Below are 55,004 nucleotides of genomic sequence, written 5' to 3' on the forward strand. Positions count from 1 at the left end.
CCTCGGCGACCTCCTCCGGATCGATCAGCCGCTTGACGGCGCTGTCCCGCAGCAGCACCTCGGACAGCACGCGCTCCTCGGGGATCCCGTGTGTGCGTGCCTGGTCGGCGAGTTGCTTCTCGACGAGAGGGGTGCGCACGTACGCCGGGTTCACACAGTTCGAGGTGACGCCGTGCGGGGCGCCTTCCAGGGCGGCGGTCTTCGAGAGTCCTTCCAGTCCGTGCTTGGCGGCGACGTACGCCGCCTTGTACGGGGATGCGCGCAGCCCGTGGACCGAGGAGATGTTGACGATGCGGCCCCAGCCCTGCCCGTACATGTGGGGCAGCGCTCCGCGGATGAGCCGGAAGGGGGCTTCCAGCATCACCGTCAGGACCGTGTGGAAGACGTCGGGTGGGAACTCCTCGAGCGGCCGCACCAGTTGGATCCCGGCGTTGTTGACCAGGATGTCGGTGCCGGCGGCGGCGTGTTCGGCGGCGTCCAGGTCGGTGAGGTCGAGGACGTGTGGTGCGACGGTGCCCGGCAGGTCGCGGGCGGAACCGGCGAGGGCGTCGAGGCCGGTGGCGTCCCGGTCGACCGCTCTTACCTTGGCCCCGGCGGCGGCCAGCCGCAGCGCGCAGGCGCGGCCGATGCCGCTGGCGGCACCGGTGACGAGGGCGGTGCGTCCGCCGAGATCGACTGAGGTGGTGTGGGGGTGGGGCACGGTCATGTGGTGACCCTAAGCAACGCCGGAGCCCCACCCCATATGGTCACCACCCATACTTCACAGTGGATTCGTGGGGTCGAACCATGTGGGTGCGTCCGCCAGGGCTTGCTTGATCCGCAGCAGGCCGAATTCGTTCAGATCCGGCAGGGAGTCCACCGGGAACCAGCCGACCTCCAGCGACTCGTCGTCGTTCACGCGCGCTTCGCCGCCGACGGCCCGGCAGCGGAACGTGATGTCCATGTACTGGCACGTGTCGCCGTTGGCGTACGTCACCGGCGCCAAGGCCTGGACGAGGACCACACGTTCGGCGACGCACCGCACGGCCGTCTCCTCGTAGACCTCGCGCACGGCGCAGGCCGCGGGCTGCTCCCCGGGATCCGGGATGCCACCGATCGCCGACCACCGCCCGGTGTCGGACCGGCGCCCCAGCAGCACCCTTCCGTCGTCGTCCAGGACGATGGCGGTGACGCCGGGGAGCCAGAGCAACTGATGACCGGCGGAGGCCCGGATGGTCCGGATGAAGTCAGGAGTAGCCATGGGCCGACCCTAGCGGGTCGGTTCGGCGACTCCCGCTTCTTCGTGGCGAACGGCCTGGGTGCGGCGGTCGCGGCGGCCGCGTGTCCCGGACACCACCGCCCATCCGAGGCCGGCCGCCGCGACGAGCACGAGAAGCATCTCGGGGAGGGTGCCGAGCCGGGTGGCGGGGGTCGTGAAGGAGCGCAGCGGCACCTTCTGCACGAGCGAGTCGGCGACGAACATGCCCGTGCGCTGGGTGATCCTCCCGTCGGGCATGATGACGGCGCTGACGCCGCTGGTCACCGGAACGGTGACGGTACGGCTGTGCTCCACCGCCCGCACCCGTGACATGGCGAGCTGCTGGTACGTCATCTCGCTGCGGTCGAAGGTGGCGTTGTTGCTGGGCACCGATATCAGCTGGGCGCCGTCGGTGACGGTGGAGCGCACCGTCCAGTCGAAGGCGGCCTCGTAGCAGGTGACGAGGCCGACCTTGGCACCCGCCATGGTGAACACGCCCGGCTTGTGTCCCCGGCTGAAGTCCTGGCGGACCATCGCCGTCCAGTCCGGGTTGATGGCGTTCAGCAGCGAGCGCAGCGGAAGGTACTCGCCGAACGGCTGCACCTGCCGCTTGTCGTACGTGTCGACCGGGCCCTTGGCGGGGTCCCACAGGATCTGCTCGTTGTAGAGCCTGCCGCCCCGCTCGACCACACCGCCGACCGAGATGGGCGCGCCGATGGCCTTGGCGGCGCGGTCGATCACGGCGGCGGCGTCGGGGTTGGCGAAGGGGTCGACGTCGGAGGAGTTCTCGGGCCACAGCACGAAGTCGGGCCGCGCGACCTTGCCCGCCTTGACCTCGGCGGCCAGACGCTCCGTCTCCCGCGCGTGGTAGTCGAGGACGGCGCGCCGCTGGGCGTTGAACTCCAGCCCGGAGCGCGGCACGTTGCCCTGGATGACGGCCACGGTCGCAGTCCCGTCCTCCGCCTTGTCGCTGACCAGGGAGCGCGCGGCGACGGCGCCCGCCACGGGAGCGGCGACGCTGATCAGGGCCGCTACGGCCGCTCCGCGCCGCAGCGCGCTTCCGGTGCGCCGCCACTCCACGACGAGCCGCACGGTCTCGTAGAGCCCGAAGCCGCACAGGACGACCGCGAAGCCGAGCACCGGGGTGCCGCCGACCGCGGCCAGCGGGAGGAAGACGCCATCCGCCTGACCGAAGGCGATCTTCCCCCAGGGGAACCCGCCGAACGGTACGCGCGCGCGTGCCGCCTCTCCGGCGATCCACAGGGTGGCCGCCCACACCGGCCAGGCGGGCAGCCGGGAGACCAGCGCCATGCCCGCGCCCACCAGCGCGATGAAGATCGCCTCGACCGCGACGAGCGCGACCCAGGGTCCGGGGCCGACCTCGACGCCGGTCCACACGAGCAGCGGCAGCAGAAAGCCGAGGCCGAACAGATAGCCGAGGCCGAGACCCGCCTTCCAGGTACGGCCGCGCAGGGACCAGCCGAAGACGGCGAACGCCGGAAGGGCGAGCCACCACAGCGTCCGGGGCGGAAAGCTGACGTAGAGCAGCACTCCGGACAGCGACGCGGCGACGGCCGGAACGAGGCGCCGCACCCGGCGGACGGCACGGGGCGCGGGCGCGGCCTGTGGCTCGAGCTGTTCCGGCTCGCCCACGGATGTTGCGGTGACGGTCACCCGGGGAGTCTACGGCGCGTGACCACGGCGCGGACAGCGCGGCCCGTGCCCGCGGCACTGCGGGTCCGCCCCTTCCTGCGGCGCGGGGACCACCGTCCGCCGCATCGTTTCTGCACAACCCGTCCACAAACCGGCGCATCGCCCGATACGGTGTGCCCGAACCCTGGAGACCACGGCCGGATGGGGCGGCCGGGACGATCGGGGTCCGTCACAGGGGGGCGGCGGTGGGATCCACGGAGGCGGAGTCCGAGGCCGGTGCCGGTACCGGTGCCGGGGACACGGAAGACGAGAGACGCGACGCCGGGGACACGGCGGGTGTCCTGGTGCTCGCCGCGTGCGCGGTCTGGTCGCTGATCACGGCCGCCACGGACGGCGGAAGGCCCGAGGGCGTCCTGCTCGCGGTGCTCGCGGTCGCCGCGGGCTACGCGTCGGGACGCATCGTCGGGGCGCTGGTGCCGGTGGCGGCACCCGCAGCGGGCGCCCTGGCCGGCGTCGGGCTCGCCGTGGCCGCCCCGCATATCGCGGTGGGCCCGCAGTTCGTCACCCCGCTCGGGCACACCGGCGGGACCGCAGCGCTGCTGACGCTCTCCTCGGGGGCGGCGTGCTGTGCCGCCTGGGCCGCCCGGTCCCCCGCGGCCCGGCTGGCGCTGCGCCTGGCGGCCGCCGGGATCGCGGTGGTCGCGGCGGCGATCGGTTCCACGTCCGGGCTCGTGGCCTGCACCGGCGTACTGCTGTGCTCGCTCGCCGCCGACCGGATCCGGCACCGCGCCCCCGCGCTCGCCGCCCTGGGGCTCGTGGCGGCCCTGGTGACCGGCCTGACCTGGGCGGTCACCGACGACGTACTCCCGGAGGGACTCAGGTCCTTTCTGACGGACCAGCTCAGCCGGCACCGGGTCCTGCTCTGGCACGACGCGCTCGCACTGGCGCACCGGAACCCCGCCCTGGGCGTGGGCCCCGGACGCTTCGGCGATCTGAGCGCCACGGCCGCGCAGTCGCTCCTGCCCGACGGCAAACCGCACTCCGCGCCCCTGCAGCAGGCAGCCGAAGAGGGGCTGCTCGGCGTGGCGCTGCTCGCGACGGTGTTCTGCTGGGTTCTGTACGCGCTGTGGCGCACCCGGCGCCCCACTCCGCTCGCGCTCACGGCGGGCGCCGCGCTCACCTCCCTGGCGGTGATCGCGGCGCTCGGCGACGCGCTGAGCTTCACCACGGTGACGGCGGGAGCGGGACTGCTGGCCGGGATCGCGACCGCGCGCCCGCTGGTGAACGACCGGGCGCCGGGCCGATGAACAGGAAGCCGGGCACACAGGACCCGGCCGGACCGGGGAAGGGGACGCGGACAGGAGTCAGTGCGTGGCGCCGGGCAGCGTCGGATGCAGCCGGGCGCGGATGACCCGCACCGCCGTCTCGGCGTTGTCCACGGTGATCGTGAACGTGTGACCGTCCCACAGGCGCAGGACGACACCCTCTCCACGCCGTACGACCACGGCGGTGCCCTTCTCGGGCCGCCAGCGGTATCCCCAGCCGCCCCACTGGCGCGGTGTGACGCGCGGCACGAATTCGGCACCGGCGACGTGCGCGAGGGGGATGCGGCGGCGCGGCACACCGATGTGGCCGCAGCGCACCTCCAGGCATTCCTTGTCGACCTTCACGGCGACGTGCACGAACGCGAGCGTGCCGAAGAGGACCAGCAGCCCGGCCGCGATGCAGCCCACGACCGACATGACGAGCGGGGCGACGCCGGACGTCCAGGCGGAGTCGACGGCGAGTTCGATACCGAGCGCCATGCAGGCGGCGCCGACGAGCGCCGCCAGCCACTGCGCCCGATTGGTGGCCCGCCCTGTCCAGATGTCCGGGTGCGGGGTTTCGTCGCGGTGGAGGTGGTCCCTCATGCCACGAGAGTACCCATGTTCCGTAGCGCGGGCACCGTATTGCGGAGCGTCACCGGTTCGGGCCGGCGACCGCGGCGCTCACCGCGCCGTGCTGACCGCCTGCAGGAACCTGCCTTCGGGATACGACAGCGCCTCGGCCGGCAGCACGCCGTCCCGGCCGCTCAGCAGCACCGTCAGACCGCCCTCGGCGGGAGCCTCCGGAGCCGGGTCCGCGCCGATGCGGCGCAGCGCCTGCGCGGCCACCGCCCCGGCGCTTCCGTGCATGATGAGCGGCGCCGCGCCGGGCTTCTGGACGGCTTCGCGGATGCGGTCGGCGACCAGTTCGTAGTTGGTGCAGCCGAGCACGACGGTGGTGACGTCGTCGGGGGTGAGCGCCGCCGCGGCGGCGATCGCGGCATCGGTCGCGGGGTCGTCCGCATGGTGCACGGCGTCCGCCAGTCCGGGGCACGGCACCTCGGTGACCTTCACGCCGTCCGCGAACTCCTGGATCAGTCCGCGCTGGTAGGGGCTTCCCGTGGTCGCGGGCGTGGCCCAGATCGCGACGGGCCCGCCCCCCGCCGCGGCCGGCTTGATCGCCGGAACCGTGCCGATGATCGGCAGGTCGGGTTCGAAACGGGCACGCATCACCGGGAGCGAGTGCACGGAAGCGGTGTTGCAGGCGACGATCAGGACGTCGGGACCGTGCGCGGCGGCGGCCTCGGCGACGGCCAGGGCCCGCTCCGTGATGTCCTCGGGTGTGCGCGGTCCCCACGGCATCCCGTCGGGGTCCCAGGAGAGGACGAGGTCCGCGTCGGGCCGCAGCCGGCGTACCGCGGCGGCGGCCGGCAGCAGTCCGATGCCGGAGTCCATGAGCGCGATCTTCACCCGGCAACCATAGACGATATGTCCAACGGACCCCGGGGTGGGGCAGACTGCCACGGGTGAGTTCCGTTGCGTGGATCGCCGTCGCGTCGCTGGCGGCCTGGGTGTGGCTGCTGCTGGGCCAGGGCTTCTTCTGGCGTACGGATGTGCGGCTGCCGCCGCGCCGGGACCCCGGGGACTGGCCGTCCGTCTGTGTGGTCGTACCGGCGCGGGACGAGGCCGCCGTACTCCCGCACAGTCTTCCCTCGTTGCTCGCGCAGGACTATCCGGGGCGCGCCGAGGTCTTCCTGATCGACGACGGCAGTTCCGACGGCACCGGGGAGTTGGCCCGCGAGCTGGCGGAGCGGCACGGCGGGCTGCCGCTCACCGTCGGTTCCCCCGGCGAGCCTCCCCCGGGCTGGACGGGCAAACTGTGGGCCGTGCGGCACGGAATCGGACTGGCACGCGCGCGTGCGCCCGAGTACCTGCTCCTGACGGACGCCGACATCGCTCACGCGCCCGGCAGCCTGCGAGAGTTGGTGGCCGCCGCACGCACCGGCGGTTTCGACCTCGTCTCCCAGATGGCGCGGCTGCGGGTGGAGAGCGTGTGGGAGAGGCTCGTCGTACCCGCCTTCGTGTACTTCTTCGCGCAGTTGTATCCGTTCCGCCGGATAGCGGTGACGGGATCACGGACGGCGGCCGCGGCGGGCGGCTGCGTGCTGCTGCGCTCCGACGCCGCGGAGCGGGCGCGGATCCCGGACGCCATCCGGCAGGCCGTCATCGACGACGTGGCGCTCGCGCGCGCTGTCAAGAGGAGCGGCGGCCGCATCTGGCTGGGGCTCGCCGACCGGGTCGACAGCGTGCGCCCGTACCCGCGGCTGCACGATCTGTGGCGGATGGTCTCACGCAGCGCCTACGCCCAGCTCAGGCACAATCCGCTGCTGCTCGTCGGTACGGTGCTCGGACTCGCCCTCGTCTACCTGGTGCCGGCCGTCGCGTTCGTCGCCGGGATCGTCACCGGCGATGGGGCGGCCGTGCTGGTGGGCGGGCTCGCGCAGGCGGTGATGGCGCTGACGTACGTGCCCATGCTGCGCTACTACCGTCAGCCGCTGTGGCTCGCTCCCCTGTTGCCCGTCACCGCGTTCCTGTACCTGCTCATGACGGTCGATTCGGCGGTGCAGCACTACCGGGGGCGCGGCGCGGCCTGGAAGGGCCGCACCTACGCGCGCCCGGAGGCGGTGCTCGAGGAGCGGTGAGCGGGCCGGACCGATCGCGCCCGGTCCGGTCATTTCCTGCCCGGCGTCCAGTTCATGCCCCACCCATAGGCCCGGTCGACGGTGCGCTGCGGGCTGACGCCGCGCTCCGGGACGAGGTAGCGGGCCTCGCGCTGGACGACCAGGTCGCCGCCGGTGTTCGTGATCAGGGCGAGCGCGCACACGGTGGAGGGCACCGTGCACTCGTCCAGGGAGAACTCGACGGGGGCGCCGTGCTGCGGCTGGAGGGTGACCGTGGCGTGCAGATCGGCGAAGGAACGTGCGCCTTCGTAGATGGTCACGAAGACGAGGATGCGCCGGAAGCGGTCCCGGTGGTCGAGGTTGACGGTCAGGTTCTCGCCGCTCTCCACGGCGCCGGTGCGGTCGTCGCCGTCGAGGTGGATGTACGGCGGCCGGTGCAGCGAGCCGAAGGCGTTGCCCAGCGCCTGGACCACGCCCTTGCTGCCGTCGGACAGCTCGTACAGGGCGCACAGGTCCAGGTCGAGGTCCGCGTACCGGGTCGCCGCCCGCCCGTTCTTGCCGCTCCATCCCGAGGACTGCCCGCTCACCTGCCAGTTGAGGTTGACGCGCATCGCCCCGGAGGTGCCGCCCTGTTTGGCCAGCGAGACGGTGGGGGCCTGCTTGGTGAGCGTGACCTTGGTCAGGCGTACCGGGGCGGAGGGCGCCGTCGGCGGGGCGGAAGGCGGGGGCGGCGGTGCGCCGTGCGGGGCGGGCGCGGGGGGAGCCGTCACCGACGGCCGTTGCGCGGCGGGCGGTGGTGTCGCGGGGACGGCCGGCCGGTCGACGCGGGGCGCGGGCGGGGGCGCGGACGCGGCCTGCTGCGGCTCGTCCACCGTGATCCCGTAGTCCGTGGCCAGGCCCTCGAGGCCGCTGCTGTAGCCCTGTCCGACGGCACGGAACTTCCAGGCGCCCTGGCGGCGGTAGAACTCCCCCAGCACGAACGCCGTCTCGACGGTGGCGGTGGGGTCGAAGCGCGCGACCTCCGTGCCCTGCCGGGCGTCGAGCACGCGGATGTACAGGCCGTGCACCTGGCCGAACGTGCCGCCGTCGGCCGAGGCGGCGAGCACCACCGTGTCGATCGCGGGCTCCACGCGCGCGAGGTCGACGAGGAGCGTGTCCGTCACCTGGCCGCCCAGATCCCGCTTGCCCTCGTGCCGCACCGCACCGGAGGGATGCGCGGGCTGGTTGTAGAAGACGAAGTCCGCGTCGGTGCGGACCCTGCCGGAGCTCAGCAGCAGCGCCGAGGCGTCCGCGTCGGGCACGCCCGGTCCTGAGCGCCGGCCCAGTTCGACGCGCAGCGCCGTGGCCTGCACCTGAAGGTTGGACCCCTTGGCCATCGACATGTCCGCCCCCATCCATCTGTCGCCCCGCCGGGACCGCGAGCCGGGGCGGCTTCTCGCATCCGTGGGGCCAACCTATTCCCCCGGGGCCCGTGCTCCCACGACCCGCGCCGTGAGTGCGCTGCTCAACCGCCGGTAACCCACCCCGAACTCGGCCTTTACACGATCCAAACCCGGTTTGCCGCCCTTTTTTGCCGACTTCGCTCGCATTGGGGATCCCGCGTCACCCCAGGCGCGCAAAACAACCCTCTTATCGGTCTCCCCAACCAGCACATCGTGGGCTTAACTTATGTCCCATGACCTCCCCCCGCTCCACCTATGGCGGCGGCTACTACTCCGCGTCGCCCTTCCCGGACACTCCGATCTACGACAAGCTCGTCGCCGAGCGGGGCACCCCGCAGATCGCCCCGATCCGGGTCCCCTCCGCGTACGAGACGCCGGGCAGCAGTCTGCCCGCACTGCCGTCGGCGCTGCCCGCGCTGCCGTCCGGTCCCTCCCAGCAGGCCCCGGCGTACGGCTACCCCCAGACACCGCAGCCCGCACCGCTGCAGCAGGCCCCGGCGGCGTACATCCCGCAGCAGGCGGGACCGCGCGGCTACCCGGGCCCGCAGCAGATGCAGCAGCCGCGCCCCATGGCCTCGGGCTACGAGGCGATGCGCCCCGCGCCCCAGCGCCCTGCCCCGGCGCCCTACCAGGACCCGTACAACAACGGGCAGCAGTACCGCGGCTACTGATCCGCGACCGGGTGAGGCCGTCGAAGCCGAGTGGCACGATGGCCTCATGCCGAATCCAGCGCTGCACTCGATTCACGTCCACCCGGTCAAGGCACTGCGGGGCCAAGCACGCCCCGAGGCCGTGGTGGAGCCATGGGGGCTGGCCGGGGACCGGCGCTGGGCGCTGATCGACGACACGGGCAGGGTCGTCACCCAACGCGAGCGCGCGATCCTGGCTTTGGCGAGCGCCGAAGCGCTGCCCGGCGGAGGTGTCCGGATATCCGCGGAAGGTCGTGCGCCGCTCTCCGTCGCCGTGCCCGATCCGGTCGGCACGACGACCGCGAAGTGGCCGAGAGAGAAGATCGAGACGGTTCCGGCCGGCGCCGAGGCCGACGCGTGGTTCAGCGCCTACCTCGGCCAGCAGGTGAAGCTCGTCCACCTCGACGATCCGGCAACGCGCCGCCCGATCGACGACCCGCCGTACGGGCGCCCGGGCGAGACGGTGAGCCTGGCGGACGCCTACCCGCTGCTGCTCGCCACGGTCGCCTCCCTGGATGCCCTCAATTCCCTGATCGCGCAGGGTGATCACCCCGATGAGGGCCCGCTGCCCATGAACCGGTTCCGGCCGAATCTCGTCGTGGCCGGCACCGAACCCTGGGCCGAGGACGACTGGCGGCGGATCTCCATCGGGGAGGTCACGTTCCGGGTCGCCAAGGGGTGCGGACGCTGTGTCGTGACCACCACGGACCAGTTCACCGCCGAACGCGGCAAGGAGCCGCTGCGCACGCTCGCCCGCCATCGCCGCTTCGGCAGCCAACTGGTCTTCGGGCAGAACCTGGTACCGGAGACGACCGGCGTGGTCCGCGTCGGCGACCCCGTCACCATCCTCGAGTAGCGCGACCGACGGTTCCCTTCCGTCGTTCCGCCCCGCCGGACCCTGCAGTTGTCCCGCCGGGCCCGGCGTTCGCGTCCTGCCGGGCCCGGCCGTTCGTCCTGCCGCACGCGCCGTGGCACGGAACAGGATCCTCCGAATCCGGGCCGGGAAAGGCCGCGATGCGACGCACGGGCGGGAACCCGGGCGACGGCCGCGGTCGTTGAGCCGCGTGAGAAGTCCATGAGAGGCGTACGGCGCGGGCGAAGGGTGATTTCGCTCTCTCTTCCCCGGCGTCGGAGGTGGACGGCCGGGTGCGGGGGTTATCACGGACGCGGAAGGGGGTGCGGGACGTGCGAGCAATCAACGGCCTGTGGCAGTGGCGGCACAATCCGCTGCGCCGGACGACCGATCTGGTCGAGGCATGGGTGGCGCTGGTCGCCCTGCTGCTGATCCTCGTCGCCGCGCCGGTCGCCGGGTCGCTGATCGGCTCGGTCGCGCAGGACGCCCTCCAGCGCTCGGTACGGACCCAGCAGCACAGCCGTCACCAGGTCCCGGCCACCGTCGTCAAACAGCTCGGCCGCGTAACGATGGACACCGATCCGGACTCCTCGACCCGGGACGCCGACAGCCGCGTTCTCGCCGACTGGACCGCCCCGGACGGCACCGCACAGCACGGCACGGTGATGGCCACCCTGTCCTCCCCGCATCCGGGCGACCGCTTCCCGCTGTGGACCGACGACCACGGCCGGATCACCGCCCGCCCGCTGGACAGCGCCACCGCCACGACACACGCCGTGCTGGCCGGTTTCGGCGCCGCCGCGGTGACGGTGGGACTCATCGAGGGCTGCCGCAGGCTGATCCTGTGGCGCCTGGTGCTTCGCCGCTACGCCCGCTGGGACAAGGCGTGGGACAAGGCGGGCCCGGACTGGGGCCGGACCGGAACGGGCAGTTGACGGCGTCCGGCCTCCGGTCGGCCGGTCACGTCCCCGCACGCTACGGTGGACCCGCCGGGCCGTCCGGCAACTTCGCGAGAACCCGCGTGAGCAACGAGGTGGGGGCACAGCAGCGCCATGGCACAGGGCACGGTCCAGGTGACGCACACCGGCACATCGCGGTGGCGGCGCCGCACGGGTGAGTACGCGTCGCTCGCCGCCGCCCTGGAGGCCGCGGGCGACGGCGACGTCCTCACCGTCGCGCCGGGTACCTACCGGGAGAACCTCGTCGTGCAGCGGGCGGTGACGCTGCGTGGGCCGGAGGGCTCCCCCGGTTCGGTGCGCATCGCTCCGGTGGACGGCGTGCCCCTGACCGTGCGGGCTTCCGCGGTGGTCCAGGACCTGCACGTCGAGGGGCAGGACGCGGCGGCGCCCGCGCTCCTCGTCGAGGAGGGCACCCCCGAACTGGTCGACGTGCGGATCATGACGCGGTCCGCGGCCGGCATCGAGGTCCGCGGCAGCGCGCGCCCCACGGTGCGGCGCTGCACGGTCGACAACCCGGCCGGCATCGGCATCGCCGTCGTGGACGGCGGCGGCGGGGTGTTCGAGGAGTGCGAGGTGGTGGCGGCCGCCCAGTCGGGCGTCGCGGTGCGCGGCGGTGCGCACCCGCGCCTCGAGCGCTGCCGGGTCCACCACACCTCGGGCGCGGGCCTCTCGGCGACCGGCGACAACTCCTCGCTGGAGGCGGTCGGTTGCGAGGTCTACGAGGTGAGGGGCTCCGGTGTGCAGATCACCGGGCGGGCCACGGCGCATCTGACGGACTGCGATGTGCACCGCACCACCGCCGACGGCGTCACGATGGACACGGACGCGGTGCTCACCCTGGCCGACTGCCGCATCCACGACATCCCGGAGAACGCGGTCGACCTCAGGTCCCGTTCGGTGCTCACGCTGACACGCACGACGGTCCGGCAGTTCGGCCGCAACGGCCTGTCGGTGTGGGACCCGGGCACCCGTGTGGACGCCAACCAGTGCGAGATCTTCGACAGCACCGGCGACTACCCGGCCGTGTGGGTCAGCGACGGCGCGACCGCGGTGCTCGACTCCTGCCGGGTGCACGACGTGCCCGACGCCCTGTTCGTCCTCGACCGGGGTTCGCGCGTGGACGTCGTGGACAGCGACCTCACGCAGGTGCGCAACACGGCGGTGTCGGTGAGCGACGGCGCCACCGCGCAACTGGACGACTGCCGGATCCGGGAGGCCGCGACGGGTGCCTGGTTCCGGGACCACGGCAGCGGCGGCACGCTGTCGGGCTGCACCATCGACGACACCCAGACGGGCGTGATCGTCACCAAGGGCGCCGACCCGACCATCGAACGCTGCACGGTGACCTCGCCGGCGGAGGCGGGCTTCTACGTCTCGGCGGAGGGCCGGGGCAGCTTCCTGAACTGCCGGGTGACGGGCAGCGGCGGCTACGGCTTCCACGTCATCGACGGCTGCCGGGCCACGCTCCGGAAGTGCCGTACGGAGCGGTGTGCGCGCGGGGGCTACGAGTTCGCGGACGGCGGCCCGGGCGCGCCCGGCGGGGGCGGTGCGGTCGTCGAGGACTGCACCAGCGACGAGAGCGCCGGGCTACGGCCCGTGGTGGCCCAGGAGACGGCCGTGCAGGCGACGAGTCCGTCGCCGGGACTGCTGGGCATTCCGAGCCAGCGCACCACCGAGCAGGAGCCACTTGTCACCGCGGTCCCCGAGCCGCAGAAGTCCGCGCGCAGCTCGCAGGCCGTGCTCGGTGAACTCGACGCCCTGGTGGGCCTGGAGAGCGTCAAGCGGGAGGTGCGGGCCCTCACCGACATGATCGAGGTGGGGCGCCGCCGGCAGCAGGCGGGCCTGAAGGCGGCCTCCGTGCGGCGGCATCTGGTGTTCACGGGCTCCCCCGGCACCGGCAAGACGACGGTCGCCCGGCTCTACGGCGAGATCCTGGCCTCGCTCGGCGTCCTGGAGAAGGGCCACCTCGTGGAGGTCTCCCGGGTCGATCTGGTCGGCGAGCACATCGGCTCCACCGCCATCCGCACCCAGGAGGCCTTCGACCGGGCGCGCGGCGGAGTGCTGTTCATCGACGAGGCGTACGCGCTGTCGCCCGAGGACTCGGGGCGGGACTTCGGGCGTGAGGCGATCGACACGCTGGTGAAGCTGATGGAGGATCACCGGGACGCGGTGGTGGTGATCGTCGCGGGCTACACGGCGGAGATGGAGCGCTTCCTGTCCGTCAACCCGGGTGTCGCCTCCCGCTTCTCACGGACGATCACCTTCGGCGACTACGGCCCGGAGGAGCTGCTGCGGATCGTGGAGCAGCAGGCCGAGGAGCACGAGTACCGGCTGGGGCCGGGTACCGCCGAGGCACTGCTGAAGTACTTCACGGCGATCCCGAAGGGGCCGGCGTTCGGCAACGGCCGCACCGCGCGCCAGACCTTCGAGGCGATGGTGGAGCGGCACGCGGGCCGGGTCGCCCAGCTCGCGGACGCCAGCACCGACGAGCTGTCCCTGCTCTATCCCGAGGACCTGCCGGAGCTGTCCTGAGCGTTGTCTCCGGGCTCCGCGCCCGGCGCTGCGGGGGCGTGCGCGGGCCGTGGGGCCGGCAGCCCGGGTCCGAGGCGAGCCAGCAGCCGCTCCCGTTCCTCGGCGAACGCGGGGTCCGCCTGGTAGTCGCCGTGCCCGAGGATCGGCGCGGGCAGCGGGTGGTGGGGGGTCCGGCCGTAGGCGAGCGGGTCCTTCAGCGGTGGGTGGTCCACCTGCGGGCCGCAGTCGCCGGGCAGGCGGATCGGGCCGCCGATCGGGTCGGTCAGGCGGTACAGATTGCGCCAGCGGTCCACCTCGCGGTGCAGCGAGCTGAGCGCGGCCGGGCCGAAGTACGCGGGGAACCAGCGCCCGTACAGCCGCTCCAGGGGTGAGCCGTACGTCAGGAGGGCCACCCGTCTGCGGACGGAGGGCCCCACCTGCCAGGCCGCGGCAGCCGCCAGAACGCTGCCCTGGGAGTGCCCGGACAGGACCAGCCGTCCTCCGGTGGAGGCCGTCCAGGTGGCCATGCGCCAGGTCAGGTCGGGTACGGCGCGCTCGGCGTAGCAGGGCGGGGCGAAGGGGTGGGCGGCGCGCGGCCAGAACGTGCCGACGTCCCACAGGACGCCGATGGTGCGGCGCGCGGAGGCGTCCTTGTAGGCGCGGCGTCCCCAGGTGACGAAGAGCAGGAAGCCGATGCCGATCAGCCAGGAGCCGAGGGCCTGCGAGGTCTCGGCGGCGCCCCGGACCAGCGGTGCGGTGCCACGTGCGGCCGCGTCCGGCGTGTCGTGGGTGGCGAAGGACCCCGCCAGGGCGACGGCGCCCAGGAGCAGGGTCATGGCGGAGGTGACGGCGACGACGAGCGGCGCCCGGTCGGTGAGGGTGGCCATCGCGCGCGTGCGGGCGATGCGCGATGTCCGGGCCGGGTCCTCGGGCTCCCCCGGGTGGTCGAGATCGACGGCGACCGTCTCGGCGCGGCACAGCGCCCGGGTGCGCCGGGCCAGCACGCCGGCCACGGCCGCCAGGGCGAGGAGCAGGAGCGGGCTCGTGGACGCCTGCCAGGTCAGCAGGGCGGGCGGGCCGGCCAGGGTGTGTCCGGTGCCGTCCAGCCAGTCGGCGACCCACTGGGCCACACCGCCGGACATCACGCCGCCGAGCGCGCAGGCCAGCAGCGCGACGGCGGGTCCGGCCAGTCCGCGCATCGCGGTGCGGGTGCCCGGGTGGGTGCGGTACAGGATGTGGGCGACGGCACCGAGCGCGATCACGAGGAGGCCCTGCGTCAGGGTCAGCGCGCCGAACGCGGCGTCCTGGGGCAGCCGGCCCGACGAGCGCCAGCCGGGGCGGGACCAGGCGGTGTACACCATGGTCAGGGCGAGCAGGGCGAGGGCGCCCGCGGGCAGCGATCGCACCACGGCGCGGTCGGGATTCTCGTCGAGCCGGTTCTCCGAGCGTCCCCGGCGGCACACCACCCACACCACGACCGCCGCGCTCGCGAGCAGCAGGATGTGCAGCAGCCAGCCGAGTACTTCGAGCTGGACCGAGCCGTGGCGGCGGTCGTAGCGGGCGGCGCTGCTGCCGAGCGCCGCGGTGACCGTCAGGAGGCCCGCGGCGGTGTGCGCGGCACGCAGCCGGGCCACCAGCCGGCGCCCGTACCAGAACCCGGGGCGGCCGAGCGGGACGCGGCGGGACTCCTCGTCGGGCTCGGGATCGCGGGAGATCGGCTGCTGGGACTCGTAGGCGCTCCAGGTGCGGTGCGAGAGGTACCACAGCAGGCCGGTGAGCGCCGTGGGCACCAGCGCCGCCAGAACCAGGCGTCTCCCGGGCCGGCTCCACCAGCCGGAGCCGGGGACGGCGGGCGAGAGGAAGCCGAGCCAGGGATGGCGCCCGGCGCAGGCGCGTGTGCCCGCGCACTGCCAGGCCACCAGGTCCAGGGCGACCTCGCAGGCGGCGGCGACCAGCAGCACGGTCAGGGTGAGGCCGACGAGCCGGACGATCACTCCGTACAGGCGGACGGTCCGCCGCCGGCCGACGGCCGTGGGACGCATCCAGTGGGCCAGGTTCGCGACCATGAACGGCAGCAGCACCAGCCACAGCGCACGGGCGGCGTTCCCGGAGGTGAGATTGCACCAGACGTACGCCTCGGGCACCGGCTGCCCGCGGTGGCCGTCGGGCCGCCGTTCCGCGTCGGCGTCGTCGGCGCGCCGGTAGACGGCGGCCGTCTCGTCGCCGGTGATCCTCACCGTGCGCGCGGCGCCGAGCATCTCCCCGGGCGTGGTGCCGCCGACTCCGTGGACCAGGAGTTCCAGGGACGGCCCGGCCGACGCGGGGCGCTCGGCGAAGTCGCCGCACTCCCCCTGCTTTTCCCGTGCACGCTCCACTGTTCCGCTCTTCCCCCGTGCTGCGTACGGTGTGTCCCGGGCAGCGGGAGGATCTCCGCTGCGCCGGTGGCGTACACCTGTCGGCACGGAATGTCCCCGATATGTGTGACAGGGGCGGAGGCGGCGGGTGGATCCCAGGTGACGGGGGGTGGCGCCACCTGTGGCAAGCCGTGCGAGGATGGGGCGTCCGCGGTGCCGGTGACGTGAGAATGACCTCGTCGGAGCCGGTACGAGCGATATGTGGGATGTGATGGGATGAAAGGGGACGGAGCGGACGTGAGCGAGAATCAGAACCTCCTCGCGGAGCAGCGCCGTGCCCTGATCCTGGAAGAGGTGCGACGGCGCGGCGGCGTCCGCGTGAACGAGCTGACGCGCAAGCTCGGCGTCTCCGACATGACGGTCCGCCGCGACCTCGACGCGCTCGCCCGCCAGGGCGTTCTGGAAAAGGTGCACGGCGGCGCGGTGCCCGTGGTCGAGGCCAGCACGCACGAACCGGGCTTCGAGGCGAAGTCGGGCCTGGAGCTGACGGCCAAGGAGGACATCGCGCGGGCCGCAGCGGAGCTGGTCACTCCGGGCACGGCGATCGCGCTGTCCGGCGGGACGACGACGTACGCGCTGGCCCATCACCTCCTCGACGTGCCGGATCTGACCGTCGTCACCAATTCGGTGCGGGTGGCCGACGTCTTCCACGCCGCGCAGCGCACCTCGGGCCAGCGGCAGGGCGCCGCCACGGTCGTGCTGACGGGCGGTGTGCGCACCCCGTCCGACTCACTGGTGGGTCCGGTCGCCGACCGGGCGATCGCCTCCCTCCACTTCGACGTGCTGTTCCTCGGCGTGCACGGGATATCTCTGGAGGCGGGCCTGTCCACGCCGAACCTGGCGGAGGCCGAGACCAACCGGCAGCTCGTGCAGTCCGCACGGCGTGTGGTGGTGGTCGCCGACCACACCAAGTGGGGCACGGTGGGCCTGAGCTCGTTCGCCGCGCTGGAGGAGGTCGACACCCTGGTGACCGACGCGGGGCTGCCGACGGACGCGCGGACGGAGATCTCCGAGCATCTGCGGCGGCTGGTGGTGGCGGGAGAGTCCGAGGAATCCACAGACGGCTGACACCGCGTCAGCTATGGTGAGCCGAGCCGGCTTCCGTTCGCGCACGTCCCGCGAGGAGGTTCCGTCCATGGCACACCGCCTGCGCCCGGTGGGGCTCCAGTTCCCCCGGACCGCTCCCGTACGGCTCGTGTTCACCGCGCAGATGACCGCGCCCCCCGACGCGGTCTTCAGGGCCCTCGCCGACGACGTCCCCGGGTGGAGCGACTGGTTTCCCGCGGTGAGGTCCATAGAGCCGGTCGACGAGGGCGCGGGACGAAAGGTGCGTCTCGCCGGCGGCACCCGCTTCCGCGAGACGATCGTCGCGGCCGAGCCCGACGAGCTGTACGCGTACCGGGTCGACGAGGCGACCGTCCCCGGCGTCCACGCGCTGCTCGAGGAGTGGCGGCTCGCCCCCGCCGGCACGGGCACCCGGGTGCAGTGGACCTGGGCGGCCGACGGCAACGCGGTCTTCCGCTCGCTGGTCAGCCTGTGTCGCGGTGCCCTGGCCCGGGTGTTCCGCGGCGCGGTGACGGCCCTGGACCGGCGGCTGGCGGATCAGGACGCCGGACCGGAATCAGCGCGGCCAGGCGCCCGTCCGCAGCAGTGACTCGATCGCCGCGGTGTACGGTGCGATGTCCAGCCCCTGTTCGGCCAGCCACGCGTCGGAGTAGTACTTGTCCAGATAGCGGTCCCCCGGATCGCACAGCAGAGTGACCACGCTGCCCGTGCGGCCGTCGGCCACCATCTCCGCGACGATCTTCAGCGCGCTCCACAGGCCCGTGCCGGTCGAGCCGCCCGCCCTGCGGCCGATCGCCCGCTCCAGGGTCCGTACGGCGGCGACGGCGGCGGCGTCCGGGACCTTCATCATCCGGTCGATGGCGCCGGGGACGAAGCTGGGTTCCATCCGGGGCCGGCCGATGCCCTCGATCCGTGAACCTCGGTCACAGGTGACCTCCGGGTCGCCGGTCGTCCACCCGTCGAAGAAGCAGGAGTTCTCGGGGTCGGCGACACACACGCGGGTGTCGTACCCCATGTAGTGCACGTATCGCGCGATGGTCGCCGAGGTGCCGCCGGTGCCGGCGGTGGCGACGATCCACCCCGGCACCGGAAACCGCTCCAACTCCATCTGGCGGAAGACGGATTCGGCGATGTTGTTGTTGCCGCGCCAGTCCGTGGCCCGTTCCGCGTACGTGAACTGGTCCATGTAGTGGCCCCCGCTCTCCTCCGCGAGGGCCGCCGAGGCCTCGTACATCGTGCGCGGGTCGTCCACGAAGTGGCACCGCCCGCCGTGGAACTCGATCAGGCGGCACTTCTCGGCACTCGTCGTGCGCGGCATGACCGCGATGAAGGGCACGCCGATGAGCTTCGCGAAGTACGCCTCCGAGACGGCCGTGGAGCCACTGGACGCCTCGATCACCGGGCGGCCCGGCCGGATCCAGCCGTTGCACAGCCCGTACAGGAACAGCGAACGCGCCAGGCGGTGCTTGAGGCTGCCGGTGGGGTGGGTCGACTCGTCCTTGAGATAGAGGTCGATGCCCCACTGCTCGGGCAGCGGGAAGCGCAGCAGATGCGTGTCGGCGGAACGGTTGGCGTCGGCCTGGACCTTGCGGACGGCCTCTTTCAGCCAGGTCCGGTACTCGGGATCACTGCGGTCCACGTCGAGGGTCTCGCCGGGGCGGGTCATCTGGGGGGTGCGCACGGCGGGACTCCTTACCGGGACGTGCCGATGTCCGGTTCACTCCGTCGGACGACTGCATCATAGACACCTTTCACACACCTTCTCACCTGCATAAACGCATCTTTGAGCCACCCAAAGCCGGGCCTGGGAAGGGAGTCCCGGACAGGCGGAAAACCGTGGGGGCGCATCCGCGCGGGTGCGCCGGGTGGCCGCTGCGACCCCGGTATGCGCACTGGTGCGACGCGCCGGGTCGGGGCAGACTGCACCGCGGGACGGGAGCCGGTGCGGTGGGCACCGCCCGGAGACCCGTCGGCCGGGGATGCACACTGGATCACGACCGAACTGTCCATCGAGGCCGCCGGATCGCGCAGCGGGTGGGATCCGGAGCGGGCCCAGCCGAACGCACAAGGGGGCGGACACCATGGCGGAGCCGGAGTTCACGGCCACGGGTGTGCGGATCGGGAAGGGACTGCGGTCGCTCACGCGGGCCGGGCAGGTCCGGATCAGCGACGGCAGGCTGCGACTGCTCACCAGTTACGGCAGCGAGATCGACAGCGCGCCGGTGCGGGCGGTGCGCGCCTCCCAGCCCTGGTTCGCGCCCGAGGACCGGGCGTTGGCCGATCTCAACGGCACGCGTTACTCACTGACCCTCGGCGATCACGATCCGGCGCCGGGGCAGCCCGGGCCGCCGTCGGCGCGGCGGTTCGTCGAAGCGGTGCGCAAGGCTGCAGGTCGCGGCGGCTGAGCGTGGCGTGAGTTGCGGGGCCGCGCGCGCTGCGTCACTCTGGTTTCACATCACTCTCGGTTTACCGGCGATTACGCTGAAGAACCAGCCGCCGGTCACGACAGCGGGCGGCCCCCGTACGAAGCCGTTCCGCACCAGGCGGCCGGAGTACTCAGCCGCACAGCAGGCGGCGTGTGCACACCCGGCCACCCTGCTGGATTTCGATCTCCGTGTCTTCTTCCGGACCTCAATTCGGGGAGTCGCAGCCGTGATCAGCCAGCCAAGCAGGCACTGCACGGTGGAGCTCCAAGCCCTGCCGTCGCGGATCGGCCAGGTCCGCAGAATCGTATCGGCGCAGTTGCGCTACTGGCACCTCGATTCCTTGATCGACCGGGCCGCGCTCGGTGTGACGGAGCTGTTGACCAACGTCCACCTGCACGCCCAGCCCGACAAGACGTGCACCGTCGAGATGGAGTTGCTGCTCGACCGGCTCACCGTCTCGGTGCACGACCACGATCCGCGCCTGCCGGAGTTGCGCACGGCGGATCCCACCGCCACCAGCGGACGCGGTCTGGCGATGGTGGCCGCGGTGGCCGCCAGTTGGGGGGCGCGTCCGGACGGCGATACGGGCAAGGTCGTCTGGTTCACGCTTCCCGCGCCGTCGGCGGCGCCGGCCGGACCGGTGCGCAGCCGCACCCCCTACGAACGGGCCTTCGAGACGCCCGTCCGCGGGCTCGCGGTCGACGAGCACGCGTCCCGCCCTGCTCCCGCCCGGTCGACCGTTGCCGGCTGACCGGGCGGTGACCCTCCTTCCGGCGGCCGCCGGGCGGATCATTCCGTAGCGCGGTGCAACGGCCGCCCGGACAGCCCACGCTCCCCTTCCGGGGCCCGCACGGCGGTGCCACCCGCCGCCGTGGACCGTGACGGCGTCGGCGACATGCGCGGCCGTTCCGCGTGCCGGTCACCGTGGTCGTCTCATGCGGTGCCGCCCTTGCCTCCGCGGCCGAACTGCTCGTCCAGGACGGAGAGGCGGCGCCAGTACTCGTCCTCGTCGATCTCGCCGGAGGCGAAGCGGCGGCCGAGCACAGCGATCGGCGAGTCACCGGCCGGGCGGCCGTCCATCGGGCGCCAGGGGCCGCCGCGGCCGCCGCGGACGGTGCGGCGCAGGACGGTCACGACGCCGACGACGACGGCCGCCCAGATCAGCGGGAAGAACAGGATCCACGGGCCGGGGCCGCCGCCCCAGTGGGCCAGGGTCTGCATCGTGCGGTCATCTCCCTCGGGGGTTGTCGGGTGATGCCTCGAGACTGGCTCCAGAAGGCGGCCCGGGTCGTCGTACGGCTGACGGCAGTGCGCGTACCCCACGGGGAGTAGACGGGGGCTCGTGCGGTGCTCCTTCACGAGGCGGCCCCGGGGGTCGACTTCTGTACCTACTAGTATGTACAGTGCTCGTGTGAGCACCCCGGAGCGACTGATCGAGTCGACCCGCGAGCTGCTGTGGGAGCGCGGCTACGTGGGCACCAGCCCCAAGGCGATCCTGGAGCGCGCGGGCGCCGGTCAGGGCAGCATGTACCACCACTTCAAGGGCAAGCCGGACCTGGCGCTGGCCGCCATCCGCCGCACCGCGCAGGAGATGCGCGCCACCGCGGGAGCCGTGCTGGACGCGCCGGGGACACCGTACGAGCGGATCGAGGCGTATCTGCGACGCGAACGCGACGTGCTGCGCGGCTGCCCGATCGGGCGGCTGACCATGGATCCGGACGTGGTCGCGAGCGACGAGCTGCGGGCGCCGGTGGACGAGACGATCGACTGGCTGCGCGAGCGGCTGGCCGGAATCGTCGAAGAGGGCAAGGAGCGGGGCCAGTTCGCGCAGTCCCTGGACGGGGAGGAGACGGCGGCGGTGATCCTCGCGACGGTCCAGGGCGGCTATGTACTGGCCCGCGCATCGGGCTCGCCGGCGGCCTTCGACGCGGGGGTACGGGGTCTGCTCGCCCTTCTCCGCCCGACCTCCTAGGAGCTGCCGACCATGCATGCCATGCAGTACGAGCTGACCCTGCCCGCCGACTACGACATGGGGATCATCCGCGGTCGCGTCTCCCGTATCGGGCATCTGCTCGACGCCTGGGACGGCCTCGGCTTCAAGACGTACCTGATGCGCGAACGCGGGGTGCATGGCTCACCGGTCAACCAGTACGCGCCGTTCTACCTGTGGAACACCATGGAGGGCATGAACTCCTTCCTGTGGGGAGGCGCCTTCCAGGGGCTCGTGGACGACTTCGGGCGGCCGGCGGTGCGGCAGTGGACGGGACTGGCGTACGAGGAGGGCACCGCGGCGGACTCCCCCGCCGTGGTCGCCGTGCGACGGCGCCGGCCGGTGCCGCAGGGAGTGCGACTGTCCGAGGTCATGGACGACGCGGTGCGCGAGGCCGAACGGCTGGCCGGGGAGGACGGTGCGGTACTGGCGGCGGCCGCCGTCGACACGCGGGGCTGGGAGTTGGTCCACTTCTCGCTCTGGGAGCACGCCACGCCGAAGGCCGAGGGCGATGTGTTCCAGGTGCTGCACCTGTCGGCACCCGGACGCGATGAGCTGCCGCGGGGACGGCAGTGGTGAGCTTCGTCCGTACGGTCGCCGGAGACGTGCCTCCCGAGGACCTCGGGGTGTGCGACGCGCATGACCACCTCTTCTTCTCCAGTCCGCAACTGCCCGGTCAGGAGCTGCGCAGCGTCTCCGCGGCCCGGGCCGAGCTGACCGCGTTCCGCGCGCAGGGCGGTTCGGCCGTGGTGCAGTGGACCCCGTACGGCCTGGGCCGGCGCGCCGCCGACCTGCCGCCGTTGTCCCGGGAGACCGGGGTGCACGTGGTCGCCGCGACCGGGCTGCACCAGGCCGTCCACTACGACGACGGCACGCTCGCCGCACTGCGCGGCCGGCTGGCCGACGTCTTCGTCGCCGAACTCACCCAAGGCATCGGCACGTCCGGGGTGAGAGCCGGGCTGATCAAGGTCGCCGGCGGCTTCCACGCCCTGGACGCGCATGCCCGCTGGACGATGACCGCGGCGGCGGAGGCGCATCACGCGACGGGTGCGCCGATCGCGGTCCACCACGAGCTGGGCACGGGCGTGCTCGACGTACTGGACCTGCTCTGCGGCGAGTTGGGGGTCCCACCCCACCGGGTGATCCTCGGGCACCTCAACCGCAACCCGGACTTCGTGGTGCACCGCCAGGCCGCGGAAACCGGCGCCTACCTGGCGTTCGACGGCCCGTCACGCGCGAACCACGCCACGGACTGGCGGATGCCGGACGCCGTCCGCGCCCTGGCGGACGCCGGTTTCGGTGACCGGCTGCTGCTCGGCGGCGACACGACCACCGCCGCGGCCCGCTCCGTGTCCGGCGGCCCCGGCATGCCGTATCTGCTGCGCCGGGTGCGGCCGAGGCTCGAAGTCGCCCTGGGCAAGGAGCCGGTGGACCGCATCCTCACCGGGAATCCCGGCCGTGCCTTCGCCGTGGACTGGCGTTGAGCGGCGGAACCCGCCCGCCCCGGCCCGATCGTGTCGATCCACCGGTGCCGAGGCCCCGCCTTCCCACCACCCGCCTGTGAGAGGAACAGCAGCCATGCCCTTCGTCCGTGTCGACGCCCTGGGAGCCGGGCCCGAACGGCTCGACGCGCTCGGCCGCGCCGTGCACGACGCCCTGGTCGAGACGCTCGGCATCCCTCCCGACGACCGCTTCCAGGTCCTCACCGGCCACGACGGCACTCGCAGCACGCTGCGCTACGACGACTACCTGGGCGTGCACCGTGACGAGGGCATCGTGTACGTCGCGATCACCATGCGCTCCGGACGCACGCGCGAGCGGAAGCAGGCCCTGTACCGGCGGATCGCCGAACTCGCCCAGGAGTACGCCGGGACGGAGCCGCGCAACGTGTTCGTCACCGTGACCGAGAACGAATCCGCGGACTGGTCCCTCGGCGACGGGATCGCGCAGTACCTGATTCCCTCGCAGGGCGCAGCGGCGTGCACCGCGCACGGCCGGAACGGGCAAGCCGCGCCCGGAGCCTGAAGAGACGTCAGGTCAGGGTCGCCAGTGGATCGTCCAGTACCGGCTGCCAGGCCAGCTCCGCCGCCCCGACCAGGCTGCTGTGGTCGAGTGTGCAGGCCAGGATGGGTACCTGGCCGCTGCGGCCCCACAGGCTGCGGTCGGCGACGACGGCGCGCAGCCGCTCGGGGTCGGCGTCGAGCAGGGTGCGGTGCAGTCCGCCGAGGATGATCCGGTCCGGGTTGAGGATGTTGACCAGGCCGGCGAGGCCGAGGCCGAGCCGGTCGATCAGCAGCTCGACGGCGCCGCGGACGGCCGGATCGGTGGCGTACTCGGTTCGGATGAGGTCGTTCGCCTGCTGAAGCTGTGAGACCTCGGGGCCGGCCTCGCGCCCGGCCGCCGCCAGGAAGGCCAGCGGGTCCGCCTCCACGTCGAGGCAGCCACGGCTGCCGCAGTGGCAGGGGCGGCCCTCCGGGTTCACGGTGAGGTGGCCGACCTCGAGCGCCAGGCCCGAACTGCCCGTGTGCAACCGCCCGTCGAGCACCAGCGCACCGCCCACACCCCGGTGCCCGGTGGCCACGCACAGCAGGTCCCTGGCGCCGCGGCCCGCGCCGTGCCGGTGTTCGGCGAGCGCGGCGAGGTTGATGTCGTTGGCCGCGAAGGCGGGACCGGTGATGCCGGCGGCGCCCACCCGCTCGGCGAAGATCTCCCGCACGGGCGCTCCCGCGGGCCACGCCAGGTGCAGCGGGTTGAGTGCCAGGCCCTCGGGTTCGGCGACCGCGGACGGCACGGCGAGCCCCGCGCCCACGCAGCGCCGCCCCGTCTCGCGCAGCAGTTCGGCGCCCGCTTCGACCACCGAGCCGAGCACCTTCGCCGGGTCGGCGTCGACCGTCTCGCAGCCGGGGGCGGTCGCGACGATCCGGCCGCCGAGGCCGACGAGCGCGGCCCGGAAGCCGTCGGCGTGCACCTGGGCGGCGAGCGCGACCGGTCCGTCCTCGGCGATCTCCAGCCGGTGCGAGGGCCGGCCCTGCGCCCCGGCGGCGGCACCCGGGTGGGCGTCGACCCGGATCAGACCCAGCGCCTCCAGTTCGGCGGCCACCGCTCCGGCGGTCGCCCGGGTGACGCCCAGTTCGGCGGTGAGCACGGCACGCGTCGGCGCACGGCCGGTGTGCACCAGCTCCAGTGCGGGCCCGAGCGCGCCGCGCCCCCGGTCCAGCCGTGTCCGTGTGGTCCCTTCCCCTGCCGTCCGGGGGCCCGCCTTGCCGCTCATGAGGGCGAGTCTCCCATGATCCGCTCCGGGTCCCGCCCGAAGCCGCTCACCCTGAGGGTGATGTTGAGCCGGCCCGTCATCCCGAGCGCGGGCGGCGCGGTCCCCGGCCGTACTCTCGGCACCCCGTGGTAGGCGAACCGCGCCGGGCCGCCGAAGACGAACAGGTCGCCGCTGCGCAGCTCCACGTCCGTATAGGGGCGCGCCCGGGTCTCGGTGTTGCCGAAGCGGAAGACGCACGCGTCGCCGAGGCTGAACGACACCACGGGCGCGCCCGACTGTTCGTCGCTGTCGCGGTGCATCCCCATACGGGCGTCCGCGTCATAGAAGTTGATCAGGGCGATGTCGTACGGCTCGGACGGCACCGCCCGGGGGCCGAGGGCGGCCTCGACCGCCTCGCGGCCCAGTGCGGCGAGCCAGCCCGGCAGCGGCTTCACGGGGGCGCCGTCGCCGTCGACGACCGTGCGGGCGTACCCGTAGGGGTACCAGTGCCAGCCCAGGCAGACCTGCCGTGAGGTCATCGTGCCCCCGCCGGGTGTGCGCACGGTCCGCAGGCCGGCCGGCGGGCGGGCCCACTGACGGCAGGCGTCCAGGAGCCGGTGCTGACGGTCCGCGTCCAGCCAGTCGGGCACATGGACCGCGCCGGGGGCGACCTGCGCGCGGCTCCGCGGGAACAGCTCGGGTTCCATGGCCCCATCATCACGTATCGGGCCGAGGGCGGACGGGTGGCCACCTGCGGCTCGGCTAGCCTGGACACACGATGAACGACCGTCTGACCACGCCGTGGGGCGCGTACGCACTGGCCCGCTTCCCTCAGGACCCTCGTGACAGGCTGCGCGCCTGGGACGCCTCCGACGCGTATCTGCTGCGGCACCTCGCGGCGAGCGGCACCCCGCTGGGCGGTGCGGTGGTGGTCGTCGGCGACCGGTGGGGCGCGCTCACGACGGCGCTCGCGGCGCACCGCCCGACGCAGATCACCGACTCCTTCCTGGCCCATGAGGCGACCCGCGCCAACCTCGCGCGCAACGGCGTCGACGCGGGCGCCGTCCGGCTGCTCAGCACCCGGGACGACCCGCCGTCCCGCATCGACGTGCTCCTGATTCGCGTCCCGAAGAGCCTCGCCCTGCTGGAGGACCAGTTGCACCGGCTGGCGCCCGGCGTGCACGAGGGCACGGTGGTGATCGGCACCGGCATGGTCAAGGAGATCCACACCTCGACGCTGCAGTTGTTCGAGCGCGTCCTCGGGCCGACCCGTACCTCGCTCGCCGAGCAGAAGGCCCGGCTGATCTTCTGCACCCCCGACCCGGCCCTCGACCGGGGCGCCAACCCGTGGCCGTACCGCTACCGACTCCCCGACGGCATCGGCCCGTTGTCCGGCCGGACCGTCACCAACCACGCGGGCGTCTTCTGCGCCGACCGTCTCGACATCGGCACCCGTTTCTTCCTCCAGCACCTCCCGCGCGGCCGGGGCGCCGAACGGATCGTGGACCTCGGCTGCGGCAACGGCATCGTGGGGCTGGCCGCCGCGCTGGCCGCCCCCGAGGCCGAGGTCCTGTTCACCGACGAGTCGTATCAGGCGGTGGCCTCGGCGGAGGCGACCTACCGGGACAACGCCGGGGGGAGGGCGGAGTTCCGGGTCGGTGACGGTCTGTCCGGGGTGCCCGCAGGGAGCGTCGACCTCGTCCTGAACAACCCGCCGTTCCACTCCCACCAGGCGACGACGGACGCCACCGCCTGGCGCATGTTCACCGGCGCGCGGCGCGCCCTGCGGCCGGGTGGCGAGCTGTGGGTGATCGGAAACCGCCATCTGGGCTACCACGTGAAGCTGCGCCGCCTCTTCGGCAACAGTGAACTGGTCGCGAGCGACCCCAAGTTCGTCGTGCTGAAGGCGGTCAAGAAGTGACCGTACCCACGACCGCTCCCCGTGTACGGCGCGAGCGGCGCACTACGGGGACGCGGGCGCCGATGGGTGCGTGCCCCCGTCCCGCAGCACGGTGACCAGACGGGTCACCGTCCGGGCCATCGCCTCCCGTCCCACGCCGAGGTATCCGCGCGAGTCGACCGCCTCGGGCCGCCCGGTGAGGAACTCCCGGATCGCGCCGGTCATCGCGACGTTCAGGGCGGTCCCGATGTTGACCTTCGCGATGCCGCCCGCGACGGCCGCCGTCAGTTCGTGGTCCGGGAGCCCCGAGGAGCCGTGCAGCACGAGCGGTACGTCGAGGGCGGCACTCAGCCGTTCGATCAGGCCGTGGTCGAGTGCGGCCGTGCGCGTGGTCATCGCGTGCGTGCTGCCGACGGCGACGGCCAGCGCGTCGACGTGGGTGTCCGCCACGAAGGCGGCGGCCTCGGCCGGATCGGTGCGGGCGCCGGGTGAGTGCGGGTCGGGCGGCGGTTCGCCGTTCTTGCCGCCCACCTCACCCAACTCGGCCTCCACCCAGAGCCCTTGGGCATGCGCCCAGTCGGCGGCGGCTCGGGTCGCGGCGAGGTTGTCCTCGTAGGGCAGCCGGGCCGCGTCGTACATCACGGAGCCGAACCCGGCGCCGGGCGCCTGGCGGAGCAGGTCGTCGCTCTGGACGTGGTCGAGGTGGAGGGCGACGGGCACGGCGGCACGTGCGGCGGCCGCGGCGGCGGCGCGGGCGAGCGGGAGAAGCCGTCCGTAGCGGTACTTGACGGCGTTCTCGCTGATCTGGAGGACCACGGGGGTGTCCGCCGTCTCCGCACCCGCGATCACGGCCTCGACGTGTTCGAGGGTGATGACGTTGAACGCGGCGACGGCACCGCCCGCCGCGACGGCGGCGGCGACCAGCTCACCGGTGGGGGCGAGGGGCACGGCTCCTCCTTCTCACCTGGCGGAGGAACGGGACGTGAGGATCACCGAGCGGGTCAGATGGCGCGGCCGGTCGGGGTCGAGCCGGCGGGCGTCGGCCAGGGCGACGGCGAGCCGCTGGACGCGGACGAGTTCGGCGAGCGGGTCGAGGCGGCCCGCCACCCACAGCCCGCCCGTCTCCCGGACCTGTGCGGCCAGTCCGTCGGGGGCCTCGCCGAACATCCAGGTGGCGGTGGTGTCGGTGGTGACGCTGATCGGGCCGTGCCGGTACTCCATCGCCGGGTACGCCTCCGTCCACGCCTGTGCGGCCTCGCGCAGCTTCAGCGCGGCCTCGTGGGCGAGGCCGACGGTCCAGCCGCGCCCCAGAAAGGTGAACTGCGTGCGGTTCAGGAGTCCTTCGGGCAGCGGGGACTCCAGGGCGGTGCGGGCGTCGGCGACCACGGCGTCCGAGTGCCGGCCGAGGTGGGCGCGGAGCAGGGTGAGGGCGGTGGTGGCGAACCGGGTCTGGACGACGGAGCGTTCGTCGGCGAAGCCGAGCGCGACCACGTCGTCGGCGCACTCCGTCACGGGCGTGCGCGCATCGGCGGTGATCGCGGTGGTCCGCACCCGTCCGCGGAGCCGGCCGAGGAGGTCGAGGACCTCGGTGGTGGTGCCGGACCGGGTGAGGGCGACGACCCGGTCGTAGGTCCGGCCGTGGGGGAACTCGGAGGCGGCGAAGGCGTCCGTCTCCCCCTGCCCGGACCACTCACGCAGGGCGGCGGCGGACTGCGCCATGAAGAACGACGTCCCGCATCCCACGATCGCCACCCGCTCCCCCACCGCCGGCAGCGCGTCCTTGTGACTCTGCGCGCCCTCGGCGGCGCGGGTCCAGCACTCGGGCTGGCTGGTCAGCTCCTGCTCGACGTACGTCATGCCGTACCCCTCCCCGCGACGCTTGTTCTTGCAAGATAGGGGCCGATTTCGAGCACAATCAAGCATTGTGACGGAAGTCGGTTGCGCTAGGGTCACCCGCAGGGTCGAGGAACGGAGAGTGGGATGTCCCGCGACGCCCGCTGGAAGGCGCTGCTGGAGCTGCTCGTCGAGCGGGGCCGGCTGGAGGTCGAGGAGGCGGCGGCCGAGCTCGGGGTGTCGGCCGCGACGATCCGCCGCGACTTCGACCAGCTCGCCGAGCAGCAGATGCTGGTGCGCACCCGGGGCGGTGCGGTGGTGCACGGGGTCTCCTACGAACTGCCGCTGCGCTACAAGACCGCCCGACGCGCCTCCGAGAAGCAGCGCATCGCCCAGGCGGTGGCCGGTCTGATCGCACCGGGCGAGGCGGTGGGCCTCACCGGCGGCACCACCACGACCGAGGTGGCGCGGGCGCTCGCGGTGCGCGGCGACCTCACGTCGGGCTCCCCCGCGCTGACGGTCGTCACCAACGCGCTGAACATCGCCACCGAGCTGGCCGTGCGCCCCCAGTTCAAGATCGTGGTGACGGGCGGGGTGGCGCGCCCGCAGTCGTACGAGCTGATCGGTCCGCTCGCGGACGGCGTCCTGGGCCAGATCACCCTCGATGTGGCGGTGCTCGGCGTGGTGGCCCTGGACGTCACCCACGGCGCGGCGGCGCACGACGAGGCGGAAGCGGCGATCAACCGTCTGCTGTGCGAACGTGCCGCGCGCGTGGTCGTGGCGGCGGACTCCAGCAAGCTGGGGCAGCGGGCGTTCGCCCGGATCTGCGCGGTGGAGGCGGTGGACACGCTGGTCACGGACACGGCGGCCGGGCCGGAGACGGTACGGCGGTTCGAGGAGGCGGGCCTCCGTGTGATCACGGTCTGACGTCCGGCGCCGGACCGACCGGATCCGCTCCCCGTGCCGCCCTCTCCCCTTGCGCCTAGTCTGGGACCTGCGGTCCGCGCACCGGGTGGTCAGGGAGGCTGTGATGGCCGAGACGCCGAGCGAGCAGTACGGGCCCGGGCGCTCCCGGTGCCTGCCGATCGCCGACCACGGCCTGATCGGTGACATGCGCACCGTCGCGCTGGTGGGGAGCAACGGCACCATCGACTGGTACTGCTCCCCCTCCTTCGACTCCCCGAGCGTCTTCGGCGCGATCCTGGACGCCGAGCAGGGCGGGTGCTTCGAACTCACCGCGACCGTGCCGGGCCGCACGAAGCAGTTCTACTTCCCCGACACCAACGTCCTGATCACCCGGTTCTTCACCGAGGACGGCGTCGGCGAGGTGCAGGACTTCATGCCCGTCGGAGCGGCATCGGTCGAGACCGAACGCCACCGGCTGATCCGCAGGGTCCTGTGCGTGCGCGGCTCCCTGCCCTTCCGGGTGCGGGTGGCTCCACGGTTCGACTACGGCAGGCAGTCGCACACGCTGCGGCTGCTCGGTGATGTGGCGGTCTTCGAGTCCGCCGACCTGTCACTGGCCCTGACCGCCACCGTCCCCCTGGAAGGCGACGACCGGGACGTGTGGGCCGAGTTCAAACTCGCCGAGGGCGAGTCGACGGTGTTCGCGCTGGACCAGGTCGGTGAGCATCTGCCGCCGCTCATGTGCGCACGCTTGGAGGCCGAGCGGCAGTTCGCCGCCACGGTGGAGTACTGGCGGCGCTGGCTGCACGCCTCCCGCTACCGCGGTCGCTGGCGCGAGATGGTGCACCGCTCCGCGCTCACCCTGAAGCTCCTCACCTACGCCCCGACCGGCGCGATCCTGGCCGCCCCGACGACCAGCCTACCCGAGCGGCTCGGCGGCGAACGCAACTGGGACTACCGGTACGTGTGGGTGCGCGACGCCGCCTTCTGTGTCTACGCCCTGCTGCGGCTGGGGTTCACCGAGGAGGCCGAGGCGTTCATGAAGTTCGTGACCCGGCACATCACGCCGGGTGACGGCGGGCCGTCCGGCCCGCTGCAGATCATGTACGGCATCGACGGCCGCACCGATCTGCCCGAGTACGAGCTGGACCACCTGGAGGGCCATCAGGGCTCGGCGCCGGTCCGGGTCGGCAACGCGGCCGCCGACCAGCTCCAGCTCGACATCTACGGGGCCCTGATCGACTCCATCTATCTCTACGACAAGTGGGCGCAGCCCATCTCCAGCGACCAGTGGGACGAGGTCTGCGCACTGGTGGACTGGGTCTGCGCCAACTGGGACCAGCCGGACGAGGGCATCTGGGAGACCCGCGGCGGCCGCAAGAAGTTCCTGTACTCGCGGCTGATGTGCTGGGTGGCGATCGAACGGGCCATCCGGATGGCCCGCCGCCGCGGCCTGCCCGCCGACATGGTGCGCTGGCTGGACTGCCGCGACACGATCTACCGGCGGATCATGCAGCGCGGCTGGTCCGTGAAGCGCCAGGCGTTCGTGCAGCACGAGGACGGCGATGTGCTCGACGCGTCCGTGCTGATGATGCCGCTCGCCAAGTTCATCGCGCCCACCGACCCCAAGTGGCTGTCCACACTGGACGCCCTCACCCAGGACCTGGTCTCCGACTCCCTGGTCTACCGCTACGACCCGCACGCCAGCCCGGACGGCGTGCGGGGCGACGAGGGCACGTTCTCCATCTGCTCCTTCTGGTACGTGGAGGCGCTGGTCCGCGCCGGACGGCTGGACGAGGCACGGCTGGCGTTCGAGAAGATGCTCACCTACGCCAACCATCTGGGCCTGTACGCCGAGGAGATCAGCCACACCGGCGAGCAACAGGGCAACTTCCCGCAGGCGTTCACGCACTTCGCCCTGATCAGCGCGGCGTTCAACCTCGACCGAGCCCTGGGGTGAGAGGGGCACGCTCCGCGCCGTGTGTCGTCCCCGGGCTCTGCGGGCGCGGCGCGGTCCGTCCGGGCGGGGTGTTCAGAGGGGCAGTGCGCAGACCACCGACGGCAGCGACACCGCCGGGGCGGGCTGTTCGAGGTGGCCGGTGTCCCGCACGCGCAGCGCGGCGAGGGTGCCGCTGTGCTGGTTGGCGACGAGGAGGTGGCCGGCCGCCCAGGTCAGGCCGCGGGGCCAGGTGCCGCCGCCCGGCACCTCGCCGAGCGGCGTCAGGGCGTCTCCGGTGATCTGGAAGGCGGCCACCGTGTCCGCGCCGCGGTTGCTCACCCAGACGTAACGTCCGCAGGGTGAGACGACGATGCCGCCGGGGTGGTTGGTGACGTCCTGTTCCGACGTGGCGGGTACGGCGGACACCTCGGTCAGGGTGCCCGTCGCGGCGTCGTAGCGGTGGCCGGTGACGGTGGAGGACAACTCGTCGGCGCTGAACACCAGTTCGCCGCCGGGGGCGAACGCGAGGTGGCGCGGTCCTGAACCGGGGCGCAGCGTGCTCACCGCGGTCCGCGTGAGCGTTCCGGCGCCGGTGTCCAGCCGGTACGCGAAGACCGCGTCCGCGCCCAGGTCGGTGGCCAGCACGAAGCGGCCCGACGGGTCGAGGAGGACCTGGTGGGCGTGGCTGCCGTCCTGCCGTCCGGCGACGGGGCCCGAACCCTCGTGCACGATGACCTCGGCCGGCTCGCTGATCCGGCCGTCCGCGTCGAGCCGGTGCAGCGCCACGGTACCGGGTGCGGAGTCACTGCCGTAGTTGGCGGTCAGCAGCCAGCGGCCGTCGGGGTGGACGGTCAGGTGGCAGGGGTTGGAGCCGCCGCTGCCGACCGGGTCGCCCAGCGGGCTCAGCGTGCCGTCGGGCTGCCGGGCGACGGCGGTGACGGTGCCCGGGTCGGTCTCGTTCGTGCTGTAGACGACGTCCAGGGTCGGGTGCGCCGCGAGGAAGGAGGCCCCGCTGACGGGCACCGGCGGCAGCCCGTCGGCGGCCGCGAACCGGCCCGTCGCCGGATCGAAGCGGACGGCGGCGAGCCCGGGGCCTTCACCGCCGGTGTCGGCCGTGTAGGAGCCGGTGAGGACGAGAAGCGGAGCGGAGGAGGAAGGCGTCGGCATGGGGCTTCCCGGGGGTCCGTGAACGGTGCGGTGGCGGTGGCGGTGCGGGGATCAGCGGGCGTTGTCGTGGCGGGGCGGGTCGATCCGGCAGAGGTCGTCGTGGCCGTAGCAGAGCGTACGCCGCCTCCCTGCCCAGCCCGATCACGGCGTGGGGTCGCAGGTGCCCCCGGGACGTTCCTCCGCGCGACGGCGGCGGGCACCGCGGGTGACGGTGGGCTGCGGGCCGCTCGACTACCGCCTCGACCGCGTCCCCGAGGCGGTCGCGGTCTTCGACGACGGCACGCCCTGGCACGCGCGGTGGCCGTGTCGGGGGCGCCCGGCACGGACGGGCGCCCCCGACGGCCACCGCTCCGGTGGACGCCGAGCTACAGCGTGCGCTCCAGGCGGTCCGCCACCAGCTTCACGAAGCGTGCGGGTTCCTTGGGCTGACCGCCCTCGGCGAGCACCGCGAGGCCGTGGAGGAGTTCGGCGGTCTCGGCGAGCGCCGTTCGGTCCTCGCCTTCCTTGTACGCCTGGTTCAGGCCCTTCACGAGCGGATGGTCGGGGTTGACTTCGAGGATCCGCTTGGTGCGCGGCACTTCCTGGCCCATCGCCCGGTACATGTTCTCCAGGGCCGGGGTCAGGTCGTGCGCGTCCGAGACGACACAGGCCGCCGACACCGTCAGACGCGACGAGAGCCGCACCTCCTTGATGTCGTCGTCCAGTTGCTCCTGCATCCAGGCGAGCAGACCGCCGTACTCCTCGCTCTGCTTCTCGCGCTCGCCGTCGCCCTTCCCGTCTCCTCCCGCGCCGAGGTCGATCTCCCCCTTGGTGACGGACCGCAGCGCCTTGCCCTCGTACTCGCCCACGGCGTCGACCCACACCTCGTCGACGGGGTCCGTGAGCAGCAGCACCTCGATGCCGCGTTCCCGGAACGCCTCCATGTGCGGGGAGTTCTCGATGCTCTGCCGGGAGTCGCCGGTGATGTAGTAGATGGTCTCCTGCCCGTCCTTCATCCGCTCCACGTAGCTCTTGAGCGTGGTCGGCTCGTCGTCGCCGTGCGTGGTGGCGAACGAGGAGACGGCGAGGACGGCATCGCGGTTCTCGAGGTCGGTGACCAGCCCCTCCTTCAGGACGGCGCCGAACTCCCGCCAGAACGTGGCGTACCGGTCCGGCGCACTGGTCATCATGTCCTTGACCGTGGACAGAACCTTCTTCGTCAGACGACGCTGCATCATCCGGATGTGGCGGTCCTGCTGCAGGATCTCGCGGGAGACGTTGAGCGAGAGGTCTGCCGCGTCGACGACGCCCTTGACGAAGCGGAGGTAGGGCGGCAGCAGCTCCTCGCAGTCGTCCATGATGAACACGCGCTTCACATAGAGCTGCACCCCCCGCTTGAAGCCCTGTGTGAACAGGTCGTGCGGGGCGTGCGACGGGACGAACAGCAGGGCCTGGTACTCGAAGGTGCCCTCCGCCTGGAGGCGGATCGTCTCCAGCGGATCCCGCCAGTCGTGGCTGAGGTGCTTGTACAGCTCGTGGTACTCGTCGTCGGACACCTCGTCGCGCGAGCGCGCCCACAGGGCCTTCATCGAGTTCAGCGTCTCGGGTTCGCCGTCGGTCCCGTCGCCCTCTGCCGTGACCGCCCGGGGGACCAGCCGGATCGGCCAGGTGATGAAGTCGGAGTACCGCTTGACGATCTCCCTGATCTTCCACTCGGAGGTGTAGTCGTGGAGCTGGTTGTCCGGGTCCGCCTTCTTGAGGTGCAGGGTGACCGCGGTGCCCTGCGGCGCCTCGTCGACCCTCTCCAGCGTGTACGTGCCCTCGCCGCGGGACGTCCAGCGGGTGCCCCGGCTCTCGCCGGCGCGGCGGGTCACCAGGGTCATCTCGTCCGCCACCATGAAGCCCGAGTAGAAGCCGACACCGAACCGGCCGATGAGCCCCTCGGCCACGGCCCCGTCCCCGGCCTCCTTCAGTTGCTTCAGGAACTCGGCCGTGCCCGAGTTGGCGATGGTGCCGATGAGCTTCCCGACCTCCTCGTACGACATGCCGATGCCGTTGTCCCGCACGGTGAGGGTGCGGGCGTCGTCGTCGATCTCGATCTCGATGTGCGGGTCGGACACATCGGCGTCGAGCGTGTCGTCCCGCAGCGCGGCGAGGCGCAGCTTGTCCAGCGCGTCGGAGGCGTTGGAGACGAGCTCGCGCAGGAAGACATCCTTGTTCGAGTAGACCGAGTGGATCATCAGCTGCAGCAGCTGACGGGCCTCAACCTGGAACTCAAACGTTTCGGTCGGCATGGTTCGCGGTTACCTCACTGGTCCCTAAAGTCGCCGGAACTGGTGGGAGTCACTGTAAAACACCACGTGGTGACGGCAGCGCAGCCTTTCGGCCGACCGTGCGAGGGCGGGCCGAGGGACGAGCTCGGGGGCCGCCGTGCTCCCGGCACGGAGACGCGGTGCCGGGAGCACGGAGAGAGGGGAAAGGCTCGCTCACCGTACGCGGGTTTCCGCCGCGCCGGGGTCCGCCCGGCGTGAAGTGCGCAGGGTGCCGACCGTCTTGAGCAGCCGGTCGGCGGGTTCCCGCAGCTCTGGGTGGGCCAGGACCGTGTTGCGCAGGCCCCGCACCGGCCTGCGCCACAGCCGGTACGCCGCCGCCACCGGGTTCGGGCGGCTCGCGAACCCCTCGCCCACCCGCAGCTCGCGGGTCTTGAGCCAGTCCTTGTACTCCTTGTCGCCGCGTCCCAGATCGACGAGCGTCACACCGTGCCGGGCCGCCGCCTCCGCCAGCCTGAGGTGCATCATCAACCCGGGCGAGTAGTAGCGGAGTTCCGGGTCGTAGGCGGTGAACCAGGCCGCGAGGACCGTGCTCGACCTCGGCCCGAAGTGGGCGGCCATCGGCCGGTCGCCGGCGTACAGCACGGAGAGCACGCCGGTGAAGTGCTCCTCGCGGACGCGGGAGAGGTGGCCCACCAGGTCGACGATCCACGGCCGCGAGAACCGGTCCATCCGTCCGGTCCGGCGGTACTGGGCGGACTTCCACTGCATGAGCGTGCGCAGCGCACGCGGATCGCGCTCGTCGAAGACGAACCGCACCTCGCCGACGTCGCGCCCCACCCGGCGTTCCTTCTTCAGCACCGTCTTGGCCAGCCCCGGATAGGTGCCGCGCAGCCAGTGCGCGTAGTCGCCGTCGCCGGGCTTCACATCGATCACGGGTGAGGCGAACGTCCCGGTGACGTGTCTGCCGAAGGGTTTCTGCTCCTGGACGAGATGGTCGAACTCGAAGATGGACAGCCCGCAGGCCTGCAACAGGTCCTGCGTCTGCCAGGAGATCCCGGGGCGGTGCACGAGGGCCTGGCAGTCGGACAGACCCAGACCGATGGCCCGGCCCACGCCCAGGGCGTTGCGCTCGTACGGGAAGAACCCGACGGGCTCCCCGTCCTCCCGCAGCACCGCCACCCGTGCCCCACCGCGGTACCTGCCGATTCCCGTCGCGAACTCCGGCGCCAGGAACGGATTGGCGTATTCGGGCGACGCGTCCATGGCGTGGTGCCAGGCCTCGCGGAGCGCGTCGCTCAGTTCCTGCGGCCGGTGAATGGTGATGTCCACCTCACATCAACCGCCCTTCCACAGGCTCCGCGAGGAACGTGCCGGTGACGGCACAGCCTGGCAAGGCGCGCTGACGACTGGGTATGGATCTGCTCGTGGATCGCATGGACGACCGCTCCCCCCTGTGACGCTGTCCGCGTCCTGTCACTGCTTCGGGCCCCTGTTCGGCCCACACCGTGTACGTGCTCGTGCCACGGTCGCGGACCGGGACGGGAACGTTCGGCAAGGGTCAAACGTCGCGAAACAGTGCGCACGCTGTCAAGGGTGCCTACCGCAACGGAAGTTCCCGCGCGAAACGGTTCGGCCGGTTCAGGACCGCCCGGTCCCCGGATTCCCGGGTCCGGCGCTGTGCGGCACACCGGCTCATCCGGGGTCCCGGGGTCCCGGGGTTCCGGCCGTTCCGGGGTCCCGGCCGTTCCGGGGTCCCGGGGTCCCGGCCGTTCCGGGGTCCCGGGGTTCCGGGGCCCCCACCGCCTTGCCCGGCCCTCGCCGTCCCCCTAGCCTGACTTTGTGCCGCTCATAAACAAACCGACCCTGCACAAAGGCGTGCCGGGCAGCGACCTCACCCGGCTGCGCGTCGCCCTGACCGCCTTCTTCGCCCTCGACGGCTTCGTCTTCGCCGGCTGGGTCGTGCGCATCCCCGACGTCAAGGAGCAGACGGGCGCGTCGGCGAGCGCCCTGGGGCTCGCGCTGCTCGGAGTGTCCGCGGGCGCGGTGATCACGATGACGCTCACCGGTCGGCTCTGCCGCCGCTTCGGCAGCCACCCGGTGACCGTCGTCTGTGCGGTCCTGCTGTCGCTGAGCGTGGCCCTGCCCCCGCTCACCCACTCCGCACCGGCACTCGGGGCCGTGCTGCTGGTCTTCGGCATGGCGTACGGAGGTATCAACGTCGCGTTCAACAGCGCCGCCGTGGACCTGGTGGCCGCACTGCGACGGCCGGTCATGCCCACCTTCCACGCCGCGTTCAGCCTGGGCGGCATGGTGGGGGCCGGGCTCGGCGGACTGGTCGCGGGGTTCCTGTCCCCCACCCGGCACCTGCTCGCCCTGACCGTGACCGGCCTGCTCGTGACCGCGGCCGCCGGGCCCACGCTGCTGCGCCGACGGCCTCCGGGGCGGCCGGACGGGGCACGGCCCGAGGACACCGCGCCGCACCGCCTCGCCACCCGCACGCGCGGCCTGGTCACCGTGTTCGGCCTGATCGCGCTGTGCACGGCGTACGGCGAGGGGGCGCTGGCGGACTGGGGCGCGCTGCACCTGGAGCAGGACCTCGGCGCCCACCCGGGGGTGGCGGCGGCCGGTTACTCCTGTTTCGCGCTCGCCATGACGGTGGGCCGGATCGGCGGCACCACGCTCCTGGAACGGCTCGGGCGGGTCCGTACGGTGGTGGCGGGAGGCGCCACGGCCGCCGTCGGCATGCTGCTCGGCTCCCTCGCACCGTCCGTGTGGGGGGCGCTGCTCGGCTTCGCCGTCACCGGGCTGGGTCTCGCCAACCTGTTCCCGGTCGCCGTGGAGCGCGCCGGCGCCCTGGCGGGGCCGGGCGGAGTCGCGGTGGCCTCGACGCTCGGCTACGGCGGCATGCTGCTCGGCCCGCCCGCCATCGGCTTCATGGCCGACTGGTTCTCGCTGCCCACCGCGCTCACCAGCGTGGCGGTCCTCGCGGCCGTCGCCTCGGCGATCGGCTACGGGGCGCGCCGCGCCACCGCCGGCCGTCCGTGAAACCGCGCTGACAGCGCCGTGAAGCCGACGGCCCGCAGCGTGCGGGCATGACCCACACGACAGTACGGCTCTGCGCCGTCGACGGGTGACGGTGGTCCTTGACCTGGAGCGCGCTTCATCCGGCACACTCACCGCATGGAGACTGCCGAGTTCGTGCGGGTCGTGGACCGGGAGGGCCGGCTGCTGGCCGCCGCGGCCGAGGAGGCGGGCACCGGGGCCGAGGTGCCGACCTGCCCGGGCTGGCAGGTGCGGGACCTGCTGCGGCACACCGGCATGGTGCACCGCTGGGCGACGGGCTTCGTCGCCGAGGGGCACACCTCCCACCGCCCCGACGGCGGGCTGCCGGACCTGGACGGCACGGAGCTGACGGCCTGGTTCCGGGAGGGGCACCGCCACCTCGTCGAGACCCTCTCCACCGCCGCGCCCGACGTCCGGTGCTGGCACTTCCTGCCCGCGCCCTCGCCGCTGGCCTTCTGGGCCCGGCGGCAGGCGCACGAGACGACCGTGCACCGGATCGACGCCGAGTCGGCGCGCGGCGGCACGTCGACCGCGATCGACCGGGAGTTCGCGGTCGACGGCATCGACGAGCTGCTGCGCGGCTTCCACGCCCGCCCCAAGAGCCGGGTCCGCAGCGAGGAGCCGCGTGTACTGCGGGTACGGGCGACGGACGCCGACGGTGCGGTGTGGACCGTACGGCTGTCGGCCGGGCCTCCCGTCACGGAGCGGGGGGAGAGCGGGGAGGCGGACTGCGAACTGGCCGGGCAGGCGGCGCACTTGTATCTGTCGCTGTGGAACCGGCAGCCGTTCCCCGACGTGACCGGTGACGCCTCCCTCGCCGCGCTGTGGCGCGAGAGGTCCGCCGTCACGTGGAACTGAGCATCCTCGTCAGCACCGCGCGCTGCACCGGCCGCACCTCGCCGTGCAGGGCGCGGCCCTTGTCCGTGAGCACCACCCGCACGCCCCGCCGGTCCTCGGTGCACAGAGCGCGCTCGACCAGCCCATCCTTCTCCAGTCGGGCGATCAGCCGTGACAGGGCGCTCTGGCTGAGGTGGACCCGCTCGGAGATCTCCTGGACGCGGTAGGCGCAGGAGCCGTCCGTCCCGGTCCTCTCGGACAGCACGTCGAGCACTTCGAAATCGCTGGCGCACAGCCCGTGCCCGTGCAGGGCGCGGTCGAGCTCGCACTGGGTGCGGGCGTGCAGCGACAGGATGTCGCGCCACCGGTCCACCAGCGCCCGTTCGGGAGTGTCCGACTCGTCCTTGGCCGCCATGGCCGCACCGTAGCAGAGAACCCACTTCGTTGCATCTGAATTAAATGCATTTGCATTCAATGCAGATGCATGAAAGTCTCTGGGGCATGACCTCTCCGCTCACCACCCCCGCGTTCGAAGGACGCTGGACCCCCCGGCTGTGGGGCACCCTGCTGGTGCTCTGCGCCGCGATGTTCCTCGACGCACTGGACGTGTCCATGGTCGGCGTCGCCCTGCCGTCCATCGGCACCGACCTCCATCTGACGACGTCGACGCTCCAGTGGATCGTCAGCGGCTACATCCTCGGCTACGGCGGGCTGCTCCTCCTCGGCGGACGCACCGCCGACCTGCTCGGCCGACGCCAGGTCTTCCTGGTGGCGCTCGGCGTCTTCGCGCTCGCCTCACTGCTCGGCGGGCTCGTCGACTCCGGACCGCTGCTCATCGCCAGCCGGTTCATCAAGGGCCTGAGTGCCGCGTTCACCGCGCCGGCGGGCCTGTCGATCATCACCACGACCTTCCCCGAGGGCCCGCTGCGCAACCGCGCCCTGTCGATCTACACCACCTGCGCCGCCACCGGCTTCTCGATGGGCCTGGTGCTGTCCGGCCTGCTCACCGAGGCCAGTTGGCGCTACACCATGCTGCTGCCCGCCCCGATCGCGCTCATCGCCCTGCTCGCCGGCCTGAAGCTGCTGCCGCGCAGCGCACGCGAGAAGGACCACAACGGCTACGACATCCCCGGCGCCGTCGTCGGCACCGCGTCGATGCTGCTGCTCGTCTTCACCGTCGTCGAAGCGCCGCACGTCGGCTGGGCCTCCGCCCGCACGCTGCTGTCCTTCCTCGCCGTCGCCGTGCTCCTCACGGTCTTCGTCCTGGTCGAGCGGCGCTCGGCGGGACCGCTGATCCGGCTGGGCGTACTGCGCTCCGGCAACCAGATCCGCGCCCAGCTCGGCGCGATGGCCTTCTTCGGCTCGTACGTCGGCTTCCAGTTCCTGGTCACGCTGTACATGCAGTCGCTGCTCGGCTGGTCCGCGCTGCACACGGCGCTCGCCTTCCTGCCGGCGGGCGCACTGGTGGCCGTGTCATCGACCAAGGTCGGCGCGATCGTGGACCGCTTCGGCACCCAGCGGCTGATCGCGGCGGGCTTCGCCCTCATGGTCGTCGGATACGCCCTGTTCCTGCGCGTGAACCTGCACCCGGCGTACGCCGCGGCCATCCTGCCGAGCATGCTGCTCATCGGCGCCGCCTGCGCCCTGGTCTTCCCCTCGCTCAACATCCAGGCCACGAACGGCGTCGACGACCACGAGCAGGGCATGGTGTCCGGCCTGCTCAACACCTCGGTGCAGGTGGGCGGCGCCGTCTTCCTGGCCGTCGTGACCGCGGTGGTGACCGCGAACGCCCCCGCGCACCCCTCGGCGCAGGCCGTCCTCGACAGCTACCGGCCCGGCCTGATCGTGGTCACGGGCATCGCCCTCGCGGGCCTGCTGATCACCCTCACGGGCCTGCGCACACGCCGGGCACAGCGATCCCTCGTGGTCGCGAAGTCCCTCCAGCAGGAGGCGAGCGCGGAGCCGGTGCCGGTCCGCGACTAGAGGGGACGCCTCCTCAGGTACGCCCGGCGGGTTCCTTGCCCGCCGGGCGTACGCCTGTTTGACTCACTACATGGAGAACCACGGGGGGCGTTCGTCCGGGAGCAGACGGCGCACGCAGGCCGAGCGCGACGCGATCACCGTCGAGATCGGATACGCCCTGTGCAGTGCGGCGTTGGGGGCGGCCCTGGTGTTCGGGGCGGTGGCGGGACCCGCCTTCGCCTTCGGGCTGTCGGGCGGCACGCGGCACGCTCTCGTCGACACGGGGATCACGGTGGCGTCCGTGCTGTTCGTCGTGCGCGTCGTCAGCGTGCTGGTCCGTTTCGCGCGCGGCACCGGAACTCAGCCGAGCCAGCCCGGTCGCACCAGCCCCGACTCATAGGCCAGCACGACCAGTTGAGCCCTGTCCCGCGCTCCGAGTTTGACCATGGTGCGGCTGACGTGGGTCTTCGCGGTGAGCGGGCTGACGACGAGACGGCGGGCGATCTCTTCGTTGGACAGCCCGATGCCGACCAGGGCCATCACCTCCCGTTCCCGCTCCGTGAGTTCCGCGAGCGACGCGGTGGCCGCCGGCTCCTTCGAGCGGGCCGCGAACTCGGAGATCAGCCGCCGGGTCACACTCGGCGAGAGAAGGGCGTCGCCCGCGACCACCGCCCGCACCGCTCGCAGCAGTTCCTCCGGCTCGGTGTCCTTGACGAGGAAGCCGGAGGCACCGGAGCGGATCGCCTCGAAGACGTACTCGTCCAGTTCGAAGGTGGTGAGCATGACCACCTTCACCCCGTCGAGGTCCGGGTCCCGTGTGATCCTGCGGGTCGCGGCGAGCCCGTCGACCAAGGGCATGCGGATGTCCATCAGCACGACGTCGGGCCGCGCTTGGCGCACCTTGCCGAGCGCCTCCTCGCCGTCGGCGGCCTCCCCGACCACCTCGATGTCCGGCTGGGCGTCGAGCAGCGCCTTGAACCCCGCCCTGACCAAGGACTGGTCGTCGGCGAGCAGTACGCGGATCAACGGTCCTCCCTGCGGTCGAGTACCCCCGCGGTCGATGCCTTCAGCGGCAGTACGGCCAGCACCCGGAAACCGCCGTCGGCCCGCGGGCCCGCCTCGATGGTGCCACCGAGCGCGGCGGCCCGCTCCCGCATCCCGGCCAGGCCGTTGCCGCTGCCGCCCGCGTCGGCGCCGGTCGCGGGACCGTCGTCGTCGACGCGCAGGCGCAGCACGTCCGGAGCCGTGTCGATGTGCACGCGCGCGTGCCGTGACCCCGAGTGACGCACGACGTTGGTGAGCGCCTCCTGCACGATGCGGAACGCGGCGAGGTCCGCGCCCGGCGCGAGCCGCGGCACCTCGCCGTCGACCGTCACCGTCAGCCCGGCCCCCGCGGCCTGCTCGACGAGTTCCGGCAGCCGGTCGAGACCGGGCGCGGGCGCACGCGGCGCGTCCCCGGGCGTGCGCAGGGTGTCGAGCACCTGGCGCACCTCGCCCAGCGCCTCCTTGCTGGCGGCCTTGATGGTGGTGAGCGCCGTACGCGCCTGCTCCGGGTCGGAGTCCAGCAGCGCGAGACCGACTCCGGCCTGGACATTGATCACGGAGATGCTGTGGGCGAGGACGTCGTGGAGTTCGCGGGCGATGCGCAGCCGCTCCTCGTCGGCACGCCGTCGTGCGGCCTGCGCCCGTTCCGCCCGCTCGCGCGCCCACTGCTCGCGCCGGACGCGCACGAGCTCCGCCAGCGCCACGATCGCCGCCACCCAGGCGGAGATCACCAGCTCCTGCCCCCAGGACGCCGCGGAATCCCCGGGGGGCGGCAGCCACCGGTACAGCCAGTGGGAGACGAGGACGTGCCCGGCCCAGAACAGCCCGACCGCCGTCCAGGCCGCCCGGCGGCGCCCCGCGGCGAGGGCGCTGAAGCAACCGACGGCGACGGTGAGGAAGACCGGCCCGTACGGATAGCCCCCGCCCAGGTACACCATGGCCGCCGCGGCCGTCGCGCAGAGGACCGGCACGGGATGCCGCTGCCGCCACAGCAGCGCTCCCGAGGCGACGACGGCCAGCACGTAGGCGAGGACGTCGAGGGACGCCCGGTGGCCGTGCTGGTTGCGGGCGGAGAAGTGCGTGCCGAGGACCACGAAGGCGGTGAGCAGCAGGGTGGAGCGCCAGGGCAGGCGGGAGCCGCGGGGCTCGTGGTGCCACCACGGCGGTCCGCGCCACCGCCATGGGACGTCTGCGTGCTCTTCCTCCATGCGGTTCACGCTAGACGCCCCTGACCGGGGACGGCGTCGACCCGGCGAGGTGATCACGGGTACTCCCCGGGGAGTACGCCTACGGGAACACCAGGCCCACGCCGTGCGCGAGCTGGGCCGCCGCGTGCCGGAAGAAGGTCGCGCGGTCCTCCACGACGTTGTTGAACTGCCCGAACAGCTCGAACCCCACCAGCCCGTACAACTGCGCCCAGGCGGCGACCAGGGCGGTGACCGCCTCGGGAGGGAGGTCGGGCGCCAGTTCGCCGGCCATGCGCCGGGCTTCGGGCTCGAGTTCGGCGGGCACCCGGGTGCGGGCCACTCCGCGCTGCCGGTACGCGTCGCGCACGATGCCGATCATCAGGACCCCGACGCGGGAGGCGGCCGGGACGGTGTCCTGGGGTGCGGAGTATCCGGGCACGGGCGAACCGTAGATCAGCGCGTACTCGTGCGGATGCGCCAGCGCCCAGGCGCGCACGGCCTCGCACACGGCGACCCAGCGTTGTGCGGGGGGAGCGTCACCGGCTTCGGTGTCGGCGGCCTCGGCGGCCTCACCGAGGGAGTCGTAGGCGTCGATGATGAGGGCGGTGAGCAGCTCGTCGCGGCTGGGGAAGTAGCGGTAGAGGGCGGAGGAGACCATACCCAGTTCCCGCGCGACGGCGCGCAGGGAGAGCGCGGCGGCGCCGCCGGCGGCGAGCTGTCTGCGCGCCTCCTCCTTGATGGCGGCGGTGACCTCCATACGGGCGCGGGCGCGGGCTCCTTGGGGGATGTTCATGCCGGGCAGTGTCCCACGATTTTGGAGCACTGCACACAAGCGAGAGCAGTGCACACGGAAGCGAGCGGCGAGCGCGCGGGGGCGGCGCTCGCAACCCGGGCATGTCGCCACCTCAAAAAGAGAGCACCGCTCTTGCTTTGGATCACCGTTCTCGAGCACACTGCTCTCAAGCGAGAGCACCGCTCACACTTCCAGGCCCCAGGAGGCCCGCCATGTCCGACGCCCGGTCCACCCACGTCCAGAAGCCCGGCTGGTTCACCGTCAACGTCTTCAACCGCGCCGTGGCCTGGCTGACCCGCCGCGGCATCAGTGTCTGGGGCTCCCGGGTCCTCGCGGTCCGCGGCCGCAAGTCCAGCGAGTGGCGGACCACGCCCGTCAACCTGCTGACCGTGGACGGGCAGCAGTATCTTCTCGCGCCTCGCGGCCACGTGCAGTGGACTCACAACATGCGCGCCGCCGGCGGCGGCGAGCTGCGGCTCGGCAAGCACGTGGACGTGTTCACGGCCACGGAGGTCGCCGACGACGACAAGGTCCCGCTGCTGCGCGCCTATCTCAAGCGCTGGAAGGCCGAGGTCGGCGTCTTCTTCAACGGGGTCGGCCCCGACTCCCCCGACACCGACCTGCGCCGAATCGCCCCCGACCACCCCGTCTTCCGGATCACGGTGACGAGCTGACCTCGCCGCCCGCCTGCCCCCGGTCCAGCGCGGTCAGGGCACGCTGGGCGATCGGGCGGCTGCGCACGATCTCCCCCAGGGAGGTGGCTCCCTGCGTGATGTCCTTGAACGCGTTCCAGGCGGGCCGGAAACCGGTCAGGGCCGCGTGGAAGAGACCGGGACGGCGTTCGAACGCGCTCAGCATCCGCTTGCCGACGCTCATCTCGACGCCGAGCCCGGCCTTGATCGCGAAGGCGTAGTTCAGGGCCTGGCGGCGGGTGTCGACCGCGTCGTGCGCCTCCGCGATCCGTACGGCCCACTCCCCCGCGAGCCGCCCCGACCGCAGCGCGAACGAGATCCCCTCCCGCGTCCACGGTTCCAGCAGCCCCGCCGCGTCCCCGCACACCAGCACCCGCCCGCGCGACAGCGGCGAGTCGTCGGCGCGGCAGCGGGTCAGGTGCCCGGAGGAGATGCTCGGCCGGAAGCCGGCCAGTCCGAGGCGGGCGATGAAGTCCTCCAAGTACCGCTTGGTCGCGGCGCCTTCACCCCGCGCCGAGATCACGCCGACGGTCAGTGTCTCGCCCTTCGGGAAGACCCAGCCGTAGCTCCCCGGCATCGGGCCCCAGTCGATGAGGACGCGCCCCTTCCAGTCGTCGGCGACGGTCTGCGGCACCGGGATCTCCGCCTCCAGGCCGAGATCCACCTGGTCGAGCTTCACGCCGACGTGCGCCCCTATCCGGCTGGCGCTGCCGTCCGCGCCCACCACGGCCCGGGCCAGCAGCGTCTCGCCGCCCTGGAGGACGACGGCGACCGTGCGCCGGTCCGGCACCGCCGAGCCGTGCTGCTCGACCCGCGACACCGTGGCCCCGGTGCGCAGTTCGGCGCCCGCCTTCTGCGCGTGCTCGACCAGTTGCTGGTCGAACTCGGGCCGGTTGATCAGCCCGAACAGCATCTGCTTGGAGCGGCGGGTGCGGGTGAAGCGGCCGTTGTTCGAGAAGGTGACCGCGTGCACCCGGTCGCGCAGCGGCAGCTCGAAGCCGGGCGGCAGGGCGTCGCGCGAGGGGCCGATGATGCCGCCGCCGCACGTCTTGTAGCGGGGCAGCTCGGCCTTCTCCAGCAGCAGCACGCTGCGTCCCGCGACCGCCGCCGCGTAGGCGGCCGAGGCCCCCGCGGGTCCCGCGCCCACCACGACGACGTCCCACACCCGCTGCACGCCGTCCGCCGAAGAGTTCTCGCCGCTCACGATGGTCTACTGCTCCCGATCAAGCCGCCTGCCGCATCTGTCCCCCGCATCCTACGGCGGCGTCCTCGCAGGCCGCTGTGGGAGGATCTGCAGCGTATGCACCCCGCACCAGACCGCGCATACGCCCGCAGGACCACCCGTAACCACCTACCCACGTACACACCAGAGGTACTCATCGGTACCTGAGTCGCACCTACGAGGAGCGTGCCCATGTCGTCGAATCCGGTCGCCGAGACCGTCGCCTCGCTGATGCCCAGGGCGAAGGAGGAGCTCACCGAACTGGTGGCCTTCAAGTCGGTGGCGGACTTCGACCAGTTCCCGAGGAGCGAGAGCGAGGGCGCCGCGCGGTGGATCGCCGACGCGCTCACCGCCGAGGGCTTCCGGGACGTGGCGCTGCTCGACACCCCGGACGGCACGCAGTCGGTGTACGGCTACCTGCCGGGCCCCGAGGGCGCGAAGACCGTACTGCTCTACGCCCACTACGACGTGCAGCCGCCGCTGGACGAGGCCGGCTGGACCACGCCGCCCTTCGAGCTGACCGAGCGTGACGGCCGCTGGTACGGGCGCGGCACCGCGGACTGCAAGGGCGGCGTCATCATGCACCTGCTGGCGCTGCGCGCGCTGAAGGCGAACGGTGGCGTGCCCGTGCACGTCAAGGTCATCGTTGAGGGTTCGGAGGAGCAGGGCACCGGCGGCCTGGAGCGGTACGCCGAGGAGCACCCCGATCTTCTCGCGGCCGACGCGATCGTCATCGGCGACGCGGGCAATTTCCGCGCCGGTCTGCCGACCGTGACCACCACCCTGCGCGGCATGACCCTGGTCCGCGTCCAGATCGACACGCTCGAAGGCAACCTGCACTCGGGCCAGTTCGGCGGCGCGGCCCCCGACGCGCTGGCCGCGCTCATCCGGGTGCTGGACTCGCTGCGCGCCAAGGACGGTTCGACGACCGTGGACGGACTCGACGGCGAGTCCCTGTGGCAGGGCCTGTCCTACGACGAGGAGCAGTTCCGCAAGGACGCCAAGGTGCTCGACGGGGTGGAGCTGATCGGTGGGGGCGCGGTCGCCGACCGGATCTGGGCGCGCCCGGCCGTCACCGTCCTCGGCATCGACTGCCCGCCCGTGGTCGGCGCGACCCCGTCGGTGCAGGCGAGCGCGCGTGCCCTGATCAGCCTCCGGGTGCCGCCGGGCGTGGACGCGGCGGAGGCGACCAAGCTGCTCCAGGCCCACCTGGAGACGCACACCCCGTGGGGTGCCCGGGTGCGGACGGAGCAGATCGGGCAGGGGCAGGCGTTCCGCGCGGACACCTCGAGCCCGGCGTACGCGGCGATGGCGCAGGCCATGGCGGTCGCCTACCCGGGCCAGGAGATGAGTTACGCGGGCCAGGGCGGCTCCATCCCGCTGTGCAACACCCTGGCGTCGCTGTACCCGCGGGCCGAGATCCTGCTGATCGGCCTGAGCGAGCCGGAGGCCCGGATCCACGCGGTCAACGAGAGCGTGTCCCCCGAGGAACTGGAACGCCTGTCGGTCGCGGAGGCCCACTTCCTGCGGAACTACGCGGCCGGCTGATCCGCTCCGCCCACGGCGGGGCCCTCGCGCCACGCGAGGGCCCCGCCTGCGGTGCCTCGCCGAGGCGGGCGAGGCGCACGGCATCGCCCACGGGCAGGTGCCGGACCTCGCGCGGGTCCCCCGGTCAGGAGCTCTCGGTGGGTGAGTTCTCCAGTGCGGCGAGTGCCGGATCGAGGACGATGTCCTCCCCGCGTGCCTCGACCGTCGGCTCCTCCGGAAAGTGGCAGGCGGTCAGATGGCCCTCGGCGTTGCCGGTGACGCGAACGAGCGGCGGCTCGTCGGTCGCGCACCTGTCCTGGGCCTTCCAGCATCGGGTGCGGAAGCGGCACCCCGACGGCGGGTCGATCGGGGACGGCACGTCGCCGGCGAGGCGGATGCGCTCGCGCCGCTCGGTGCTGTCCGGGTCGGCCTCGGGAACGGCGGACAGCAGTGCGTGCGTATAGGGGTGCCGAGGCCGGGTGTAGAGCGTTTCCCGGTCGGCCACTTCGACGATCTTCCCCAGGTACATCACCGCGACCCGCTCGGAGAAGTGGCGGACGACGGCGAGGTCGTGGGCGATGAAGACGAAGGCGATACCGAACTCCCGCTGCAAGTCCTGCAGCAGGTTGACGACCTGGGCCTGGATGGACACGTCCAGCGCCGAGACCGGTTCGTCGGCCACGATGAGCTTGGGCTGCAGGGCCAGTGCGCGCGCGATCCCGATGCGCTGCCGCTGACCGCCGGAGAATTCGTTGGGGTAGCGGTTGTAGTGCTCGGGGTTGAGCCCCACCGTCTCCAGCAGTTCCTGGGCGCGCCGCTTGTGGCCCTGTGGCGGGTTGATCCCGTTGAGCTTCATCGGTGTCTCGACGATGGTGCCGACGGTGTGCCGCGGGTTCAGCGAGGAATAGGGATCCTGGAAGATCATCTGGAGGTTCCGGCGCGCCTCCCGCATCCTCGCAACGGGTTTGTGGGTGATGTCCTCGCCGTCGAACACGATGCTCCCGGCCGTGGGCTCCAGCAGCCGCGTGATCAGGCGTCCGGTCGTCGACTTGCCGCACCCGGACTCGCCGACCAGGCCCAGCGACTCGCCGGCCCTGACCGCGAAGTCGATTCCGTCGACGGCGTGCACGGCCCCGATCTGCCGCTGGAACACGATGCCCTGCCGGATCGGGAAGTGTTTGTGCAGACCGCTGACCTCGAGCAGGTTCTCGTCGGCCGGCGGCTTCCCGGACGCCGGGGAAGCGAGCTGCTGCTCGGGGATGGACTGGGTGGTGCTCACGGCATGCTCCTGTTCCTCCGCCGCCATCACTGCGCGGCCCCTGCGGCTCGGCCGCCGCGGATCTGTTGTCTGGTCTCTGCGGTGAGGTGGCAGGCGGCGATGTGCTTGGCGGTGCCGGGAACCGTCAGCAGTTCGGGCCGTTCCACCGTGCACCGTCCCTCCGGCACCCAGCCCTTGTACGCGCACCGCGGGTGGAAGGCGCAGCCGCCCGGAAGGTTGATGAGACTCGGCGGGGTGCCCGGGATCGGGTTCAGCCGCCGGGTGACGTCGTCACGGATGTGCGGCATGGACTGGAGCAGCCCCCAGGTGTAGGGGTGTTGCGGCCGCTTCAGCACGTCCTGCACGGTGCCGTACTCGATCCGACGGCCGCCGTACATCACCAGGATGTCGTCGGCGATGTCGGCCACCACGCCGAGGTCGTGGGTGATGATGACGACGGCGGAGCCGAACTCCTCCTGCAGGTCGCGGATCAGGTCCAGGATCTGCGCCTGGACGGTGACGTCGAGAGCGGTGGTCGGCTCGTCGGCGATGAGGAGTGCGGGGTCGCAGACCAGGGACATGGCGATCATGGCGCGCTGTCGCATACCGCCGGAGAACTGGTGCGGGTAGTCCTTCACCCGCCGCTCGGGCTGCGGGATGCCGACCCGCTTCAGCATTTCCACGGCACGGTCCCCGGCCTCCTTCTTGGAGACCTTGTGGTGCACCCGGTACGCCTCGGCGATCTGGGCGCCCACGGTGAAGAACGGGTGCAGCGCGGACAGCGGGTCCTGGAAGATCATGGAGACGGTTCTGCCGCGCAACTCCCGCATCTCGTTCTCGGACAGGGCGACGAGTTCTCTGCCCTCCATCCAGATCTCGCCGGACACCCGGGCGCGCGTGCCCTTGTGCAATCCGAGCAGGGCCAGCGAGGTCACCGACTTGCCGGAGCCGGACTCACCGACGATGCCGAGGGTCTCCCCCTTCTCCAGAGTGAAGGACACTCCGTCGACGGACTTGACGAGGCCGTCCTCGGTCGGGAAGTTCACGCGCAGGTCCCGCACGTCGAGGAACGAGGAGGGCGCGGGCGTGACGTCCGCGGGCTGTGAGGAGGTCTGCAGGGACACTGGTGCTTCCTTGGGGCTGCGGGGTCGGGGTGTCAGGCGAGGCGTACGCGGGGGTCCACGAGGCCGTACACCAGGTCCACCACCACATTGGCGAGGACGACGAACGTGGCGGCGAAGAGGGTGGTGCCGAGGATGACGGGCAGGTCTGAGTTCTCCACCGAGTTCACCGCCAGCTTGCCGATGCCGTTGATGCCGAACACCGACTCGGTGATGACGGCGGAGCCGCCGATCAGAGAGCCGACGTCCATGCCGAAGATGGTGATGATCGGGGTGATCGCGGCGCGCAGCCCGTGCTTGAGGACGACCGTGCCGGCCGGCAGACCCTTGGCCCGGGCGGTGCGCATGTAGTCCTCGCTGAAGACCTCCAGCATGGAGGAGCGTGTGAGCCGGGTGTAGAAGGCGAGGTAGACGATGACCAGGGTCGCCCACGGGAGGAGGAGCCCCTGGAACCACTCGACCGGGTCCTGGGTGATGGGGGTGTAGCCGGAGGCCGGCAGGATCTGCCACTTGTCGACGAACACGAAGAGCAGCAGCAGGCCGATGAAGTAGATCTGCGTCGAGACGCCGACCAGCGCGAGTCCGACCGCCGCCTTGTCGACGGCCTTCCCCCTGCGGACCGCGGCCACCGTGCCGAGGCCGACGCCCAGGACGAGGAACGCCACCGCCGCGCCGGCGCCGAGCGAGAGGTCCGCCGGGAAGTCCTGCAGCAGGGTGGTCAGGACAGGGGTGTCGGTCTGGAAGGAGACCCCGAGGCAGGGTGCGCCGCAGTGGATGCGCATGCTCTGGTCGCCGTAGTCGCGGCCGACGAAGAGCCCCTTGAAGAACTCCCAGAACTGCGTCGTGGTGCTCCGGTCGAGGCCCAGCGAGTGCTTGATCTCCGCGAGGCGGGAGGGGGAGCAGGTCTTTCCGCAGGCCAGGAGTGCGGGATCGGAGGGCAGCGCGAAGAAGATGAAGAAGGTGATCACACTGATCACGAGCAGGATCACGGCCGCTGCCAGCAAGCGGCGGATGAGATAACGAAACATGTCGTGCTGGGACCTGGCGGGTGCCCGGTCCGCCTCCCTCTAGCTGTGGGCCGGTGGGGTGGTGCCTGCGCCCGGTGGGGCCGGACGTGGGTGGGGCGGCCCCGCCGGCGGCTGAACCGTCGGCGGGGCGACCGGGGTCACTGCTTGACGTAGACGTGCACGAGGCTCGGTTCGGCCAGGATGGTGTCGGGGATGACGCCGCCCACCTTGGAGCCGCTGATGGCGCTGAACTTCATGTACATGAGCGGGACGACAGCGGCGTCCTTCATGATCTGCTCGTCCAGGTCCCCGTAGGCGGCGTTGCGCTGCGAGATGTCGGCCATCTTGGAGATCTTGGTGATCTGGGCGTTGACGTTCGGGTCGTTCAGGTACGACAGGTCCTGGTTCGCCTGCGGGTTCTTCGCGATCAGCCGGCCGTCGAAGAGGGTGGGGAGAACCGTCGAGGCGTTCGGCCAGTCCGCGATCCAGTCGCCCCAGGTGAGGTCGTACTGGTTCTTGACGTTGTTGACGGTGTTGAAGTAGTTCGCCACCTGGATCGGCACGAGGTTCACCGTGATGCCGATCTGCGCGAGGGAGGTCTTCACCGCGTCACCGAAGTGATCCTGGGTGGGCGTGTTCTCGATCGCCATCGACAGGGTGAGCTTCGGGTCGCCGGCCTGCTTCATCAGGGCCTTGGCCTTGGTGGCGTCACCGGCCGGGTTGGTGCTGTACAGGTTGAACTTCTTGTAACCGCCGATGCCGGGGCTCAGCATCGTGCTCGCGTAGTCGCCGTACGCCTCGCCGCCGAAGGCGCCGCGGACGGTGGTCTTGTCGATCGCGTACTCGATCGCCTCGCGGACCCTGATGTCCTTGACGGTACGGGTGTTGATCGCCAGGTAGTTGATGCCCGGAGCGGCGTTGTTGTAGTAACGCGACTTGAGCGTCGGGTCGTTGGCGAACGAGTTCAGGTCGGAGCCGGCGAGCGGGTACTGCTCGACGGAGGTCTGGGCGACCCCGCCGTCCGACTTGATCTGCTGGTCGATGGCCGCCTGGTCCTGGCCGAACTTGAAGTCGAACTCGTCGACGTTCTGCTGGCGGATCGGGTCGGTCGACTGCTGCCAGTACTTGTTCTTGACGAGGACGAGTTCCTTGTTCTTGGTGTACGACTTGATCATGTACGGGCCGTCGGACCAGACGTGCGTGTCGTAGGTCGAGCCCGTGTCGTGGGCCTTGGGCACCGCCGACCATCCGGACATGGCCGTGGTCTCGTTGAAGTCGGCGACCGGCTGGTTCAGGTGGAAGACGATGGTGTACTGGTCCGGCGTCTGGATGGAGTCGAGCTGCTTGCCGCTGTAGGGGCCCTTGTAGTCGCCGCCGCCGACGAGCCACTGCGCCGCGTACGGCGGGCCGCCGTTGATGTCGCCGGAGAACCCGCGCTCCACCCCGTACTTGACGTCCTGGGCGGTGACGTCGGTGCCGTCCTGCCACTTGATGCCGTGGCGCAGGTGGAAGGTCCACACCGTGTCGCCCTTGCTGGGCGTTCCCGTGTCGGTGGCGAGGTCACCGACCAGCTTCGGCGTGGAGCCCGTCTCGTCCCACGCGGTGAGGGCGCGGACGAAGAGTTCGTTCGTGCTCATGCCCTCGGTCGTGTAGGTGCGCTGCGGGTCGGTGTGGTCGAAGTCCGACTCGTCGAGGACCGTCAACGTGCCGCCCTTGACCGGGGCGCTGCCGCTGGTGTTCGAGGAACCACCGCACGCGGTGACCCCGAGTGCTATCGCCACGGCAGAGGCCGTAAGAGCGACCCTGCGCGTTCTGCGCATCATCTGGGAACTCCGTTCTTGTCATGGGCTCGGCCCCGGCTGTCGTGTGTGGGACGGCCTGTGCCGACACTCGAGGGGCAGCGCGTCAGCTGCGGTTGGCGCGGGGGTCGAGGGCGTCCCGTACCCCGTCCCCGAGGAGGTTGAGCGCCAGTACCAGGACCAGGAGCAGGACGCCGGGGATGAACAGGTACATCGGGTCCTGCAGGAAGAACTCCGACGCGTCCGAGAGCAGGGCTCCCCAGTCCGGGGCGGGCGGGATGACTCCGACGCCCAGGTAGGACAGGGCCGCCTCCGTGGAGATGTTCTGCGGGACGGCCAGGGCGAAGGAGATCAGGATCGGCGCCCACAGGTTGGGCAGTAGCTGGCGGAAGAGGATGTGGCGCCATCCGGCGCTCATGATCCGCGCTGCGTCGACGAACTCCCGCTCGCGCAGGGACAGCACCTGGCCGCGCACCAGGCGGGCGGTGTAGGCCCAGGCGAAGACCGCGATGTTGAGGACGAGGACCAGCAGCCGGAGCTTCTCGTCGGTGCCGCCGTGGCTGTTGGTCTGCAGCGCGTTCTGGATCACCGGGGTGAGCGCGATGATGAACAGCAGTTGCGGGAACGCCAGCATGACATCCATGACCCGCGACAGCGCGGAGTCGATCCAGCCGCCGAAGTAGCCGGCCGCGAGCCCGGCCACGACGCCGACCACCGTGGACAGCACCGCCGACGCGAAGCCGACGAACAGCGAGGTGCGCAGGCCGTAGACGATGCGGGCGAACAGGTCGTACCCCGTGCCCGGCTCGACTCCGAGCAGGTGGTTGAGGCTGATTCCGCCCAGCGATCCATACGGCTGGTTGCCCGTGTCCGGGTTGATCGCCTTGGAGTCCGGAGTGATCGGCCCCCAGCCGGTGAGCGCGGTGAGCACCGGGGCCAGCAGGGCTACCACGATGAACAGCAGGGTGATCACCAGCGCGGTCATGGTGACCTTGTCCCGCGTGACGCGCTTCCACGCCATCCTGGCCGGTGAGCGGCCCTCGACTGCCGTGTCGGCGGGCAGGGGGTCCTGCGACGGTTCGCCGGACGGAGGGGTGGTACCGCCGGCGGCCTCGACCGACTGATGGTGCGTGGTCATCGTATGAACATCCCGGGAGTGAGCCGGGGCTGCCGGGAGGGTCTTCCGTCCGGCTCGCCCACGGCCTTCGCCCGTGTCTCGTCGGCGGCGGACGGGCTGATGGGGGCCGGGCGCGTGGTCGCCGTCGTGGTGGGACTCTTCATGGCGGTTCTGCCCCTGGATGCAGGAGGTGACTGGCTGCCGGGGTCGGCGCCAGGAGACTGAGCGGACTTTCGCAACCACGTGCGAGCTCGGTCAACACCGAAAAGGCACTGAAAGGGCACTGTTTACCCGAATGAACAAGGCTTGACGGACGCGGGATGCGCGGTTAGCCCCGCTGTGAATACTCCGCGACAGTTTCTTGGCAATCGATTGGCGAAAGGCTGCGCTGAGAAATCGCGGGCACCCGGCTCACGGCACGGATCCGCCGATCAACGATTGATCGTCACCGCAGGTGGCAGGGTCCGTCCAACCCTGCTGCCCCGCCTTCGAGTTGATATACATACCCGGACGGGGCAGGCCCGCTCACCCTTCTGCGGGAACTCGCCGGTCCCGGCAAGAATCCGGGGAACATTAAGATTTCTCAGAATTCTCGCTAAGAATTCTCAGAATTCCCGCCGCCTTCCGAGGGCGGACGGGGCCGCCGGCTCAGCCGAGCGGAATTCCTGCCTCCAGGTAAAGCGCGGCACCGCGTTCACGCGCCCGCAGCGCCCAGCGGAGCCGTTCGTAGCGCACGGGCGGGAGCAGATCGGCCGCTTCCTCTTCCGTGACGAACCGCCAGTCGCGCAACTCGGGGCCGGGCAGCAGGAGTCGACCGGCCTCGGCACTGTCGAGGAGGCCGCCGTCGAAGAGGAGGCGGAGCCCGCCGTAACCGGGCGGCGCGGGGGGCTCCCAGTCGAGGACGAGCAGTCGGGGGACCTCCTCGAGCCTGATGCCCGTCTCCTCCTCGACCTCGCGCATGCCGGCGCGGGCCGGGGCCTCGCCGGGTTCGACCACTCCGCCGGGGAACTCCCAGCCGGCCTTGTAGGTGGGGTCGACGAGCAGCACGCGGTCCCGCTCGTCGAAGAGGAGCACACCGGAGGCGACGGTCTCCGAGGTCGGCTCGGCCGTCTGCACGATGTCGCAGGCGGGCGCCCGGCCGGTCCGGACGGCCTCGGCGATCCGCACAGCGGCCTCGTACGGGGTGAGGGCGCTGGTGTCGACGGGATGTGCGTCGGCGGTGAGCCAGGCGGCGAGGGCGGCGCGATAGGGCTCGATGTGGTCGTACGACCACTGGCGGACGCGGATCTCCCCGTCGGGGAGGTCGGGTGGGACCTCCCGGCCGGCTATGCGCTCCCGCAGGATCGTTTCGGCCGGGGCGAGCAGGACATGACGCACGGGGATGCGCCGGGCGGCCAGGCCACCGAAGATCTCATCGCGGTACTCCTGGCGCAGCAGGGTCATCGGTACCACGAGGACGCCGTCGAGTTCGGCGAGCATCGCGGCCGCGGTGTCGATCACGAGCCGTCGCCAGATCGGCAGGTCCTGGAAGTCGCCGACCTCGGCGAGGCGTTTCGGCGGCAGCAACCGGGTGAGCATGGCGCCGATGACCTCAGGGTCGAAGAGCGTGCTGTTCGGGATCAGTTCGATCAGTTCCCGTGCGGTGGTCGTCTTCCCCGCACCGAACGCGCCGTTGATCCAGACGACGGTCACGGTTCCCCCTCTTCTGTTGGCCCCCTGGGGCTTGCCCGCTCCACCCTGCCACGGAAACCCGCGGCTGATGAGGGCGCCTCGGCGTGGCCGACGTCACCACCCCGTGGGGGCCGCCGGGTTCCGCATGCCGCGGGGGGGGGGGGGGGGGGGGGGGGGGGGGGGGGGGGGGGGAGGGGGGGGGGGGGCTGGTACTGCTTCCCCCTCGCGTTTTC

At 72.0% G+C, this 55,004-nt stretch carries 50 protein-coding genes (1 of these 50 running past the window's edge); 23 read left to right on the forward strand and 27 right to left on the reverse strand.

The features are described 5' to 3' along the window. The 3 genes in view from ACZ4SW_RS10720 to lnt are tightly spaced (at most 54 nt apart) and all read right to left on the reverse strand, a layout consistent with a single transcriptional unit that may run on beyond the window. Positions 1-706, reverse strand: the 5' portion of a protein-coding gene (locus ACZ4SW_RS10720; protein ID WP_468240703.1) for a 3-hydroxybutyrate dehydrogenase. The gene continues 83 nt to the left of window position 1, outside the view; the window shows 706 of its 789 coding nt (coding positions 1-706); the start codon lies at positions 704-706; its stop codon lies off the left edge, out of view. A gap of 54 nt (positions 707-760) precedes the next feature. Continuing rightward, on the reverse strand, positions 761-1,240 hold the full coding sequence (locus ACZ4SW_RS10725; RefSeq protein ID WP_468240706.1) for an NUDIX hydrolase: 480 nt from the start codon (positions 1,238-1,240) through the stop codon (positions 761-763). Between the two features lie 9 nt (positions 1,241-1,249). Next, entirely contained in the window at positions 1,250-2,911 is a 1,662-nt protein-coding gene (gene lnt, locus ACZ4SW_RS10730) for an apolipoprotein N-acyltransferase (RefSeq protein WP_468240708.1), read from the reverse strand. A 224-nt stretch (positions 2,912-3,135) separates the two neighbouring features. On the opposite strand from lnt, the gene ACZ4SW_RS10735 reads away from it, so the two are divergent. Then, positions 3,136-4,197, forward strand: a complete 1,062-nt coding sequence (locus ACZ4SW_RS10735; protein WP_468240710.1) for an O-antigen ligase family protein — start codon at positions 3,136-3,138, stop codon at positions 4,195-4,197. Between the two features lie 57 nt (positions 4,198-4,254). On the opposite strand, the gene ACZ4SW_RS10740 is transcribed toward ACZ4SW_RS10735, so the two are convergent. Together ACZ4SW_RS10740 and ACZ4SW_RS10745 are read right to left on the reverse strand one after the other, a co-directional pair. Further along, positions 4,255-4,800: a hypothetical protein gene (locus ACZ4SW_RS10740; RefSeq protein WP_468240713.1), complete on the reverse strand. Its 546-nt coding sequence runs from the start codon at positions 4,798-4,800 to the stop codon at positions 4,255-4,257. A gap of 78 nt (positions 4,801-4,878) precedes the next feature. After that, positions 4,879-5,664: a glutamate racemase gene (locus ACZ4SW_RS10745; protein ID WP_468240716.1), complete on the reverse strand. Its 786-nt coding sequence runs from the start codon at positions 5,662-5,664 to the stop codon at positions 4,879-4,881. 56 nt (positions 5,665-5,720) lie between these two features. Here ACZ4SW_RS10745 and ACZ4SW_RS10750 point away from each other — a divergent pair, with 56 nt between their 5' ends. Continuing rightward, positions 5,721-6,896, forward strand: coding sequence for a glycosyltransferase (locus ACZ4SW_RS10750; protein WP_468240719.1), 1,176 nt, complete (start codon positions 5,721-5,723; stop codon positions 6,894-6,896). A 29-nt stretch (positions 6,897-6,925) separates the two neighbouring features. On the opposite strand, the gene ACZ4SW_RS10755 is transcribed toward ACZ4SW_RS10750, so the two are convergent. Beyond that, positions 6,926-8,257, reverse strand: coding sequence for a TerD family protein (locus ACZ4SW_RS10755; protein WP_468240722.1), 1,332 nt, complete (start codon positions 8,255-8,257; stop codon positions 6,926-6,928). 293 nt (positions 8,258-8,550) lie between these two features. Here ACZ4SW_RS10755 and ACZ4SW_RS10760 point away from each other — a divergent pair, with 293 nt between their 5' ends. The 4 genes from ACZ4SW_RS10760 to ACZ4SW_RS10775 all read left to right on the forward strand — a co-directional run bounded on the left by ACZ4SW_RS10760 (position 8,551) and on the right by ACZ4SW_RS10775 (position 13,350). Beyond that, a complete protein-coding gene (locus ACZ4SW_RS10760) occupies positions 8,551-8,988 on the forward strand; it encodes a DUF6643 family protein (RefSeq protein WP_468240725.1) in 438 nt (145 codons plus the stop codon). A gap of 46 nt (positions 8,989-9,034) precedes the next feature. Then, positions 9,035-9,862: an MOSC domain-containing protein gene (locus tag ACZ4SW_RS10765; RefSeq protein ID WP_468240728.1), complete on the forward strand. Its 828-nt coding sequence runs from the start codon at positions 9,035-9,037 to the stop codon at positions 9,860-9,862. A gap of 329 nt (positions 9,863-10,191) precedes the next feature. Next, positions 10,192-10,794, forward strand: coding sequence for an Rv1733c family protein (locus ACZ4SW_RS10770; protein WP_468240730.1), 603 nt, complete (start codon positions 10,192-10,194; stop codon positions 10,792-10,794). Between the two features lie 117 nt (positions 10,795-10,911). Further along, complete coding sequence (locus ACZ4SW_RS10775) at positions 10,912-13,350, forward strand: right-handed parallel beta-helix repeat-containing protein (RefSeq protein WP_468240733.1); 2,439 nt, start codon at positions 10,912-10,914, stop codon at positions 13,348-13,350. On the opposite strand, the gene ACZ4SW_RS10780 is transcribed toward ACZ4SW_RS10775, so the two are convergent. Beyond that, a complete protein-coding gene (locus tag ACZ4SW_RS10780; protein WP_468240736.1) occupies positions 13,320-15,704 on the reverse strand; it encodes a hypothetical protein in 2,385 nt (794 codons plus the stop codon). The two genes, ACZ4SW_RS10775 and ACZ4SW_RS10780, sit on opposite strands and share 31 nt — an antisense overlap. A gap of 276 nt (positions 15,705-15,980) precedes the next feature. Between ACZ4SW_RS10780 and ACZ4SW_RS10785 the strand changes: the two genes are divergently transcribed. Further along, positions 15,981-16,811: a DeoR/GlpR family DNA-binding transcription regulator gene (locus ACZ4SW_RS10785; RefSeq protein ID WP_468240739.1), complete on the forward strand. Its 831-nt coding sequence runs from the start codon at positions 15,981-15,983 to the stop codon at positions 16,809-16,811. A gap of 67 nt (positions 16,812-16,878) precedes the next feature. Beyond that, positions 16,879-17,397 carry an SRPBCC family protein gene (locus ACZ4SW_RS10790; protein ID WP_468240741.1) on the forward strand — a complete coding sequence of 173 codons (519 nt, stop codon included), beginning with the start codon at positions 16,879-16,881 and terminating at the stop codon, positions 17,395-17,397. Here the strand turns inward: ACZ4SW_RS10790 and cds1 are convergent. After that, entirely contained in the window at positions 17,365-18,474 is a 1,110-nt protein-coding gene (gene cds1, locus ACZ4SW_RS10795) for an L-cysteine desulfhydrase Cds1 (protein ID WP_468241253.1), read from the reverse strand. The two genes, ACZ4SW_RS10790 and cds1, sit on opposite strands and share 33 nt — an antisense overlap. A 415-nt stretch (positions 18,475-18,889) precedes the next feature. Here cds1 and ACZ4SW_RS10800 point away from each other — a divergent pair, with 415 nt between their 5' ends. Beyond that, complete coding sequence (locus tag ACZ4SW_RS10800) at positions 18,890-19,213, forward strand: hypothetical protein (protein WP_468240744.1); 324 nt, start codon at positions 18,890-18,892, stop codon at positions 19,211-19,213. A 247-nt stretch (positions 19,214-19,460) separates the two neighbouring features. Continuing rightward, on the forward strand, positions 19,461-19,985 hold the full coding sequence (locus ACZ4SW_RS10805) for an ATP-binding protein (protein WP_468240747.1): 525 nt from the start codon (positions 19,461-19,463) through the stop codon (positions 19,983-19,985). A 182-nt stretch (positions 19,986-20,167) separates the two neighbouring features. On the opposite strand, the gene ACZ4SW_RS10810 is transcribed toward ACZ4SW_RS10805, so the two are convergent. Continuing rightward, positions 20,168-20,455 carry an SHOCT domain-containing protein gene (locus ACZ4SW_RS10810; protein WP_468240750.1) on the reverse strand — a complete coding sequence of 96 codons (288 nt, stop codon included), beginning with the start codon at positions 20,453-20,455 and terminating at the stop codon, positions 20,168-20,170. 175 nt (positions 20,456-20,630) lie between these two features. Here ACZ4SW_RS10810 and ACZ4SW_RS10815 point away from each other — a divergent pair, with 175 nt between their 5' ends. The 4 genes from ACZ4SW_RS10815 (at position 20,631) to ACZ4SW_RS10830 (ending at position 23,249) form a co-directional block, all read left to right on the forward strand. Then, positions 20,631-21,206 carry a TetR/AcrR family transcriptional regulator gene (locus ACZ4SW_RS10815; protein WP_468240753.1) on the forward strand — a complete coding sequence of 192 codons (576 nt, stop codon included), beginning with the start codon at positions 20,631-20,633 and terminating at the stop codon, positions 21,204-21,206. Positions 21,207-21,218: 12 nt separating this feature from the next. After that, positions 21,219-21,803, forward strand: coding sequence for a DUF4865 family protein (locus ACZ4SW_RS10820; protein ID WP_468240755.1), 585 nt, complete (start codon positions 21,219-21,221; stop codon positions 21,801-21,803). Then, a complete protein-coding gene (locus tag ACZ4SW_RS10825) occupies positions 21,800-22,708 on the forward strand; it encodes a phosphotriesterase family protein (protein WP_468240758.1) in 909 nt (302 codons plus the stop codon). Before ACZ4SW_RS10820 ends, ACZ4SW_RS10825 begins: the two co-directional genes overlap by 4 nt. A 94-nt stretch (positions 22,709-22,802) precedes the next feature. Further along, positions 22,803-23,249: a tautomerase family protein gene (locus tag ACZ4SW_RS10830; protein WP_468240761.1), complete on the forward strand. Its 447-nt coding sequence runs from the start codon at positions 22,803-22,805 to the stop codon at positions 23,247-23,249. Between the two features lie 7 nt (positions 23,250-23,256). Here the strand turns inward: ACZ4SW_RS10830 and ACZ4SW_RS10835 are convergent, their stop codons facing one another. Both ACZ4SW_RS10835 and ACZ4SW_RS10840 read right to left on the reverse strand, forming a co-directional pair. Next, positions 23,257-24,495 carry an ROK family protein gene (locus ACZ4SW_RS10835; RefSeq protein WP_468240764.1) on the reverse strand — a complete coding sequence of 413 codons (1,239 nt, stop codon included), beginning with the start codon at positions 24,493-24,495 and terminating at the stop codon, positions 23,257-23,259. Further along, the gene (locus ACZ4SW_RS10840) at positions 24,492-25,181 is read right to left on the reverse strand and encodes an alpha-ketoglutarate-dependent dioxygenase AlkB family protein (protein WP_468240767.1); all 690 of its coding nucleotides are present in this window, start codon (positions 25,179-25,181) and stop codon (positions 24,492-24,494) included. Before ACZ4SW_RS10840 ends, ACZ4SW_RS10835 begins: the two co-directional genes overlap by 4 nt. A gap of 71 nt (positions 25,182-25,252) precedes the next feature. On the opposite strand from ACZ4SW_RS10840, the gene ACZ4SW_RS10845 reads away from it, so the two are divergent. Beyond that, entirely contained in the window at positions 25,253-26,395 is a 1,143-nt protein-coding gene (locus tag ACZ4SW_RS10845; protein WP_468240770.1) for a methyltransferase, read from the forward strand. Between the two features lie 42 nt (positions 26,396-26,437). Here ACZ4SW_RS10845 and ACZ4SW_RS10850 read toward each other — a convergent pair whose 3' ends face one another. Both ACZ4SW_RS10850 and ACZ4SW_RS10855 read right to left on the reverse strand, forming a co-directional pair. Continuing rightward, positions 26,438-27,322, reverse strand: coding sequence for a class II fructose-bisphosphate aldolase (locus ACZ4SW_RS10850; protein ID WP_468240773.1), 885 nt, complete (start codon positions 27,320-27,322; stop codon positions 26,438-26,440). A 12-nt stretch (positions 27,323-27,334) separates the two neighbouring features. Beyond that, the gene (locus ACZ4SW_RS10855; protein WP_468240775.1) at positions 27,335-28,231 is read right to left on the reverse strand and encodes an SIS domain-containing protein; all 897 of its coding nucleotides are present in this window, start codon (positions 28,229-28,231) and stop codon (positions 27,335-27,337) included. Between the two features lie 123 nt (positions 28,232-28,354). On the opposite strand from ACZ4SW_RS10855, the gene ACZ4SW_RS10860 reads away from it, so the two are divergent. Both ACZ4SW_RS10860 and ACZ4SW_RS10865 read left to right on the forward strand, forming a co-directional pair. Further along, positions 28,355-29,134: a DeoR/GlpR family DNA-binding transcription regulator gene (locus ACZ4SW_RS10860; protein WP_468240778.1), complete on the forward strand. Its 780-nt coding sequence runs from the start codon at positions 28,355-28,357 to the stop codon at positions 29,132-29,134. Between the two features lie 103 nt (positions 29,135-29,237). Continuing rightward, a complete protein-coding gene (locus ACZ4SW_RS10865) occupies positions 29,238-31,073 on the forward strand; it encodes a glycoside hydrolase family 15 protein (protein WP_468240780.1) in 1,836 nt (611 codons plus the stop codon). Positions 31,074-31,145: 72 nt separating this feature from the next. Here the strand turns inward: ACZ4SW_RS10865 and ACZ4SW_RS10870 are convergent, their stop codons facing one another. From ACZ4SW_RS10870 to ACZ4SW_RS10880, 3 genes are all read right to left on the reverse strand, one after another. Further along, positions 31,146-32,219, reverse strand: a complete 1,074-nt coding sequence (locus ACZ4SW_RS10870) for a lactonase family protein (RefSeq protein WP_468240783.1) — start codon at positions 32,217-32,219, stop codon at positions 31,146-31,148. Between the two features lie 365 nt (positions 32,220-32,584). Further along, positions 32,585-34,492 carry a molecular chaperone HtpG gene (htpG, locus tag ACZ4SW_RS10875; RefSeq protein WP_468240785.1) on the reverse strand — a complete coding sequence of 636 codons (1,908 nt, stop codon included), beginning with the start codon at positions 34,490-34,492 and terminating at the stop codon, positions 32,585-32,587. A 192-nt stretch (positions 34,493-34,684) separates the two neighbouring features. Continuing rightward, positions 34,685-35,800: a GNAT family N-acetyltransferase gene (locus tag ACZ4SW_RS10880; RefSeq protein WP_468240788.1), complete on the reverse strand. Its 1,116-nt coding sequence runs from the start codon at positions 35,798-35,800 to the stop codon at positions 34,685-34,687. 546 nt (positions 35,801-36,346) lie between these two features. Here ACZ4SW_RS10880 and ACZ4SW_RS10885 point away from each other — a divergent pair. Together ACZ4SW_RS10885 and ACZ4SW_RS10890 are read left to right on the forward strand one after the other, a co-directional pair. Beyond that, the gene (locus ACZ4SW_RS10885) at positions 36,347-37,516 is read left to right on the forward strand and encodes an MFS transporter (RefSeq protein WP_468241255.1); all 1,170 of its coding nucleotides are present in this window, start codon (positions 36,347-36,349) and stop codon (positions 37,514-37,516) included. A gap of 135 nt (positions 37,517-37,651) precedes the next feature. After that, positions 37,652-38,392 (forward strand): maleylpyruvate isomerase family mycothiol-dependent enzyme, encoded by a 741-nt coding sequence (locus tag ACZ4SW_RS10890; protein ID WP_468240790.1) that lies wholly within the window; start codon positions 37,652-37,654, stop codon positions 38,390-38,392. Here the strand turns inward: ACZ4SW_RS10890 and ACZ4SW_RS10895 are convergent. Beyond that, positions 38,379-38,786 carry a MarR family winged helix-turn-helix transcriptional regulator gene (locus ACZ4SW_RS10895; protein WP_468240793.1) on the reverse strand — a complete coding sequence of 136 codons (408 nt, stop codon included), beginning with the start codon at positions 38,784-38,786 and terminating at the stop codon, positions 38,379-38,381. The genes ACZ4SW_RS10890 and ACZ4SW_RS10895 overlap by 14 nt on opposite strands. Before the next feature lie 86 nt (positions 38,787-38,872). On the opposite strand from ACZ4SW_RS10895, the gene ACZ4SW_RS10900 reads away from it, so the two are divergent. Together ACZ4SW_RS10900 and ACZ4SW_RS10905 are read left to right on the forward strand one after the other, a co-directional pair. Next, positions 38,873-40,354: an MFS transporter gene (locus ACZ4SW_RS10900; protein ID WP_468240795.1), complete on the forward strand. Its 1,482-nt coding sequence runs from the start codon at positions 38,873-38,875 to the stop codon at positions 40,352-40,354. Positions 40,355-40,424: 70 nt separating this feature from the next. After that, the gene (locus ACZ4SW_RS10905; protein WP_468240798.1) at positions 40,425-40,733 is read left to right on the forward strand and encodes a DUF6332 family protein; all 309 of its coding nucleotides are present in this window, start codon (positions 40,425-40,427) and stop codon (positions 40,731-40,733) included. On the opposite strand, the gene ACZ4SW_RS10910 is transcribed toward ACZ4SW_RS10905, so the two are convergent. From ACZ4SW_RS10910 to ACZ4SW_RS10920, 3 genes are all read right to left on the reverse strand, one after another. After that, the gene (locus tag ACZ4SW_RS10910; RefSeq protein ID WP_468240800.1) at positions 40,694-41,359 is read right to left on the reverse strand and encodes a response regulator; all 666 of its coding nucleotides are present in this window, start codon (positions 41,357-41,359) and stop codon (positions 40,694-40,696) included. The genes ACZ4SW_RS10905 and ACZ4SW_RS10910 overlap by 40 nt on opposite strands. Then, on the reverse strand, positions 41,356-42,585 hold the full coding sequence (locus ACZ4SW_RS10915) for a sensor histidine kinase (RefSeq protein ID WP_468240803.1): 1,230 nt from the start codon (positions 42,583-42,585) through the stop codon (positions 41,356-41,358). The genes ACZ4SW_RS10910 and ACZ4SW_RS10915 overlap by 4 nt, the downstream gene beginning before the upstream one ends. A 79-nt stretch (positions 42,586-42,664) precedes the next feature. After that, positions 42,665-43,357 (reverse strand): TetR/AcrR family transcriptional regulator, encoded by a 693-nt coding sequence (locus tag ACZ4SW_RS10920; protein WP_468240805.1) that lies wholly within the window; start codon positions 43,355-43,357, stop codon positions 42,665-42,667. Positions 43,358-43,569: 212 nt separating this feature from the next. Here ACZ4SW_RS10920 and ACZ4SW_RS10925 point away from each other — a divergent pair, with 212 nt between their 5' ends. Beyond that, complete coding sequence (locus ACZ4SW_RS10925) at positions 43,570-44,031, forward strand: nitroreductase family deazaflavin-dependent oxidoreductase (RefSeq protein WP_468240808.1); 462 nt, start codon at positions 43,570-43,572, stop codon at positions 44,029-44,031. Here ACZ4SW_RS10925 and ACZ4SW_RS10930 read toward each other — a convergent pair. Continuing rightward, positions 44,015-45,253 carry a geranylgeranyl reductase family protein gene (locus ACZ4SW_RS10930; RefSeq protein WP_468240810.1) on the reverse strand — a complete coding sequence of 413 codons (1,239 nt, stop codon included), beginning with the start codon at positions 45,251-45,253 and terminating at the stop codon, positions 44,015-44,017. The two genes, ACZ4SW_RS10925 and ACZ4SW_RS10930, sit on opposite strands and share 17 nt — an antisense overlap. 210 nt (positions 45,254-45,463) lie before the next feature. Here ACZ4SW_RS10930 and ACZ4SW_RS10935 point away from each other — a divergent pair, with 210 nt between their 5' ends. Next, positions 45,464-46,819 carry a M20/M25/M40 family metallo-hydrolase gene (locus tag ACZ4SW_RS10935; RefSeq protein ID WP_468240813.1) on the forward strand — a complete coding sequence of 452 codons (1,356 nt, stop codon included), beginning with the start codon at positions 45,464-45,466 and terminating at the stop codon, positions 46,817-46,819. Between the two features lie 124 nt (positions 46,820-46,943). Here the strand turns inward: ACZ4SW_RS10935 and ACZ4SW_RS10940 are convergent, their stop codons facing one another. From ACZ4SW_RS10940 to ACZ4SW_RS10965, 6 genes are all read right to left on the reverse strand, one after another. Next, positions 46,944-48,077 (reverse strand): ABC transporter ATP-binding protein, encoded by a 1,134-nt coding sequence (locus ACZ4SW_RS10940; RefSeq protein ID WP_468240815.1) that lies wholly within the window; start codon positions 48,075-48,077, stop codon positions 46,944-46,946. A gap of 26 nt (positions 48,078-48,103) precedes the next feature. Then, positions 48,104-49,180, reverse strand: a complete 1,077-nt coding sequence (locus ACZ4SW_RS10945) for an ABC transporter ATP-binding protein (RefSeq protein ID WP_468240818.1) — start codon at positions 49,178-49,180, stop codon at positions 48,104-48,106. Positions 49,181-49,212: 32 nt separating this feature from the next. Continuing rightward, positions 49,213-50,205: an ABC transporter permease gene (locus ACZ4SW_RS10950; RefSeq protein ID WP_468240820.1), complete on the reverse strand. Its 993-nt coding sequence runs from the start codon at positions 50,203-50,205 to the stop codon at positions 49,213-49,215. Positions 50,206-50,342: 137 nt separating this feature from the next. Next, entirely contained in the window at positions 50,343-51,965 is a 1,623-nt protein-coding gene (locus ACZ4SW_RS10955; protein ID WP_468240823.1) for an ABC transporter substrate-binding protein, read from the reverse strand. Between the two features lie 124 nt (positions 51,966-52,089). Further along, the gene (locus ACZ4SW_RS10960) at positions 52,090-53,121 is read right to left on the reverse strand and encodes an ABC transporter permease (RefSeq protein ID WP_468240826.1); all 1,032 of its coding nucleotides are present in this window, start codon (positions 53,119-53,121) and stop codon (positions 52,090-52,092) included. 627 nt (positions 53,122-53,748) lie between these two features. Then, positions 53,749-54,792 carry an NUDIX hydrolase gene (locus tag ACZ4SW_RS10965; RefSeq protein ID WP_468240828.1) on the reverse strand — a complete coding sequence of 348 codons (1,044 nt, stop codon included), beginning with the start codon at positions 54,790-54,792 and terminating at the stop codon, positions 53,749-53,751. Positions 54,793-55,004 lie beyond the last annotated feature (212 nt).

The sequence above is a fragment of the Streptomyces sp. NPDC028331 genome (assembly GCF_055565775.1).

Bases quoted from the DNA above. Each gene is read 5' to 3' on its own strand.
- ACZ4SW_RS10725 (WP_468240706.1), bottom strand. From the start codon at position 1,240: ATGGCTACTCCTGACTTCATCCGGACCATCCGGGCCTCCGCCGGTCAT.
- ACZ4SW_RS10740 (WP_468240713.1), bottom strand. From the start codon at position 4,800: ATGAGGGACCACCTCCACCGCGACGAAACCCCGCACCCGGACATCTGG.
- ACZ4SW_RS10755 (WP_468240722.1), bottom strand. From the start codon at position 8,257: ATGTCGATGGCCAAGGGGTCCAACCTTCAGGTGCAGGCCACGGCGCTG.
- ACZ4SW_RS10760 (WP_468240725.1), top strand. From the start codon at position 8,551: ATGACCTCCCCCCGCTCCACCTATGGCGGCGGCTACTACTCCGCGTCG.
- ACZ4SW_RS10765 (WP_468240728.1), top strand. From the start codon at position 9,035: ATGCCGAATCCAGCGCTGCACTCGATTCACGTCCACCCGGTCAAGGCA.
- ACZ4SW_RS10775 (WP_468240733.1), top strand. From the start codon at position 10,912: ATGGCACAGGGCACGGTCCAGGTGACGCACACCGGCACATCGCGGTGG.
- ACZ4SW_RS10790 (WP_468240741.1), top strand. From the start codon at position 16,879: ATGGCACACCGCCTGCGCCCGGTGGGGCTCCAGTTCCCCCGGACCGCT.
- cds1 (WP_468241253.1), bottom strand. From the start codon at position 18,474: ATGACCCGCCCCGGCGAGACCCTCGACGTGGACCGCAGTGATCCCGAG.
- ACZ4SW_RS10800 (WP_468240744.1), top strand. From the start codon at position 18,890: ATGGCGGAGCCGGAGTTCACGGCCACGGGTGTGCGGATCGGGAAGGGA.
- ACZ4SW_RS10810 (WP_468240750.1), bottom strand. From the start codon at position 20,455: ATGCAGACCCTGGCCCACTGGGGCGGCGGCCCCGGCCCGTGGATCCTG.
- ACZ4SW_RS10815 (WP_468240753.1), top strand. From the start codon at position 20,631: ATGTACAGTGCTCGTGTGAGCACCCCGGAGCGACTGATCGAGTCGACC.
- ACZ4SW_RS10820 (WP_468240755.1), top strand. From the start codon at position 21,219: ATGCATGCCATGCAGTACGAGCTGACCCTGCCCGCCGACTACGACATG.
- ACZ4SW_RS10830 (WP_468240761.1), top strand. From the start codon at position 22,803: ATGCCCTTCGTCCGTGTCGACGCCCTGGGAGCCGGGCCCGAACGGCTC.
- ACZ4SW_RS10835 (WP_468240764.1), bottom strand. From the start codon at position 24,495: ATGAGCGGCAAGGCGGGCCCCCGGACGGCAGGGGAAGGGACCACACGG.
- ACZ4SW_RS10840 (WP_468240767.1), bottom strand. From the start codon at position 25,181: ATGGAACCCGAGCTGTTCCCGCGGAGCCGCGCGCAGGTCGCCCCCGGC.
- ACZ4SW_RS10845 (WP_468240770.1), top strand. From the start codon at position 25,253: ATGAACGACCGTCTGACCACGCCGTGGGGCGCGTACGCACTGGCCCGC.
- ACZ4SW_RS10855 (WP_468240775.1), bottom strand. From the start codon at position 28,231: ATGACGTACGTCGAGCAGGAGCTGACCAGCCAGCCCGAGTGCTGGACC.
- ACZ4SW_RS10860 (WP_468240778.1), top strand. From the start codon at position 28,355: ATGTCCCGCGACGCCCGCTGGAAGGCGCTGCTGGAGCTGCTCGTCGAG.
- ACZ4SW_RS10865 (WP_468240780.1), top strand. From the start codon at position 29,238: ATGGCCGAGACGCCGAGCGAGCAGTACGGGCCCGGGCGCTCCCGGTGC.
- ACZ4SW_RS10870 (WP_468240783.1), bottom strand. From the start codon at position 32,219: ATGCCGACGCCTTCCTCCTCCGCTCCGCTTCTCGTCCTCACCGGCTCC.
- htpG (WP_468240785.1), bottom strand. From the start codon at position 34,492: ATGCCGACCGAAACGTTTGAGTTCCAGGTTGAGGCCCGTCAGCTGCTG.
- ACZ4SW_RS10890 (WP_468240790.1), top strand. From the start codon at position 37,652: ATGGAGACTGCCGAGTTCGTGCGGGTCGTGGACCGGGAGGGCCGGCTG.
- ACZ4SW_RS10895 (WP_468240793.1), bottom strand. From the start codon at position 38,786: ATGGCGGCCAAGGACGAGTCGGACACTCCCGAACGGGCGCTGGTGGAC.
- ACZ4SW_RS10900 (WP_468240795.1), top strand. From the start codon at position 38,873: ATGACCTCTCCGCTCACCACCCCCGCGTTCGAAGGACGCTGGACCCCC.
- ACZ4SW_RS10905 (WP_468240798.1), top strand. From the start codon at position 40,425: ATGGAGAACCACGGGGGGCGTTCGTCCGGGAGCAGACGGCGCACGCAG.
- ACZ4SW_RS10915 (WP_468240803.1), bottom strand. From the start codon at position 42,585: ATGGAGGAAGAGCACGCAGACGTCCCATGGCGGTGGCGCGGACCGCCG.
- ACZ4SW_RS10920 (WP_468240805.1), bottom strand. From the start codon at position 43,357: ATGAACATCCCCCAAGGAGCCCGCGCCCGCGCCCGTATGGAGGTCACC.
- ACZ4SW_RS10925 (WP_468240808.1), top strand. From the start codon at position 43,570: ATGTCCGACGCCCGGTCCACCCACGTCCAGAAGCCCGGCTGGTTCACC.
- ACZ4SW_RS10935 (WP_468240813.1), top strand. From the start codon at position 45,464: ATGTCGTCGAATCCGGTCGCCGAGACCGTCGCCTCGCTGATGCCCAGG.
- ACZ4SW_RS10950 (WP_468240820.1), bottom strand. From the start codon at position 50,205: ATGTTTCGTTATCTCATCCGCCGCTTGCTGGCAGCGGCCGTGATCCTG.
- ACZ4SW_RS10960 (WP_468240826.1), bottom strand. From the start codon at position 53,121: ATGACCACGCACCATCAGTCGGTCGAGGCCGCCGGCGGTACCACCCCT.